This window comes from Niallia sp. M35 (genome assembly GCF_050971705.1).
In the GTDB taxonomy this organism is placed as follows: domain Bacteria; phylum Bacillota; class Bacilli; order Bacillales; family Cytobacillaceae; genus Niallia; species Niallia circulans_A.
In genome coordinates, this window is sequence record NZ_JBPCEP010000006.1 from 1 (window position 1) to 57671 (window position 57671).

A 57671-nucleotide genomic window follows, 5' to 3' on the forward strand; every position below is an offset into this window, starting at 1 on the left:
ACCCCGGGGCCTGATTAACAATTGTTAATCTGCCACTTCTTTATAAGCCGACATTTCTCGGGAAATACTTGTCAACATTTGTTGATAATTTAGTGTTTTCAATAAATACAAACGCGGTATATATAAACTATAAGAAAAAGAGTAGAAAGGATGATAAATATGAAAATAAAAGCTGGTAGCTGGAGATTACTAAGTTCTCAGGATAAGCAATTTATTTTACAAACTGTTTGTACCCTTTCTCAATATAAGGGGAAAGCACATTCTAATTAAGCCTCATATAATTCAATTGGTAACCCATCAGGATCAGCAAAAAAAGTAAACTTTTTGTTCGTAAAAGGATCGATCCGAATATCTTCAACTGTAATATTATTCGATTGTAAATACTGTACAGTTTCTTCTATATTATTCACTTCAAAGGCAATATGACGTAAGCCGGCAGCCTCAGGATAACTTGGTCTTTCTCTTGGATTAGGAAAGGAAAATAGTTCGATTTGATAGATATTGTTTACTAAAAGGTCTAGCTTATAAGAATCTCTTTCTTCTCTGTATACTTCATTTATAGGCTTAAAACCTAAAAGTTCCACATAAAAATGTTTTGATACTTCGTAATTGCTGCAAATAATCGCTATATGATGAACCTTATTTATATTAAACATTTTATAACTCCTTTTCCGTTAAAAAATAAACATCATTATGCTAGAAAAAAAGCGAAGAAACTGTTTGGATTCCTTCGCCTTCTATCTATTATTTATTGTGCCATTTCCATGCACTTTCAATAATTGTCTCTAAGCCTCTTTCTGCTTTCCAGCCTAGTTCGCTGAATATTTTCTCCGAGGAAGCAACTAATCTTGCAGGGTCGCCTGATCTTCTGTCACCTAAAATCACATTTGCCTTTGTGCCAGTAACCTTTTCACACATTTCAATTACTTGTTTGACGGAATAGCCTACTCCATTGCCTAGATTGTAAGTTTCTGCTTCTTTTGTTCCATTTAATAGAGCGTCTAATGCAGCTATGTGAGCATTTGCTAAATCTGTCACATGGATGTAATCACGAATGCATGTCCCATCCTCAGTCGGATAATCTGTGCCAAAGACAGAAATAGACTCTCTCTCTCCTAATAATTGCTGAAGAATAATAGGAATTAAGTGTGTTTCTGGATCATGATTTTCCCCGATTTCACCAGATACATGAGCACCAGCAGCATTGAAATAGCGTAAAACCACATAATGAAGACCATATGCAGCATGAAAATCAGCTAAAATTTGCTCTACCATTAATTTTGATTTACCATAAGGATTAATAGGTGCTGTTTCTGATGTTTCTACAATTATTTCTTCTTTTGGAATTCCATATGTAGCCGCCGTTGAAGAGAAAATAAAGTTTTTCACATTATGTTTTAACATAACATTTAATAACATTAATGTATTGGCTACATTATTCTCATAATATTTATATGGATCTTGAACAGATTCTCCAACTAGACTATATGCTGCAAAATGCATAACTGCTTTAATTGGATATTTAGAAAAAATCGCTTCTAAATCGTCTGCATTTCCTAGATCTCCTTTTACAAAAATAGCACGGGAATCTACTGCTTCCTCGTGACCTGTTGCAAGATTATCTAATACGATCACTTCTTCTTTCTCTACTAATTCTTTAACCAAATGACTGCCAATATAGCCAGCCCCACCTACTACTAATATCATAGATAATTCTCCTTTAATAACAGTTTATCCTCCCTTCTATTTTATCACATTATTTGTAAATTTTTTTACTGTAAGATATTAATCGTAAATTGACACTAAAAAAGGAATAGACTATTGTCAAATAGACAAAATCATAGTATCTTTAAATAGACCCAAATAAAGAAACCGCTTTCAAGTTTTCCTATCTATCATTCTAACAACAACATCTTATTTTGCTATTTTACGCAAACGTTTTCACGAATACCCCATCATGAACTCATTTTCTTAATACATCACCTTTATCTCATTAGGGCAATCGTTTTCTTTGCAGTACATAGGTAGTAACAGAAGTCTTTCTGTTCTCATAAAAAAATGGAAAGGAGAATGTTTTTTGAAAACGAAAAAACATCCTTATCTCGCACTATGTTTAATTTTTCTTCTTATTTTCACAAGCTTTGGAGGTTATCTTCCAAGTAAAAAGGCAAAAGCAGATAATTTACTAGATTCTCCTATCGTCAATGCTGATAAGTCTGTACAATTCTCCTATGACAATGCATCTGCACAGGAAGTGAAAGTAGCAGGAAACTTTACTGACTGGCAAAATGGAGCATTAAGCATGAAAAAGGACACAGATAATCGCTGGTCCCTTTCTATTTCAAATCTAGCAGCCGGCGTCTATCAATATAAGTTTATTGTTGATAATGAATGGATAACAGATCCAGCCAATGAGACTATGGAAGATGGCAATAGTCGCTTCGTTGTTCCCGGCTTAAATCTTGATTCTATACCGGGGAAGGTTGAAAAAAGGAAATCCTATCCATTAGAAGCGACGCTAGTTAATAAAGATGGCACTACACAAAAAGAAACAGAGCTGACTTGGTCAGTGAAAGAGAAAGTAGAAGGGATCGACATTGTTGATGGCCGACTAACCATACAAGACAATGCAAAAACTAATGAATCCTTTATCCTGCTTGCTGAAAAGGATGGGGAAAAGGTAGAAAAGAAAATTGATATTGTTGGCAATATGTATTCGTACACTATTAACTATTATCGTCTAGATGAAGACTATACGAAATGGGATTTATGGATTTTTAACAGTGGGATTCCTGATAATGGCTTTCCATTTACAGAGGAAGTGCCAAATAATTATACGTTTACAAGTGGGAACTATTCTTTTCCAGAAAATGAAATAACGATTATTCCTCGCAAAGGAAATTGGGAAGCGCAAGATATACAGAACTCTATTAAAATAGCTGATGGCAAACAAGCTGCAGAAGCATGGATAATTGAAGGAGTAGAAACTGTTTTCTACGCACAAGATGATGCTATTAAAGCGATAAAAGATTTAAAAGGAGGGGATTATGTAAGGCGCCATATTCAATTTATGTATGATCGTCCTGATTTGGATTATAAAGACTGGAATATCTGGGTATGGGGAACTGGTGTAAAAGATGACCAAATTGATTTTGATCGCAACCTTCATGGAATGGCGACTGCAGCAATTAATGTAAGCGAAGCCGCCCAAAGCGTTGGATTTATTTTACGAAAAGGCGAAAATTGGGATACAGCTATTAAAGAAGGAAATGGCGATCGTTACATTCCTCTAAATACATCAGATTTAATCACAAAAGTTTATGTTACAAGTGGTCAAGAGGAGCTATATATTGTGCCTGAAGTCACTGGACCCGTTTTAGAAAACGGAAATGCTACCTTCTACTACAGAGACAAAGATTTATATGCAAAAAACGAAATGAATAAAATAGAAAAAGTAGAACTTCAATTTAATGGAAAACGTTATAACATGACGAATGAAGCAAAAAATGAGCGTTTTTCCTATACAATAGAAAATATCCCTGAAGGAAAGCATCCTTATTCTTTCTTTGTAACAATCGATGGCATCGAAACAGAAGTAACTGATCCATATAATACGGAAAATGGAGCATCTATGCTTGTCTATGAAAAAGCAGATTTTGACTTGCTTACAGATATCACTCCAAAAGAAGTGACTTATAACGATAATGCCGTCCTTTCCGTTGATTGGCAAACAAACAAAAATACAGCTATCCGTGAAGTATATGCTGATTTACGCGCTATTGGCGGAAAAGAAAAAGTAGCAATTGATCCAAAATTAAAGGAGCTTACCATCGCCATTGACCAAAATACCACTACAGGGGCGAAAGAAATTCCCGTTTACATCACTGATCTGTATGGCAACACTCATACCGATCAAGCAAAAATCACGGTTAAAGCAAGACAATCAGTGGAAAAAGATGATTTTGACTGGGATGAAGCAAGAATTTACTTTATGCTAACAGACCGATTCTTCGATGGAAATTCAGCGAATAATGATCCATATGGCATTGGCTATGATCCAAGTAAACCTGGGACCTATCATGGTGGAGACTTTAAAGGAATTACGAAAAAGCTAGATTATCTCGAAAATCTAGGAATCAATACAATATGGATTAATCCGATAGTAGAAAATATCCAGTATGATGTTCGCTATGAAAACCCAGATACTCCTTATTATGCATATCATGGATATTGGGCTAGTAATTTTGAAAAATTGAATCCTCATTTTGGAACAATGGAGGATTTCCATGAACTAATTGATGCAGCCCATGAACGTGGAATAAAAATTATGGTGGACGTTGTCGTAAATCATGCGGGCTATGGGTTAAAAGCAAGTGATGCCGTAAATGATGGAAAAATCGCCAACTTCCCTACTGCTGAAGATAGAAATCGTTTTGCTGGAATGTTCCGTGATGGCGGCACAGATACTGTACAAGGCGAGCTATCAGGACTGCCTGATTTCTTAACGGAGGATCCAGATGTAAGGAAGCAAATTGTAGATTGGCAAACTAGCTGGATTGAAAAATCAAAGACAGCGAAAGGAAATACCATTGATTACTTCCGCGTGGATACCGTAAAACACGTTGAAAATACAACATGGTCAAGCTTTAAAAATGAATTAACAAAAGTTTTGCCAACCTTTAAATTAATTGGAGAAGCATGGGGAGCTCAAGTGAATGATGACCAAGGCTATTTAAATAGCGGGATGATGGACTCCTTATTAGATTTTGATTTTAAGAATTTAGCACGTGACTTTGCCAATGGTCATATAGAGCGTGTCCAAAGTGCGTTAGAAGAGAGAAACAATAAGCTTTCAAACACAGGCACATTAGGGCAATTTCTAGGTAGTCACGATGAAGATGGCTTTTTAGAATCTGTAGATGGTGATATTGGCAAGCTTAAGCTTGCAGCTGCATTGCAAATTACGACTAAAGGTCAACCTGTCATTTACTATGGAGAAGAGCTGGGTCTGTCAGGGGCAAATAATTATCCCTACTATGATAACCGCTATGACATGGATTGGAATCTAACGAAAAACAACGATGTTCTGGAGCATTATACAAAACTATTAAATGTTAGAAAAAAATACTCCAGCATATTTTCCAAAGGGACTCGTACTCACCTAGCAGGTAGTGACGCGGAAGGTTATTCTGTCTTTAAACGCGAATACACAAATCAACAAATTTTTGTTGCTCTCAATACGAAGGAAACAGCGACAGACGCAACCTTTGAGGTTCCATTTATGAAAGAAGCAGTAGACTTATATTCTGGTAAAACATATTCTATTAGTGAAAATAAAATTACGCTAACCATTCCTTCTAGAGAAGACGGCGGAACTGTTTTATTAGTAGATGCGGGGCAAGCAAAGCCGCCTCACCCTACAGAACCAGAGGTACCTTCTACTCCTGGAGAAACGGATTCAGAAACGCCTCCAACATCTAATGATAATGGAGAGAATCAACCTGGATCAGATGGTTCCAACAATCAGGGTTCTAAACAAGCAGCAGAACCCTCAACCACTCCTAACAAAGGGAATGGAATAGCAGCACTTCCTAATACTGCCACTGACTCTTATAACATTATTTTAATCGGTTTAGGTCTGCTAGTAATTGGAACGGTAATATTTATTCGAAGAAAGAAACACACAGCAAATGAATAAGAAAATGCCTGATAAGGATTTTTCCTTATCAGGCATTTTTCAGTTTATTTTTCTTTGTTTATAAATAGAGTAGAAAAAGGAGGCATGTCCAACGACATTGCGTTTCCATAATCTTCTCGGTTCTTTTCCCATTCGATATAGCCACTCAAGCCGGAGGTCGCGAAAGATTTTAGGAGCTCTTGTCACTTCACCGGAAGAAAAATCAATAAAAGCACCTACTGCCATCGTAATCGTACTCTCTAGCTTTGAACGATATTCATTAATCCATTGTTCCTGTAACGGCATTCCAAATCCTACTAAAAGGATATCTGCTTTACTTTCATTAATCTGACTAATTATATTTTCCGTATTCTCTTTCGGGAAATAACCATCCTGATTACCTACAAATAAAATATTTTGATATGTTTGCTGCAGCCGCTCTTGTGCCTTTTGGGCAACACCTGGTTTAGCTCCCAAAAGAAACACTCGATATGGTTGATTACGCTTCTCTTCATTTAATGATGCAAATAAAGCCGGAATAAAATCTGTACCATTTAAATTCTCCTTAAAAGAAAAGCCGAAAAGCTTTGCTCCCATTTCAATACCAATTCCATCATTTAACAATAAATCAGCATTATTCAGCATTTCCCGATATTCTGTGTCCTTTTGGGCAATATTATATCCATGGTCATTTAGAAAAAAAACATCCGTTGCTATTCTTTTGTCTAGTTTTTCCTTTATATACGTAATAGCTTCTTTTGAGCTTATAACATTTACTTTTAAATTTCCTAGCCATTTCTTATCCATTTTGTATCCCCTAATGAGAAATTTTTTAAAAAAGCCCTTTTCTATTATATAAAAATTGTCTACTAGAAACAATTCAAGCTAACAATCCCTCTACAAAGCAGCACTTCTAATTTGTAAAACTTTTCTCTTTATTAAGAAATATTCACTACACAAATGTTGGAATATGTCGAAAGATTTCATATGAAAATGTTATTAACTTTTGGATAATAGTGATAAAATTTTATTGTACAATTAACAGATAAAGGCAAACCATCTGAAAGGGTGGGACGCAAAGCTTCGGGTCTAAGGTAGATTTTTTTACTATGATGGCTGGGCCACCTTATATTCTATAAGGAGGTTAATTATCATGATTAATTTGTTTCCCACCGAAATTCAAACTGAAAGCAATTTGGATAGTGAATGGTTATCGCTTATCTCGGAGGCAAAAAAGCAGGGCTTAACACAAGAAGAAGTTCGTGCAATGTTAACAATACTAGAAAATAGCAACGAATAAATTGTTAGAATATTTTAAAATATGGTAGCGTTTCAACCTTAATAGTTAATCTATTAAGGTATCTTTTCTATTTCACTTCACCTGCAAACAAAAAAAGTGTCACATTGGACACTAAATAATGGGGAATAGAATCGAAGTGTGTATTGATTTTTTCTAATAAAGGATGGTGTTTCAAAGAAAGAGCTTTGAAACGGAAAGATAATTTTTGTGTGAGTAGTGTATATGGTGAAAGTCTTAAGATGTTGGGGAAGTTCGAGTGATAGTTTCCATCTGAATAATATGTTCTAGCTGTTTTATTCTTACATTACATTGTTCTAATTTTTCATTAGTCTTTGCCTGCATTTTAATTAATGTAACCATTAAATCTGGTACATTATTCACCTTGTTTTCCTCCTTTAAGGAATGGTTTGTTCTAGTTTTTTAGGGTCCAAGAAACGTACGGATTCAGCAATAACTTCTGTTACATAGACCTTTTTCCGCTCTTGATTTTCATAGTTTCTTGTCTGTATTCGGCCAACGACTCCAACTAGAGAGCCTTTATGACAATACTGAGCTGTATTTTCCGCTACCTTATTCCAAAAGGTACATTGCACAAAATCTGCATCATAATCACCAGCTTGATTCTTGTAGTTTCTATTTACTGCAACAGTCACATGGACAATAGAAGTTCCTTCTTGTGTTACTCGCAGTTCTGGATCTTTCGTTAGCCTTCCTACTAAAGTAACTTGATTGATCATCTTCTCCCTCCCTTCTCTCTTAAATTAGTAAAATCATACTATAAATTAGAGCAGAGGGAAAATGCCGAAAATTCCAGTTTTGAGCGTGTTTGCATAAAGAAAACGAAGATTTCGCCTAAGCGATTTTTAAGTTTTGGAGCAGATATAACGTTCAAATTTAAAGTTTTGCTTTTTTTATTTTTATCAATAAAAAAACTCCTTCATCGAATGTCTAGAAAAAGAATATCACTTCGCTTTTCCCAAACAATCTTGCAGGAGTTTTGGTAATTTATTTATTATATCCGTCGATTACTGCATTCACTTGCTCCATTACGCCTAGCTTCAGTGCTTCTAGCTTACTTGTGCTTTCTTCTAAAGAAGAACTATTTACGCTAAAATAGAATTTCGCTTTTGGCTCTGTTCCAGATGGACGAAGGCAGAACCATGAACCATCTTCTAAATAATATTTAATTACATTAGATTTTGGTAAATCAATCAATGTTTCTGTTAGACCTTCTGAACGCTTACTTGTTAAATAGTCTTCCACTGCTACAACGTTTAAGCCCTTAACCTCTTTGATAGGAGCTTTACGGAAAGTATCCATAATATATGCAATTTGCTCTGCTCCATCTTTTCCTTTTAATGTTAATGATTCTAAACCTTCTTGGTAGAAGCCATACTTTTTAAAGATTTCTAGTAAACCTTCATGAAGCGTTAATCCTTTTGCTTTATAATAAGCAGCAACCTCTGCAGCAAAAATAGCAGATTGAACAGCATCTTTATCGCGCACGAAATCACCGATTAAATAGCCATAGCTCTCTTCATAACCGAAAAGGAATGTATGCTCATGTGTTTGTTCAAACTCTTTAATTTTCTCTCCAATAAACTTGAACCCTGTCAAAGTATCAATAGTTGGAATGCCATAAGATTTTGCAATCGTGCGGCCGATTTCAGAGGTAACGATTGTTTTAATGACAACGCCATTTTCTGGAAGCATTCCTTTTGCTTTTTTCTCAGACAATAAGTATTCAAGCATTAATGCACCTAATTGATTTCCGGTAAGAACTGTGTATTCGCCACTTGTATCCTTCACTGCAACCCCTAGTCGATCTGCATCTGGATCTGTAGCAAGGAGAACGTCAGCATCGATTTCTTTGCCGTAACGAATCGCAATTTCAAAAGCTGCATGCTCTTCTGGATTAGGTGATTTTACGGTAGAAAAGTTAGCATCAGGTAATTCTTGTTCTTTCACAACTGTTACATTTTCAAATCCAAACGCTTCTAAACCAGCACGGACTGGCTTGTTTCCAGTACCATGTAATGGAGTATAAACAATTTTTAAATCCTTTGCTTCTGGCAAACGATTTAATTGGATTGTTTTTAGTTGTTCTACATAGGCAGCATCTACTTCTGCACCAATATATGTTAATAAACCTTTTTCTAGTAACTCTTTTTCCTCTAAAACTTCAATTGTAAGCTCATCTTCGACTTCATTTACATATTTAATAATGATATCTGCAGCCTCAGGAGGAAGTTGTCCACCGTCTTCTCCGTATGCTTTAAAGCCATTATACTCAGGAGGATTGTGACTAGCGGTAATCACTACTCCCGCAAATGTATTTAAATAGCGTACAGCAAAAGATAATGCAGGTGTAGGACGAAGCTCTTCAAACACATAGGATTTAACTCCAAGCTTACCTACTACTTTCGCAACTTCTAGGGCAAATTCTGGAGATTGATGACGAGAATCATACGCTACAGCTACCCCGCGCTTCATCGCTTCTTCTCCTTGCTCTACTATGTATTTCCCTAATCCTTCTGCTGCTTTACGAACAGTATAAATATTCATGCGATTAATACCAGGTCCTAGTTCTCCACGCATACCGCCTGTACCAAATTCTAAATGTTTATAAAAACTGTCCTCCAGCAACTTATCAGATGTTTGTAATTCTGTTAGTTGCGTTTTTAAGTTCGCTTCTAATCCTGCAAAACTTGTCCACTTTTCTACGATCTCTTTATAAGCCATTGTCGCTGTTCTCCCACCTTTAAATTAATTAACCATATATCTTTACATTACCTAAAATATGTATATAAGTAAAGATTTTTTCAAAACCATTCTTGTGGAACACTCTTCACCAATTAGGTCGTAGTTCCTATCCCAATAAGATTCCTAGATCCATTTCACGCACATCATTTTTGTCTCCACATCTTTGACAGCGGGCCGTTTTCTCCATAGACTGGATCAGCAGCTGGAAAAAATGCACTTTCAATCTCTTCCTGTACACCATCTAAGTCTTTCTCTACATCTGTTTTTATATTATAATCTTCCCCATTTGGATATGCACCGATCACTTCAAATTCTGGAGAGGCAGATAATTTCTTATGACCAGTTCCTGCAGGAAGCAATAAGACATCACCACTCTTTACAATAAGCTTGGATCCACCTTCTCCGCCTATTTGTAATAAAGCAGAGCCTGTTTTTATCCCCAGAACTTCATGGGCATTGCTGTGATAATGATGATAGGAGAATACTCCTCCTGACCAGGTATTTTTCCAATTATTTTGCTGAAAGACCTTTTCCATTTCGTCTTCCTTATTCTCCATTGCCCTTTTATAATGAAGTGCTGGGAGATAAGGATGATTGGGTATATATCTATTCTGTTCGAAATAATACATTGTAATATCTGGATTCCCCATGGATGCACACCTCTTTGTCAATTGATATTACTGTATACCCCTCTTCTTCCTAAATCATTCCTACAGTTATTGATAGAAGCAACAAAACCATTAATTCAAATAATTACCTCTTTTCTTTTTATTCCGACTTTTGAATTTTCTACTAAAAATAAGCAAATTTCCGTCGATAATATTCAAGGTATCTTTTAATTTTGATATATGAGGATTATTTACATTAAAAAAGGAAGGCGAACAGTATGAAAATTTCCATCAGGTATAAATTATTAGCAAGCTTTCTGATTGTTTCTATTTTATTTATGATTCTGTCCTATTATTCTTATAAAAGTACAAAAGAAACAGTAGAAACTTATGATTATGTAATTGAAACCGTAACAGAATTACGCTCTATTTCTGAACAAATACAGACAAATGCAGCTAGAGAAATTTCAAACTTAAGGGGTTATTTTGTTTATAGAACTGATGCCTATAAAAATAGAGTAAATGGCGCAAGCACAAATATTGATACGCTTGTTAACACTGGGATAGAAATCTCTACTGAGGCAGAAACAGTAAAGCGATTAAAGGATATACAGACTTTAAACAAAGAACTTACTCATAAGGCGAATGCATTGATGAATAGTAATAACCCTTCTCCATCTGCTTTAGATGAGATTACGACATTATCTGACAGCTTATCTGATCAAACGGAAGCTTTTAATATTTGGCTGACCCATGATATTTTGAATCCAGAGGTTGAAAGAGCTCATACAGATTCTGAACAAAGAATGATGCTGGTACTTATTTTTAGTGTATTAGTTACGTTGCTATCTATCGTAATGGGTTTCCTTCAATCAGCTCTTATTATGAAACCAATTCAGTATTTAAAAACAAATATGCAAAAAAGTCGCAAAAGGGAACTTACACACAGCAAAATCCCCAATAAAATCCAGAGATGAAATTTATCAATTAAATGAAGCTTTTGAACAAATGAAAGAGAATTTAGCAAAAATGATTGTTAACATGACAGAAAGCTCAAATCTGGTAGCAGCATCTGCAGAGCAATTAAATGAAAGTGCAGAACAATCAAGCAATGCGTCTGCAGCAATTGCTTCCTCTATTCAGGCAATTGCTGCTAGCAATGAACATGCAATTGTTAAAATATCTGGCAATACGCTTGCCTTAGATTCAATTTTAACCGGAGTAGAGGCGATTAAGGATCGTTCTTTGCATGTGTCTGCCTTATCACAAGCTGCCTTTACAAATGCAGAAAAGGGCACAAAACAAATCGAAGATAATTTAACACAAATGAAATTCATTTATGACTCTGTACAACGTTCCAATACGATTATTGCTTCTTTAGCTGACCGATCACAAGAAATAGGAAAAATGATTGAGTTAATAAGTAATATTGCCGAGCAAACAAATTTATTAGCATTAAACGCGGCTATTGAGGCGGCTAGAGCAGGAGAAAACGGCAAAGGCTTTGCCATTGTAGCCGATGAAGTTCGTAAATTAGCGGAGCAGTCTCAAGCTTCCGCACAAGATATTTCCCAATCTTTACATGGAATTCAGCAGGATACATCCGACGCAGTCACCATGTTAAATGAGACAATGGATCGAGCGAAGAACGGAGTAACTATTTCAACAAATACGGTTGAATCCTTCTCGACCATTGTGTCCAACACTCAAAAGGTGGCCCCAGAAATAGAAGAGGTTGCCCAAACAGTTGCTACCATCACAATACAGATTAAAGATGTGGTTGGGGTTGCAAATGAAATTACCCTTCTTGCTAAAGAAAATGGAAATAGTACAGAAGAAGTTGCCGCTTCTACAGAAGAACAATCAGCATCGATGGAAGAAATTAAAGCTTCTGCTAAATCCTTATCCAGCATGGCAGATGAATTAATGAAAATTGTGTCTCAGTTTAATAGTGAAAACTAAATTTTTTTGAAGCAAGAAGACCCGAAAAGTTAGCGTAAAAATTACTTTTCGGGTGTTTTTTTGAGGGGAATGGAATAATGATTTGTGGTTTGGCTGATTTCCTGTCCCGGTTGGCTGATATTTTTTTACTTTGGCTGATTTCCTGCCCCAGTTGGCTGATATTTTTTTACTTTGGCTGATTTCCTGCTCCGGTTGGCTGATATTTTTTTACTTTGGCTGATTTCCTGCCCCGGTTGGCTGATATTTTTCTACTTTGGCTGATTTCCTGCCCCAGTTGGCTGATATTTTCTTACTTTGGCTGATTTCCTGCTCCGGTTGGCTGATATTTTCTTACTTTGGCTGATTTCTCGCTCCGGTTGGCTGATATTTTTCTACTTTGGCTGATTCCTTGCCCCAGTTGGCTGATATTTTTCTACTTTGGCTGATTTCCTGCCCCGGTTGGCTGATATTTTTCTTACTTTGGCTGATTTCCTGCCCCAGTTGGCTGATATTTTTTTACTTTGGCTGATTTCCTGCCCCGATCGGCTGATATTTTCTTACTTTGGCTGATTTCTCGCTCCGGTTAGCTGATATTTTCTTACTTTGGCTGATTTCCTGCTCCGGTTGGCTGATATTTTTCTACTTTGGCTGATTTCCTGTCCCGGTTGGCTGATATTTTTTTACTTTGGCTGATTTCCTGCCCCGGTTGGCTGATATTTTTCTACTTTGGCTGATTTCTCGCTCCGGTTGGCTGATATTTTCTTACTTTGGCTGATTTCCTGCTCCGGTTGGCTGATATTTTCTTACTTTGGCTGATTTCCTGCTCCGGTTGGCTGATATTTTTCTACTTTGGCTGATTTCTCGCCCCGGTTAGCTGATTCCCTCCTATTTCCCCTGATTCCCCGGTGTATTTGACTAATTTCTCGCTACTTTTAGCCAAAATCACCATTCATTTCATCGAGTATTCCCTATAAATATTAATTTTTCATCCTTCTTCCACTCCTCACTCCTCCTTCTTTTTTCTCCAGACAGAATAAACAAAATAAATAGCAATTAATACCAGAAGAACAAATAAAAGCAGAAATAAATAGTGAAAGCCTAACATGACTGCCTCAAATTCCGAGCGTCTTGTATCATTCATCCAATCAGTAATCGTTCCATCTAACCACATATTCATAAAAGTAATCGCTAGCGCTGTCCCGATTACCATTCCAATATTTCTTAGCAAGGCAATAGTACTGCTCATCATTCCTAAGAATTGTAAGGGAACATATAGCATCATTATGCTGTAATTGGGCGATGTTAAGATCCCCATCGAGAACCCCAATAAACAAAGCAATATGATTAATGTAGGTAAGGATGTCCCAGGAGATAGGAAGCTCAGCCCAAGCATCGTTATACATAAAAGCCCTAAACCAACTAGGACTACCTTTTCTCCCCCAAACCGGTCTGCTAACGATCCACTAATAGGACCAAGTACTGCCAGAAGCAATGGATAACACATTAATAAAAGTCCTGACTGCTCAGCAGAAAAGCCTAAAACACCTCGTAAATAAAAAGGTAATATAACAGTCGAAGCAAATGCTGCACAATAGCTTGTCATTAAGATTAATCCACCGGCTTTCACAATGGGGGAAGAGAAAATCGACGGTTGGATAAACGGGTGCTCCTCCTTCTTACTATGGAAGAAAAAGAAAAGAAAACAGGCAACACTAACACAGGCAATCCCTAATAAATAGATCTTATAAGCTCCCTCGCCAATCGAGTTGAGAACAAAAACAAAGGAAACAATCCCTATCCCAAAATAGATACTGCCTTTGTAATCAAAGCTAGAATGTTCAAAATGGCGGTCAATTGGAACAAATTTCTGTGCTAAAAAATAGGCTCCAATACTTATTGGAACAACAGTCCAAAATAAGATATGCCAAGAAAAGGATTCGATAAAAAATCCACCAACAGAGGGACCTAATAATGCTCCGATTCCGACAGATGTACTGATAATCCCAAGGGCTTTTCCTCGATGTTTCTCAGGATAAACATCTGTCACAATTGCCATATTAACTGCTTGAAGCATTGCTGCCCCACTACCTTGGATTACTCTAGCAATAATCAACATAGGAATATTGAAAGACAGGGCGGATCCACATGCTCCCGCCGCAAAAACTAAATAGCCAAGATTATGTATACGCTTCTTTCCAAACTGATCTGCTAGTTTCCCCATCAACGGTAAAAACAACATAATCGCCAATAGATAGCCATTGACAATCCATTGGGTAACAGAAAGCTTTGCCGAAAAATCAATGGATATATCGGTTAAGGCAATATTGACAAATCCAGCAGAAAAGTGGGACAAAAAAGCACCCGTACAAACAGATAGCAGTAAAAGTATGGATTGGAATTTTTGGCTCGAGGCTGATGCTTCTTTTCTTACTTCTAAAAAACTCAGCTTATTTTTTGTCATTTAAATCATCCTTTATGCTATGCATTCAAATCGAAAGAGGAGGAATGAGAGTATTATAAACTTCTCCCCCGTTTCCTCCAATCAAGCTATTCTCTTTCTACTGAAGAGCATGAATAGATTTAACCACTTCTTTACTGGTGGCAACTGTACCAAAAAACTGGTTAATGGTTTGCAAGGTCATCTCATGTGCCTCTTTTGAGAAGGCTGCCGTACAATCTGATAAGAAAATAACATCATAATCCAGCATAAAACCATCTCTTGCTGTTGATTCCACACATATATTTGTGCTAACACCTGCCATTAACAGCGTCTCAATTTTTAATGCTCTCAGAACAGAATCCAATCTTGTATTAATAAATGCACTATATCTATGTTTTATTACGATAACATCATTCTTCTCTGGTTCCAATTGATAAAATTCTGCTCCCCATGTATCCTTTCGGCAAAGCCCCTTCTGATTTTTTCCCTTTAGTCGCTTAATCCACGTTTCTGAATCTGTGCTGTCCTCATGAATTGTTTGTATATAAATAATCGGCACATTTATATCTTTCATCGAAGCGATCATGTCTTTTAGATTTGGCATCATTTCATCTACCATAGATACATCTAAATCCTGCTGAGCTAAGCTTCCTTCTTTATGACAATAATCATTTTGAACATCAACAATTAGTAATGCAGTATGTTTGGGATTCCATTCTAGTTGATTCATCAGCCTCATCCTTTCGTGTTAAATTTATACCTTCCTGTATCCTTTTGCATTCCCATCAAAATGATCCATGTTATTTAGAAAGCTCATCCACAAATTGCATGTCAATTAGCTTATCGTATTGATAGCCATTTGTATAAACTCCAGTTTTTTCGACAACTTCCATTGGTTTTGCAAGTGCCTCTTCGGAAATAAAGCCATCCTTACTCCAAAGACTGTCTGCATAAGCCCGATCAAGCGAAGCCTGCAAGCTTTCCTCCGCAGTCGAAGGGAATTCTTGTTTTAAAATTTCCATCGCCAATTCATGATCCTCATCAATCGTCTTAAGTCCTTTCATAACTGCACTGACAAAGCTTTTTACTGTCTCTGGCTCTTCTTCTATTGTTGATTTTTTCACGCTTAATACCGAATATGGGTAGTCACCAAGACTGGCAAAGCTATAAAAGGGTTCTGCCCAAACTCCTTTATTTATTCCTTCGGTAATCTGTGGTTCTGCACCATTCGCTATATCAGCTTGACCCGATTCAACTAATGAAACGACAGCACTTGCATCTGCAGGTTCTTCTAGTTTGACATCTTTTTCAGGATCTAAACCGACATCCATTAATAACCACCGCGTTAATAAATTGGGACTTCCGCCAAAGCGACCTGCTGCAATGGTTTTTCCTTTTAAATAATCAGCAAGTTTCTCCTTACTAGTATTGGCTATTGTTTGCTCTGTATCCGCCATTAAGTATACATTGGCTCGATTTACAACATTTACTACAGAAACAATAGGATCAGCATTTCCTGTGTTAGCCATTTGATTCGATTCTGGACCACCAATATTTCCCCATGCATCCCCGCTAACTACCGAAGTAACATGGGCACCGCCTGTTGCTGTAATTATTTCAACCTCTAGTCCCTCTTCTTCAAAAAAGCCTTCCCGAATCGCTGCATATAAAGGCAGATAGCCAATTAAATGAACTGGTTCAGCAATAACAAGCTTCTTTGTTCCATTCTCAGACTCTTTTTTACTACTTGTGCCTTTTGTTGAGGAACATCCGCTAAAAATAATTAAAAGTAGTATTAAATAAATTCCAAAATGAAAGTAGCGATTTTTTTTCATGTAAACTTTCCCCCTATTTGCTGCTTTATCTAAACTGGATAGAACTACTCTCTCAATCCTTTTCCTCTTAATAAGCGCTTTTCCAGCCAAACAGTCCCTATATACATCAACACTGATAATATGGATAAAACAACAACTCCTACCCATACTAAATTTATATTCATAATTTGTCCTGCGTACAAAATCATTCTGCCAATCCCTTGTCGCGAACTAATAAATTCTCCTACGATTGTTCCCGCTAAGGCTAAGGCAATATTAATTTTCAAACTGCTGACAATCCACGGCATAGCAGAGGGAATAACGACTTTTGTAAAAATATGATGTTTTTTTGCGCCAAGGGAAAAAAGCATTCTTTCTAAATCAGCATCTACACTTTTCACGCCACTATGTGCAGCAATAGCAGTTACAATCACAGTCATCATAAATGCCAGAACAACTTTTGAGCTGAAGCCAATCCCAAAAAGAATAACTAAAACCGGAGCTAATGCAAGTTTAGGGATAGCGTTAAAAGCAATTAAATATGGCTCTGCGATTCTGGAATAAAAATAGGACCACCAAAAGGACAATCCAAGCAATGCACCAAAAAATGTGCCAAAAAGAAAGCCGATTATAGTCGCACCTGAAGTGTATAGAAGATCACTCCATAAAGTTCCTTCCGTAAAAGCAATAATGCCTGTTTCCCAAATAATCGTCGGACTGCTCCAATAATAAGAATCGATTATTTTCCACTTTGTGAATAGTTCCCATAAAATAAAGAAAAGAATACCAATTAAAACTTGCCCAATTAGCGTTATTCGCTTCTTTCTTCTTTCCTTTAATTCCTCATCCTCTATAATCGGCAATGTATCTACCTCTTGCATTTTTACTTTGTGCGGCAAAATAATTTGCTCTGAATTATCTCTCATCTATGTTCCTCCTCTTTTCAAGAATCTTATTTAGCTAATACTACTTCTTCCTTTAATAGTGCAAATAAATATTTTTTCAAAGCAATGAAATCCGGATGCAATAATGTATCTTGATTGCGTGGCCTTGCTAATGATACGTCTACCTTTTCCTTTAATCGTCCTGGTCTTGGGGATAGGACATAAATTTCATCTGATAAATAAATAGCTTCATCAATATCATGGGTTACAAACAAAATGGTTTTCTTAAAATCAGCCCAAATATCTAACAGCCAAGTTTGCATCAATAATCGTGTCTGGGCATCTAAAGCACCAAATGGCTCATCGAGTAAAATAATATCTTGGTCATATAACAAGGTGCGTAATAATGCTGCTCTTTGTCTCATCCCACCAGATAATTCATCTGGATAATGATGTTCAAATCCCCCTAATCCGTATTTTTGAAGAAGTGGTTTAGCTCTTGCCACAGCTTCTTTCTTACTCACACCCTTTATTTCTAGTCCTAATATGACATTTTGCAAAATACTTCTCCAAGGTAGAAGCAAATCTTTTTGAAGCATATAGCCCACATATCCATTCTTGCCAACAATGTTCTTGCCATCGAGGATTACCTCCCCAGTAGTAGGCTTCATTAGGCCTGCGATGATATTAAATAACGTCGATTTTCCACAACCACTCGGTCCAATTAAGCTGATAAACTTGCCTTCTTGGATTTTCAAATTGGCATCCCTCAACGCTACTACTTCTTTTCCTTCTTTTTTAAAGATCTTATTCGTATGGCGAACTTCTAGTTTATACACCCTAAAACTCCCTCATTTCATAAAATATTTCTATTAATAAAAAAAACCGCCAGAATTTCCTGAGTGTTGTATCTCAGTCTAATTCTGACGGTTTTCCTGCTCTCTTCCAAAGAGTTCATTTAACCAGCCAAATAAGATTCAATTTTCTTGTCTAACATAATAATTGTTCCACTAATCTCTCTCATGGAGTCATAATCCTTTAATATTAGCTGCACCTTGAAATGCAGTTTTTCTTCTAAATTGCGTAAAAGCATTTCCTTGTATTTATCAATTAATAGACGATCAATGATCTCCGCTAGGTTATCACTTGAACTTTCTATAATTTCCAGTACAGGAATACGCTTATGCTTAGCAATAATGATAATTTTATTATCGATTAAACTAATCTGCTGTTCAGTTAGCCCAACCTTAAAAATCAATTGATTGACAAGATTGTTTTCCTTCATGATGCTTTGCTTCAATTCTCCGAGAGTCCTTGGTAGCTGATCGACTAATATAATTATCACCCCCACTAAAGATAGCAGAACGAATAAGCCATTCTATAACCTATCAAAAGCTCGCCGCACACAAGCAAAACAAATCTATCTATATAAAATATAGAATATAGAATATTCTGTTTATTGGATCATATCATATCTTTGTACAACATTCTTCTATTTTGTCAGAAATTCTAACTCTATTTTTTAGAAAAGTTTAGATATCTAATTCCAATGAAAGAAATTTATACTCTAAATAATCTTCTAATCCATACTTTCCACCTTCGCGGCCGACTCCTGATTCTTTTACTCCGCCAAATGGTGCTTGTTCAGTGGTTGGTACCGGATCATTAATCCCAATTATGCCATATTCAAGGCCTTCTGACATTCTAAATACACGAGAGATGTCTTTTGTATAAAAATATGCTGCTAATCCATAGGAAGTATCATTAGCCAAATATAAGGCTTCTTCCTCTGTTTCAAATTCAAAAATTGGCGCCACTGGTCCAAATGTTTCTTCCGTCGCAATTTTCATCTCATGAGTAGCATGTAATAAAACTGTTGGTTCATAGAAATGGCCATTGTCATATTCTTCGCCAGCTGGTTTTTTTCCTCCATAGATGACTTTAGCGCCTTTTTGGATAGCATCTTGAATATGCTCTTCCGTTTTGGCAACAGCTGCTTCGTTTATAAGTGGCCCAATGGTTACTTCAGGATGTAGGCCGTTTCCAACAACCAAATTTTTCATTTTTGTTACTAGAATATCAGAAAAGCGTTCTGCAATTGTTTTCTGAACATAAATCCTATTCGTGCATATACAGGTTTGTCCTGCATTGCGAAACTTACTTGCAATTACGCCTTCAGCTGCTTTTTCTAAATCTGCATCCGCAAAGATGATAAAAGGAGCATGGCCCCCAAGTTCCATCGAGATCTTCTTCATTGTAGCAGATGCTTTTGCTGCAAGCTCTTTCCCTACTTTTGTTGAACCTGTAAAAGTGATTTTTCTAACTTCTTGTCTTTCCATCATCGCATCTCCGATTGGAGCCGCATCGCCATGAACTAAATTTAACACACCTTTTGGTAGTCCTACTTCATGAAATATCTTCATTACTTCTATTGCTGTTAAAGGAGTGGCTTCCGCTGGCTTTAGGACAACTGTACATCCTGCTGCAAGCGCTGGAGCAATTTTTCTAGCAAGCATGGCGATTGGAAAATTCCATGGAGTAATTGCTCCGACTACTCCTACTGGCTGTCTTAGCACAATAATTCGCTTTGTTTCTGAACTAGCAGGAATGGTATCGCCATAGATACGTTTTCCTTCTTCCGCATACCATTCCAAATAATCTGCTGCTAAATTTACTTCCCCCTTAGCCTCTGCAACTGGCTTTCCCATTTCAGTTGTAATAATTGCTGCGAGATCTTCGATTTGTTCGCGCAGTTTATCAGCTACTGTTTTTAAATAAATAGATCGTTCCTTTGCAGTTTTTTTCGCCCATAAAGGCAGTGCATTTTGGGCTGCATCAATTGCTAGATGCCCGTCTTCCTTTCCTCCTCTTGCCACTTCTTCAATAACCTTTGCAGTTGCCGGATTATAGACAGAATAAGTTTTTCCTGAAGCAGAATGACGCCATTCCCCATTAATATATTGCATTTTCATACTCCTTTCTCAACTGTTTTTCCCCTATCATAACAAACATTTTCAATAATTCCACTTAATCCGACTTGCTTACTCCTATAAAAAACGGAGCATCTTATTAAAAAAAGACGCTCCGTTTCTCTTAATTCACATAAAAATATCCTATAACTCCAAGAATGATTAAAACGATTAAAAGAATTCCATATTTGCGAAAAAACTTTACACCTGGATTCGCCGTTTGTTCACGAACTTCCTTTAAAAGTTTTTTCAAAGATTGAGATCGTATACTTGCTAATTCTCTTTTCCGTTCTTTCTTCTTCCAAATAGAATTTCGATCGGTAATTAAGTAATCTTTTAAGGCATAATTGAACCTTGGGCTTGTCCCGAATTTTTTCAAGGACCATTCAATATAATCAAGCATTTCATCTTCAGAACCATATATCGCTATATACGAAAAGACTTGGCGATGCTCCACGCCCGCCATTCCTCCTGGAAACAGAAGGAGAAATCGTTCATATGGCTTAAAAAGACCATTGTCTTTCGTAATCTCTTGGGCTAAATCACTTGCTTTTGCTTTAATTGGTTCACTTGCCATCCGAAAAACATGTTGTGTTTGTTCCTGAGATAGATAGAAATAGGTATACAGTAATTCTAATACTTCAAACTTCTCCTTTTCCCAGCCCTTTATCTCAAAACTACGTTCCTCTTTGCCTTGTAAAAATATCTCTCCAAACTGCTTAACATCGGCAAGATCTACTTTTTCCAACTGTAATTGTACCAATAGCTGTGCTTTTACATCCGGCAGTACCATCCGCTTATATGCTTCAAATGGAATAGACCTTTGAAAATAAACGATTATTTCAAAGACAATGGCCATAGGATGGCTGCTTTTTTTCACTTCATACACTAGTCTATTTTTTGTTGATTTTAAGAACGTTGCATTATGCTCAAAGGAAGAATTTACATGCAATAGATTTTTGATATTAATTAAAATTTGGGATAAGGAATGTTGAAAGCTGAATTCATGCTTTAAATAATCTTCAATAATCTCTGAGTAAGAAAAAATATCACTCATATAAGATAGAACTTGCTGATACGTTTCTGGATATTTTCCAAGAATTTCCCATAGTGATTGGCAAATATCTTCGCCTTCATAATAAGCAATCGTTTTAACAATAAATTCTACAACATCTACATGTTCAACAACCTTTTGGATTTCCAAAACAAATCGCAGATAATCTCGAACAATGGAAGCATCCTTCATCCGCTCTTCTCGATGGAGCACTTGTTTGAAAATATGTACAAGCTCGAGCTTTTCCCGATGATTTTTTTGCAGAAAAGTATACAGCATTTTCAATGTCGCCACTTTATCGTTATCATAAAAATAATAATCTAGTTTTTCCATATAAAATAGAAGAAATAAGTCATTGTATGATTGAAGAGCAAGTTTCTTCTGTTTATCCAATCCTTTTAAAGCCCGTTCACAGTAAACAAAAAATTCATCTAGCTCTGTGGCAGTTTCGAGTGCTTCAAAAGCAAAGTGAAGATAATCATGATCTTCTTCCTTAAAGTTTAAGCCGTTTCTTTTGTCCTGACTTAAATCAAAAGTAAATTGGTTTTCCACGGCTCTTTTTCGGAGACGAATGGATCCCTGTTCTACAAACATTACATGGATATTTTCTAATATTTCTGGTTCATTATGAAAAGTAGTTGCACCAAATAATCTTCTTGTTTCATAGGGCATATATATAAATAATAGTTCCAATAGCCACATTGCATATTTATGTTGCAGATGAGGTGAGGCCTGAAACGATATATACACTCTTTTCTTTTCCGCAACTGCCGTAATACAAGCAAATAATAATTCTTTGAATTTCTTTTCATCCAGTTGTAAAACATGAAACAGTTCTTGCTTTTTAGTAAAGATATTCTCTTTCGTATAAGAGACATATTCTATTTCTTCTAATTTTTCTCCTAGATTGTCGATATCTTCCAAGCTATAAAAATGTTCAATATGAAAAATTTGAGAGGGTTTATGAATCCATTCCTCTTTTCTACTTACAGGAATAATATAATTATGTACAAACAGGCGATTCTTTCGCTTTGGGCTTTCAGCAGGCGCAAAACTAGATTTCCCTATCACTAATTCTCCCGTATCAGGCTGCATTAAAGTAAATTGCGGTGGATAATTCTCTATTTCTTTGTCACTGCTTTTCTTTAATTCACTCGGCATATGATACGTACTAATTGGAATTAGGTATTTCTTGATGAAGCTTTCCTCCACGTTAGGTGAGAAAACTATAGTATCAGACTCATCACCTGTAAGAAAAAGACCTTTACTATCTCTAGTTACTATTTGCTGCTGTATCAGGCTTTTTCCCATTATCCTCTCCTCCTTCTTTCCTTGATTGTATAAGTTAGGTTTATATTAATACTTCTATATTCATCACTATATTTACAATATAAAAAAACAACTTTCATTTCATTTTCGAAAAATAAAAAACAGCTAATATCTGTATTATACAGGCATGCTGTTTTTTTAAAAACCAACTTCGCTCCACTTTTCTAATAAATATAGAAATTCTTCCTGCTTTTTTACGAAAATTCTATATGTGATTGCCTATTCTAGAAAAGTTCTGGAGTCTGTATCCTTTTTCTTTTTTGTTTCTTGCTTTTGGTAATTGAGCGCTCCTCTCTGTTCCCCTTTTTCTTTCTGTCTCTTGCTTTTGGGCACAGAGCGCTCCTCTCTGTTTCCTTTTTTCTTTCTGTCTCTGGCTTTTGGGCACAGAGCGCTCCTCTCTGTTCCCCTTTTTCTTTCTGTCTCTTGCTTTTGGGCACAGAGCGCTCCTCTCTGTTCCCCTTTTTCTTTCTGTCTCTTGCTTTTGGGCACAGAGCGCTCCTTTCTGTTCCCCTTTTCCTTTCTGTCTCTTGCTTTTGGGCACAGAGCGCTCCTCTCTGTTCCCCTTTTCCCTTCTGTCTCCTGCTTTTGGGCACAGAGCGCTCCTCTCTTATCGCAATTTTTCTAAAAGAAGGTGTTCACGCACGCTCTTTTCTTTTATTTCAGCTTACATGTTATTAACTCGATTATAAACTACTCAAAATAGCTCCAACGGTTGACTCCAGCTAGCTTAAAATGTTTTACTAATATTCTTCTTATTCTTTTTTTGGAATGAATGATTCTACACCAATCATATAATAAGGGGGTTGTTATTTTTTCATTAGGAAAAAGTAATTTCAGTTCTTCTACATTGCGTAATACCGCTGCTTCGACTGTTTCTGCCTGTCTGCATTCTTCACAAACTACCTTCATTCCTATTTCTACCACTTTAAATGATGACATGTTTTGCAAAAGATGCCTTTCTGTAATTCTTTATATTCATAGATTGGAATTTTTGAAAAAGGAGATTTGTCGATGTGCAATGCTGTTAGTTTTTCAGCCAATTGCTTCTGAAACTTGTTCAGCTTTTTAGAAGGATGACCCATCCTTTTTAAATATCGCTGGACTTGCGTTGGAAAAATAAATGGTAAAGATAGTGGAGTTTGGTATAAGGTAAACTCGGGATTAACAAAAACAACAGAAGAAGTAATGGATTTATTTTCCCAACCATGCTTTTGAAGTAACTGTTGAAATAATGATTCATTCCTCCTTATTTGATTTAGCGGATTACTAATTTCTTTATGCTTCATTGTATAGATACGATCATTTTGATAGTAATAATCTCCTTCATAATTCTTTATTTCGAAAAGATGAATTTCATCAGAGTTAATAATAGTGGAATCGATTTGAAAAGTAGTGTTATTTATTTGCAGTAGTAGATCATTGATTATATAACAGTCGCTCAAAAAAGTTTCTGTGAAGGAATCAAATAATTTTTCTCCTGCCAAGCCTTTTTTCAGATGAGCTAAGTACTGTTTTTCATTTAAATCTAGTTCCATACGTTGATCCAAGGATTGTAAAACGAGGATTTCTGGAGAAAATGTCCGAGGTTTATAGAGCATACTAATTTGTTTCATCCCTTCTTTTTTATTAAAAAAGGCCATTCTATAAGAACAGCCTCTTTTTCTATTCAACTGCAACAATTATTCTGCCTGTTATTCCGCCTTCTAATATTTTGGGTAATTCTTCAGGTAATTGCTGTAAAGATACTTCTTTATACACAAAGGAAGAAAGGTTTTTTGGTTTTAAATCGGTTGCAATTCTTCCCCATATTTTTTGTCTACTTACCATCGGGCAATAGACCGAGTCGATTCCAAGAAGATTCACGCCTCTAAGTATAAATGGAAATACACTTGTCGGCACAGCTCCACCACCTGTTAAGCCACTTACTGCGACCGAACCGCCATAGATTATTTTACTAATAATTGCAGCCAATGATTCGCCGCCGACAGGATCAATTGCTCCTGCCCATTCTTGCTTGTCCAACGCTTTTATCTTACCATTATAGACATCTTCTCTGCCTATAATATGAGATGCTCCGATGCTTTTCAAATAGCCCTCTGCTTCTTTCTTTCCAGAGCTTGCGATAACGTTAAAGCCTAATTGGGAAAGCATCGCTACACCGAAGCTGCCAACTCCACCAGTAGCACCTGTCACCAATACAGATCCATTCTCTGGCTTCAGACCATTATCCTGCAATCTTTGTACAGAAAGAGCTGCGGTAAAGCCTGCTGTTCCAATAATCATTGCTTCTTTTAAGCTTAATCCTTCTGGAAGCGGGACAATCCAATCTGCAGGAATACGAGCATATTCACTATAACCTCCAGAATGAGATACACCTATTTCATAGCTAGTAGCAATAACAGGGTCTCCTTCTTTAAAGCGACTGTCTTCTGAAGACACAACTATCCCTGCCATATCAATTCCTGGAATATGGGGATACGTGCGAACAATTTTTCCATCTGGAGTGCTTGCAAGTCCATCTTTATAGTTTACGCCAGAATAATGAACTTTTATGACTACTTCACCAGCAGATAAATCCTCTACGCTAACACGCTTTGTTTCTACTGAAAAATTACTATCTTTATTATCAACTACAACTGCTTGAAAATTATTTTCCATTATTAAGTCACCTCGTACTCATAGTATCAATTTAAAAATAGCAGGTCAAAGCAAAGAAATTACCCTATTAATATAGTAAAAATGTGAATTCTATCTTATAGATGTGAGTGATTTTTTTCGGCTGACTATATTTTTTGATAAAATGCTATCGCAAAATCAAAAAGTACATAGTCCAAAATGGTTAAGAAGAGACCTATTCGATCATATATTATTACATGGATCCTAGAGATTAGAACTATTTTCCCGCTAGTCGGAAAAACTTTCATTATGAGTAATATCTAACAATTCCATCACCAAAATTCATTGATTTCTTTATTTAAATAAGCTAATTTCCTTTAATTTATTCCATAATCTATCCGTTCTTTTTCTAAATGGATTTCTTTTATCATCTTTTAATTTTAAGCCTATAACCTGCGCAACTTTTTCGATTACTTCCTCGATATTTAAACCATTTGTGTCCACTTGCTCCTTAAAAATAGGAAGTTCTAGCTGTTTTAGTCGTGATTCAGCTTGGTTATATGCCCAAGAATCTTCTCCTTCTAATCTGCTGCGTAATCGTTTTTTGATCGTAGCTTTTGACGCCATCAGTGTAACATGTTTAACTATAATTTGATCATTCTGTAATCGCGAGATAATTTCATGAAAATATGCTTCATTCGTAATGGTCATCGGTACTATAATGATTCCATCGTAATCGCTGGTGATTTGTTTTAATAATGAATAGTTTGTCTCTCTCCAAAGAGGAAAATCTTGAAAATCATCCTTTTGTAAGGCAGGTGGAATATTTTTCATTAACACATATCCGAATCTTTCTGGATCAAATACAAATGCATTTTCTAATCTTTTCTCAAGCTCATAGGCAGTTGTCGTCTTCCCTGAACCAAATGTTCCGTTAATCCATATAATCATAAACTTCCCCCATAGTGTATTCTTCTTTTACTATAGCAAATTTATCAATCTTCTTTTCTTCTCGCACAAAATTTTTTGAAAAATACCTACTTTTCGGTTTCCGAAAGTTGTATAATTTTTAGAATAATATAATTTATTCACAGAGACTATCTCTAAGGAGGAAAAAAAATGCAAATTCAACCAGAGGACATCGTTAGAAGTGGTCCGAACCAATATATTTGTAAAGAAGGAATCCTAAAGGTGTTAGATAATTTATTGTCTCCTTTTCAAGCTCCTGCCATCATAACGGGCTATAAATCATTTGAAGCCTATAGTCAGTATGTCTCTTCCATTCCTGAACACTGGCAAATTATTCAGCACGCAGGCTATAGTTCGCAACAGGCAATAGAGGAGATCGCCCCATCATGTGGAGCAGCTGATGTCATTATTGGCATAGGAGGCGGCATTATATTAGATACTGCCAAGGCAGTTGCAGATAAATTAAATATCGAAGTTGTTTTAATTCCAACCGTTGCTGGAACATGTGCAGCAAGCACACCATTAAGTGTCATTTATTCACCAGATGGAGAGTTTGAAAGAGTAGCATATCATAGACGCTCTAGTTATTTAACGGTGGTTGATCCTGCATTTTTAATTCACGCGCCGATTGATTATTTAAAAAGTGGAATTGGTGATACCTTAACAAAGTGGTATGAAGCAGAAGCGATTATCCGAAATGCGAACGATGAAAGAGCTCACTCTTTATTTGTCCAAGCTGCATTAAGCCAATCTGTTTTCATCCGTGATATTTTATTAAAGGATAGTATAAAAGCTGTTCAAAGCAGTGAAGCTGGAAAGGTTACAGCGAGCTTTACTAAGACGGTAGAAGCAGTTATTACTTTGGCAGGAACAGTAGGGGGATTCGGCGGGAGATATGGAAGAATGTCTGGATCTCATGCTATTCATAACGGATTAAGCTTTATCGAAGAAACACACACCATCCTTCATGGGCAAAAAGTGGCCTATGGTATTTTAGTCCAGCTCGCTTTAGAAAACCGCATCGATGAAATTGATGCACTGCTGCCATATTATCAGCAGCTCGGTTTTCCAACCAATTTAGCAGACTTACATATTGTAGATAATCAGGCAATAGCTCTACAAAAGGTTGCAGAACATGCTGTTAATCCAAAAGAGTCGCTTCAGCTGATGGGTTCCTATCGAGCAGATGAGGTAATTGCGGCAATGAACGTCCTGGAAAGTCTCACAACTAGCAAATCTGTATAAAAAATGAAAAAGGAGATAGAATTCAACATCGCTTATAGCGATGTTGATCCATCTCCTTTTAACTCTTTTAAAACGGCCATTACATCGAATTCTCCTAATCCATTTTCAAGAGCGGATTGATATGTTTTATGGGCTGATGCTCCAATCGCATTTAATTCAGCCGTTTCACTTGCTAGTCGTAAATCTTTTGCCATATGCTTAAGGGCAAATGCTGCTGGAAACTCATCCTTTAAAATAGACGATGATTTCATTTTTGAAATTGCTGTTCCGACTGCACTTTCATTAATAATAGTTAACATGTCTTCTTTTTTTATTCCTTGGTTTTCTGCAAAAAGAACGGATTCGGCAATTCCTTGTACTGTAATTCCCAATAATAAGTTAATGGCAAGTTTTGCATTACTGCCGGCTCCAGATGGACCAAGATAAATAGAAAGCTTGCTCATCGGCTCCAATACAGCTTTCACTTGTTCGTAAACTTCTTCTTCGCCGCCAACTAAAACAAGTAAATTTCCTTCCTTAGCCGGTTGAACACTTCCTGAAACTGGGGCATCAAGAAACTTCACTCCATTTTCTAAAGCAGTATTATAAATGAATTGAGACGTTTGTGGGGAAACGGTACTCATATCAATAAATACTTTTCCTGCTTTTGCATGTGACAAGATTCCATTTTCAAGATAGATGCTTTTCACAGCATTATCGTCTGAAACCATTGTAAAAATGAGGTTACTGTTATCAACTAGTTCTGTTAACGATTCAGCCTGTTTGGCACCAACAGCAATTAATTCTTTTCCTTTATCAGGTGTACGATTATAGAACGTTAATTCATAACCAGCCTTGATTAAATTCAAAGCCATCAGAATCCCCATATTTCCTAATCCTATCCAACCTATTTTCATACAATCATCCCATCCTTCCCATCCAATAGTCATACACATTTTACCATATTATTTATCACAATACGTCAAATGTGGATATAGGATAGGAAGAAGAATTACCGTTTATAATCTTCTAAACAATACATTATTCTCTAGATGAATATGATCAAATGTTAAGCTCTCTAATTCTTCTAGTTTTAAATAGGTTAATCGGTACGTATTACATGCATGCAGTGGCAGTTCATAATCATTCGTAGCTTGGCGAATTTTCTTCAATATTTCCCCTGCTCCTTCATGTTCCTCTTCCAATATCGAGATTTCCGCACGAGCTGCTTCAAGACTTTCTGCTTCCTTACTCGCCTCATATTCTATTACTTGTGGAAAAATCCGCTGCTCTTCTCCAAGTAAATGTTGTTCTAATTCGTCCTTTAATAAATAAAACTGGGTATACACATCTTTCAAATGTAAATCGCGCTCTCCATGCACACGATAGACTTTACTAACAAATCCATCTAATTCTTCTAATAAATCTCTTGTATTTGCATGGTAATGATCAATAATATATCTCACTAAGTCAGTTAATGGCATATTCATCCAGTCAATCTCTTCGGTTGTCTGCATCTGTTCATACATAATATTGAGGACTTTTACTAAATCCTTATCTTCTAAATGTAAAGATTTAATTGCCTCTCCTATTGGTCGATTTCCCCCACAGCAAAAATCAATTTTATATTCTTTAAATAGTTTACTTGCTGCTGGAAACTTAATAATGATATCACCTGTTTTCGTCTCTTCTGTAAAAATGGCATTCATATGAACACTCTCCCTTATTAGAATAGCTAAAGTATAGAAGATATAGACAAAGGAAAATAGGATTGAAATCACAGATTAAAGATTGTTATAATTTAATTAGATAATCATCGTTTTAATTGTGAAAAAACACACAAATTGACTGGTGGTGTTAATAATGAAACAACAAATGGTTAGCCCATGTCCTAAACGAGTTCCTATATTTTACTCCTTATCAGATTCAGAAATAAAAAAAATAACAGATATTGTTCATCATAGACTATTTAAAAAAGGCGAGATGATTATAGAGGAAGGAGATATTTCCACCTCTCTTTATATTATTCATAGTGGGAAAGTCAAGCTATCTAAGTTAACTATTCAGGGGAAAGAACAAATCGTTCATTTATTAACGACTGGTGATTTCTTTGGAGAAAGCAATCTTTTTCATGATGACATGGTTATGAACTTAAGCTGCCATGCTTTAGAAGATACAAAGATATGTGTATTAAATAAACAAGATTTTGATCACATAATGTTAAGTAATCCTGACATCTCTTTCAAACTGCTAAAAACGATTACCAAACGCTTATCTCATACAGAAGATCTAGCGAGAACGTTAGCAACGAAAGATCCAGAAGTAAGAATTGCCGATATGCTTATAGAATTCTGTGAGAAATTCGGGACTGAACATCAAAATACTGTTCTTATTACCCTCCCTATCACAAGAGAAGAAATCTCCAGCTATGTTGGCCTTACAAGAGAAACAATCAGCCGTAAACTTGCAAAACTTGCCGACAAAGACATTCTTACCTTAATCGGTAACAAACAAATTCTCATTCATAATAAAGGGAAGCTTCAATCAATAGGGGGATAACATCCTCTCCCCCGTACTACTAAATGAGTGTATGATATAAGTGTCAAGATTCAAATGGTCTCCTCATGTTTATAACACTCAGAGACCTTTACTATTAAAATCGCTTTGGAAAACCAAAAGATCCTTGGATTTTGCAAACTTCTGACGAATAATGCGAAGCTTCTATAAAAGCCTGATTTACTTGTTCTTCTTGTAATTCATTATTGATTGATGTCCAACCGCTACTTAATAAGGAAACAACAAATGCAGTAAAATAGGCATCGCCAGCTCCCATAGTATCTTCTACTCTTTCTAGTTTTTTTACAATCCCTGTATATTTTCTCTTATTAGAAAAGAAAACAGGAGAATCTGCACCTCTTGTCATTAATATATAGCGTACATTCCATTGATTACAAAGATTATAAAGTCTCTCTATTTCATTCTCATCATCATCTGCACAGGAGAATAGCGCTACATCAATATGAGGACACACTTTGTTTAAATATTCTTTTGTACGATATTTAGCTGGATCTGAAAAATCAAAGGATTTTATAACAGGAATATCATTAAGGAAACCCAACTGACTTTCAGTAGCTGCATGGCAGCCACTATGCAATAGTGAAAAAGAAGATATATATTCTTTAATCTCCTTTGTTATTGAAATAGGTCTTCTGGTTCCTCTGTGAGCACCTATAAAAACTCTATCTCCATCAATAACTTCTACATCTGCTTTCTCTGTTATAGCATCTCTTGGATTAGAGCACTTACTAATATCAACACCCAACTCACTTAATACAGCTTTTATATGCTGACCTTCCTCATCATATCCAAATTCACCTAAGTAAGCCGCATTTACTCCTAATCTTTTTGCATTAACAGAAAAGTTAAGTGCATTTCCTCCAGGATACATGATTTTTCTATTGATATATCTATCTACAACATTATCTCCATAACCAATAACTTTTATCTCACTGTTTAATTTTTTCATCCTTTTTCGTCTTTCTTCCATTAGTAAGATACTACTCTGTAGTAACGTCTCTTATCTAAAGAGTGATTGCGAATATTTTCTAAATGTACACTGACCCTACCTAGTACAGCCCACATTACAGGTGGAGCAAAAAGAGGTCTAAATTTGTCACTGATTCCATGAAGTTCATAATCCTTTGTATCAAAAACATTAAAATTATTCGTGTATTTACTAGCAAATTGTTCTACTCGCTCATCTAATGGTCTTGTTTCCCCTTCTGTTTTTAACAAAGTAACACAAACATCTTCTTCTACTAATTCCAATGTTCCATGAAAAAATTCTGGTGAACTAACAGACTTAGTGCGAAGCCATTGTGATTCTTCTAGAACACACATAGAATATATATAAGTTATCCCCCACATATTTCCCGAGCCTACCCAAATTTGGTAAGGATCATTTTGATATTTCTCTGCATACGCAAGAGCTTTTTGGTCTGCTTGTTTACGAACTTCATTTAAAGCATTTGGCAATAACTTTAATTCTTCAGTAAACTGCTCATAATCTGGGAACTCGCCGTTATTATGCAATAAACGGCCAACAAGATAATATAACATCATCTCTTGTGGACGTCCGTCATTATACACAATAGGATATTTCGCTAATTGAGCAAGTGGTGTATCAGGCAATCCCGAAATTCCAATTGTTCTAACTCCTAGATCGTTTAAATACTTTACAGCTTCAATTGTTTCAGTTGTATCCCCAGACTTTGAAAATAAAATGGCAATTGAATTACTATTTAACTGCTTATGACCTGTCTTTAAAAGTTCTGCAGAAATACTTAAATAAGCAGGTATAGATGATTTTGTTTGCATTAAGTATTCAAATGGTTGCATTAGGGCGACAGATCCTCCAGACGCAGTAAAAAATATATTGCTGTACCCATCAAGGGATATTTCATCAGCAATTTTTTCAATTTCTTCTTTCAACTTTAATACCAACTTACCTTTTTCTAACATTTGACTTTCATTAAATTTTAACATCTGATTTCCTCCTATTAATTATGCATTTATTTTTTATTTTGCCTTACTTTTCATTAAAGGAATAAAATCCGGATAAATTTCTACAGCTAAATTGTTGCCTTTCTCCTCTGCTATTAAGAAGGAAAGTACTTGAAAAGGAATTACATACAAAAGAGCGCTTAATAAATCTGGAACTATAATATCAAGTGCAAATTTACTCTCGTCTTTTTCAGAGTTGCAAGTAATTAAATAAGTAGTTTTACTTATCTTTTTATTAAACTCTTCGATATCTCTTACTCTATTATCCTGATTTTCTAGTGTCTCCATTAAAAAAGTAACTGTGCTATCTCTTAATGCTAGAAAGGGACCATGCATATATTCTTCTAATTCGTAACTTAAAGCGGGATAACGAATGGTCTCTGTCATTTTTAATGCAGCTTCCTTAGCAACTCCATATCCAGGGCCATAACCAACAATAACAAAATGCTCTTTATCAATTAATACTTGTTTATTTACTTTGTACCAATCTAAAGAATAGGATATAACTTGGTTAGTTTGTTTGATTGTATCTACAATAGAAATTATCTCTCTCTCATATCGATTCGTTGTAATAACTCCCCAATACAGCGCAGTTTCTAACCCCAGTAGCATAAAAGTCAGAACTGTTGCGCTAAACCCCATTGTCACATAACCAACTTTTTCTTCCCCACAACCAATATCAATAATATTATCCGCAAATATTGCTGCAGGACTTTTAGTATCAGAAGTTAATAATGTTATATTGTTTGCTCCAAGCACTTTTGATTTTTTCATAGCTTCGATTGTAGACATGCTTTTTCCACTTTGAGAGACACCAAATACTGTTAAATTGCTTTCCTCTTTCGCTTGATAGTAACGATTAAAAGTGTAAGGCATCAAAATTTCCACTTTTATTTTTGCAATATTTTCTACATAATACTTTGAGGCTTCAATTGCATTCGAAGATGAGCCTGTTGCCAATATGGTCCAAGTTTTTTGTTGCGGATCCAGAGATTTTACGGTTTGTAACAAATTACACTTTCTATTTTTAACAATCGATAAATTCGTTTCTTGTTCTCTTGAAATATATGTCAACATATTTTCCTTCATTGCAATCCCCTACCTTACGCTATTAAAAATCCTGTCCAGGCTCCTATTATTCCTAAAACAAAAATTCCAAGAAGTATATACGTTACTTTTACTCCTCTTTTCAACAGCCATAACACTAGAAAAACAACAGCAATTGAAAGTACTCCTGGCACAATTCCATCTAGTACGCCTTGAACTGTTTGTTTAGTCTCTCCTTCTCCGAATGAGCCGCCAATTTGTAGATTAATCAAACTTGCCGTCATTCCACCAATTACCATTAAGCCAAGGATAGAAGCACCATAAGTTATACTGCGCATTAATCCCGATTTCTCAAAATTATCTAAAATTTTAGTTCCGAATTTATATCCACCTATCATGAGAAGATACCGGATAATATAATGCGGAATGTTAAAAAGTAATAAAAATAATATAGGACCTAGAATGTTTCCATTGAGTGCAAGAGAAGCACCTATCCCAGTGGCTAATACACGCAACGTTCCCCAGAAAAATGAATCTCCAATCCCAGCAACAGGTCCCATCAAAGCCACTTTTATATTACTGATTGAGGTGGTATCAAAGTTTTTACTATTCGCATTTTTTTCTTCCATTGATGTTGTAATTCCTAAGATTAAAGTTGATAGATATGGTGCTGTATTAAAAAACTCTAAATGTCTTTTTGTAGCTGCAGCTCTATCTTCTTTACTTTTGTACAACTTTCCTATTATTGGAAGCATAGAAAAAGCAAACCCCATATGCTGCTGACGTTCAAAATTCCATGACCATTCCATTGTTAGTGAACGCCAAAAAACACTTCGTAAATCTTTTTTAGACAATTTAATATCTTTATCATTAGAAGTTTTCTGCATCAGAATTCCCCTCCCCATAGTGGCTTATTGTTATTTTATTATCGATACCTACTAATATATAGGCGATAATTCCAGCCAAAATAGCAATTCCCAATACTGGTATCTTTAAAAATGCCACTAAGGCAAAGCCTAACAAATAAAAGACTACCACTTCTTTCTTTAGTATCATTTGAAGAAGTAATCCAAATCCTAAAGCAGGAAGTATTCCTGTTGCAATTGTAATACCTGTTTGAACAAAATCAGGTACTCTATTTAATAAAGCTTCCATTACTGGGCTTCCTAAATAAAATGCGATACCAACCAGTATTCCACGTGGAATACTCTTAATAATAATTCCGCCAAGAATATGCATTCTTGCAATTCCTTTTAAGTTGCCTTCCTCCGCATATCTATCTGCCTTACGCGCAAACATTGGGAGAATAAAAATTGTTAATAAGTTATCAATTATCAAAAATAATGCTGCAATTGGAAAGGCAAGAGCTAGTGCCACTTCTGCTCCTTGCCCCGTACTAATTGCGAAAGCTGTCCCTAAAATCCCTCCAGAAACTGTATCAGGTGGACGCGCCGCTCCAATGGTAAAGGCACCTATAAAAGCAAGTTCTAATGTAGCCCCCATGATTATTCCTGTTTTAATATCCCCCATAACTAAACCAGTCAGAACACCTGTTACAATAGGTCTAGACAAGAGATTTGTTCCTAAAGTCCATTCAAACACAACTAGCATTGTTACTAGTGCAAGTAAGATAGAAACCATCAACATTCAGCTGACCTCCTTTTTTATCTATATTACATTTTGTACATGGACTTTTTTGTCTGTTGGTACTTGGCGAATTTCTAATTCAAGTCCTCTATTCATCATTTCTTTCAATATTTCTTCTTCTTCAGGTAAGACATTAATCGTATGAGATAGCATCCGTGTCCCTTCTTTTGCTTTAATACCACCTAGATTAATAGACTTGATGCCAGCATATCCCTTTGCGAGTCTATTAGCATCATCTATAGATCCAATAACAATAAGTAATTTATATTTATCTGTTACTCCACTATTTAATGCACTAATAGAGTCTTCTATATTTTTTATAACTAATTTTGTTCCATGTGGTTTTGCTAATTTTAGAGTAGTCATTTGAATTTCATTATTTACTACTTCATCATTAGCAATCAATATACAATCTGCTCCTACTGCATTGGTCCAAGAAAAGGCAACTTGCCCATGTAATAGTCTATGATCAACACGTACTAATTTAATCATGTATCTATCCTCCTTTAAAAGTCATCTCCGCTAGTCTCCAGTATATTCATCTTATTATTACAGTATTGAATGGCATCTTTGGATAATGAGATAGTTTGCTCTAGCCACTGTTCTGTACTATTTTCACTCGTTTGCGTACTTATTAACTCAATCAACAATGGCAAATTCAAGCCAGATATCAAATGGATATGACATTGTTTACTAATATTCATAAATTCATTATTAATACTGCCACCAAAAATATCCGTTATTATAATCACCTCCTCATTTTCTTCATAATGTTCCAATGCTGCTTTTATTTGCTGTTTTAAATCAACAGTAGGATCAACATAAGCACATATCGTTGATACATTGTACTGTTTGCCCATGATCATGCATAAAGAATCATAAATTCCCTCCGCAAAACGTCCATGGCTTGCTAACAAAAATTTCCTCATTTATTTTATCTCCTCCTATCTAAATTGCCCTCACCTTTATAGATGCAAAAACCATGCCAACTTTTTTTAAATTTTTAAATCAAGTAATAAATCCTTGTATTTCAAGGTTAAAAAAAATAATTAAAATAAATTTATTAGCTTCCCTTGACACTATTTTTTGAATTTTTGACACTAAGCCAAAAATACTATAAAAAATGCGTACTGATTAGAAGTACGCATTTAAACATTATTAAGCAACAGGACACTATAATATTTCCTTGAATCAGTCGACATATTTTATTAAGAGGCTGATATAATATCATAAATATAAATTAACTCAGGTAGGTTGATTTGAACATTATAAATTTTCTCTAGACTATTAAATGCTTGCTTAATAATTTCTATTATCTTATTTTGAGATTTTTGGAAGTTTTTTAAATTAGGATGTGTTTCAATTGGTGCTTGCCTGATAAGTCTTTCTATCAAACAGCTCATATGGATATATAAGCTTAGTTTTTTATCATTAGATATTCTCTTATTTAAAAGTACTTCTAATATAGTCAGACTATCTTCAATATGATGAATTACCTTATCTGTATCTAATATTGTTAAAGATTGAATAACTTGTTCAAAAGAAAAGTTACGGACAATGGCATTATTTATTTTTTGAATATCGATAGCTTCTTTCTTAGAGGAGAATATATGGAGTAATTTATCCTCCCCTTTTCCAGAAATCAGTTCTTCTAAAGAAATAAAATCAATCCCCTGGATTTTTGGGTCAGCAGTTCCAACTATAGCTAGCACATCATAAATATGAAATAACGCTTCTTTTATCCCCTGATTACAAAGTCTTTCATAATCATGTGCGATAATTTTTATTTTTAATTCATTTGGAATACTATATTCTAATAGTTTTTTTATTTTTAATGCTGTTCCCATACCTGTAAAACATGAAGTAACAATCGCCATCTTCTTCGACGTATCAGGATATATGACTTTATATTTTGTTTCGTTATTCACCTTTACTTGTTCTACTATTTCTTCCAAATAGACTATATCTTTTAACATTTCCCCAACATTAAGCGCCATTTGTGTAGAAACATTATTAATAATAGCAACAGGTCCATTAACTTTCTTTTTAAAGGAATCGTATATATCTTTTAGCGATCCAGTATCTACTAAAATAACCAAACCGTTACTTATATCGTTCTGCTCAATATAATGAGATACATTTTCTGCAATCTCTTGTACACTAATATCAATAGGCATATCAAAAGCATCAAAAATATTTTTACCAATTAAACGATTTACTACATTTGCTATACTGCTTGCAGTTGCATATCCATGTGCTAGTATTATTGCTTTAATCGGCAATCTATTACTTTGAACTTGTAAGCTTTTTAGATAAAATGCTAAGAAAATCACATCTGATTTAGTTAGATTAAATTCCATTTTACTTTCAATTAATGAAATTAACCTGGTTGTAAATTCCTTTTCTTCTTTCATATGATTACAAACATATTCGTACAATTCTGTTTCTATTTGGAGTGTTTTTTCATCCCATACAAAAGATTCGCTATTTTTAGCATATAGATAGTGTCCAATTGCAACCACACTATTTCCATTAAATGCTACATTATAATTACTTTCTAAGTATCGAAAAACATCTTGAATATTATTAGTTATAAATTTTAACAATATTTTTTCTTCTTGGTTTGGTAAAGTAAAGATCAATTGGTCTAAAAGAACATTTATTTCATGAAGAACAGTGTTTTCAAATGTTATAGTTTCCAACTTATTTTTACGTTTGTCGATAAATAAACTATATATTTGTTGAAACGTCTGTTTAATCAATTTTATTCGTGGATGATTTTGTTGAATGAGTTGATCTAAAGTTGTATTCGGTTTAATTATCATTAGTTTATTATTATTGTATTTTTTCTCCGAATAATGAATTCCCTCTATTATTTCAAAAGGCAAATTTAACGTTTTTATACTTAAAGTAGTCTCCTCCATTTGTTTTGCAAAAGCAGATGCACATAAATATTTAATTGTATTTTTTAACTCCCCAATATTTCCTTTAAATGAATACAAACTTAAAGCTTCAATTACCTTTTGGGAAATTTCAATTGGTTTAGATAGGTTATTAGCTTCCTCAATAAAAAACGTATATATGAACTGGATTTTTTCATTTTCACTACGTTCATCAAGTCCAACTAAACTTACTGTAATAGGAACTCTTCTCATAAATGTATTTAAAAAATATTCATTTGGTTTTTCCGTTGTAGCAAATATTAAATGAATATTTGCACTGTGCCATCCTTCACTTTCCCCCATTTTGCGATAAACACCTTTATCCATAAATGTAAATAGTTTTTCTTGCCCTTCTTCGTTTAATCGATGTACTTCATCTAAAAAAAGAATGCCTCCATCTGCTGCGGCCAGCATCCCCTCTTGATCTTGATTTGCCCCTGTAAATGCACCTTTTTTATAACCAAAAAGCTGGCTAGAGAGCAATTCCGGGTTATTATAGTATTGGGCGCAATTGAATACAACAAGTGGTGCTTCTTTTGGTAATATCCCATTCTCGATACTATATTGGTGCATCAATTCAGCCAACATACTCTTCCCACTTCCTGTTGGCCCCTCTAACATAATAGGTAGCCCGTTTCCAGGATATAGCAATGCAGCTTTTATTTGCTCCACTACTTTTTTTAAACTTCCATTTGTTCCTATTAGTTTTTCAAAGACATCTTTTTTTGGACTATTGATTTTAGATATTCTTAAATCATTGATACTATTAAATTGAATATTTTCTACATAGAAAAAATGATTTATAAAAACATCACGATTTAGAAAGTACACTGGACGTGTATTTATTTTTATAACCTTTTTTTCCTCTACTAATTGATTTAAATAATGACTAACAGTATTTCGCTTAACAGAAAAAACCTCAGATAGTCCTGCTGCTGTTAATTGATCACTAGGATCTTCCCAATTAAAATGAATTGTAAATTCGGCAAGTATGTTAAGAATCTCGTTCTTCAGCATAATTCTCTCCTATCATCAAAATTGTTATGAATCATTATTTATATCTAACAACATATTTCCTTATATAAGTAACACTGATGGTAGTATGGTAAATTATGAGTTATTATCCATCCATATACATTTTACTTTGATTAATCCTCATTGGCATGCTATATTAATTACCAGTGGTACTATTCATATATAACATAAAACACATGACTTTACTCTACTATTTTTATGATTACGTATCTTTTTTAACAAAGTATAAAGGAGGATCACATGATAAAAGGGGTAATATTTGATTTTGATGGCTTAATCTTCGACACAGAAACACATGAATATCGTTTACTTCAGGAATTATTTACGGAACACAATAGCGAATTGCCACTAGCATTGTGGCAAAAAGAAATAGGTACACATACTGGTTTTTCACCTTTTGTGTACTTAGAAGAAAAAACTCAAAAAAAGTTAGATCTCCCTACTATAGAAAAAACATTTAAAGAGAAATTTTCTAGTAAACTTGCAGAGGAGACAGCACGTCCTGGTGTAGAGGATTATTTAAAAACTGCAAAATCACTAAATTTAAAAATTGGCCTAGCTTCTAGTTCCAATTATGAATGGGTTTCAACGCACTTAAAAAGATTAGGTTTGTTCCACTATTTTGATTGCATTAAGACTTCAGATGATGTAGAGCATGTTAAACCTGACCCATCATTATACTTAGAAGCCGCTCATTGTCTTCAGCTAAAACCAAGCGAGTGTATGGCATTTGAAGATTCAGCTCATGGAGCACAAGCTGCAAAAACCGCTGGTATGAGATGTGTTATTTTCCCAAATGAAGTAACAAATGCAATGCAATTCTGCGAAGTAGATCATCGACTCGATTCAATGCTAGCAATGCCACTTATAGAATTAATTAATAAAATTAAATAAAAATTGACAGAATCTGCTCTCTTCTATCTATTACAATAAAAAGGAGAAGAGAGCGCTTATTTTATAACTAAAAAAGATTGATTGAGAAACAATTTCTATATAACTTCCTTCCATGTAATTTTCCACTATAGATATCTTTTTCTTTTAGAGGAAGACGGTATATTTAGTTCTTCTCTATATTTAGCTATTACACGTCTAGATACATCAATATTTTCTTTTTCTTTCAAAATCAGCTTGATAGAATTACCAGAAAAAGGTTTTAATTCATCTTCCTCTTTAATATAGGATTTAATTCTTTCTTTTACATAAGTAGAAGATTTCTGTATATCTTTATCTCCTATCTTTGAATTAAAAAAAATTTATAGGGTAAAATTCCATAATTTGTTTCTATATATTTATTTGAAATAACTCTGCTTACTGTAGATTCATGTACAGATAGCTTGTCCGCAATATCTTTTAAAGTTAATGGCCTTATCACAGAGGGTCATTTATAAAAAAATTCCTTTTGTAGTTCTACTATTGCTTTGGTTACCCTATATAAGATCGTTTGTCTTTGCTGTAAACTATTTTGGAGCGACTTAAATTCAAGATATTTAGCCTTTAGATATTTAGATTCTTCTAGGTTTTCATTCTCAAGTAGAACCTGATAGTTACTAATTATCTTTAATTCTGATATGAATTTATCTAAAATTATGATTGACAAAGTTTCATCTGTTTTTAGAATACAAGCATCAGGCCTTATAAAAACGGTAGCGCTTTCACAAAATTAAAGTCCTGGTCTAGGTTGAAGCGTCTCAATTAGATCCTTTATTTCTTGTATTTTTTTTATAGAAACCGATAGCTTTTTTTCAATCAATCTCCATTTTTTACTGGCAAATAAGTTGAAGTAATCAGTGATAATAAGTTGTGCTAACTTATTATCACTGTACTTCCTTTGAAGTTGTATTAAGAGTGACTCCTGAAGATTCCGTGCACCAATGCCTGCCGGTTCTAATCCATGTAATATATCTAATATAAATTCGCCTTTTTCTTTTTCTATATGAAAATCAGAACATATACTCTCTAATGGTTGTGATAGATATCCATTTTCATCAACAGTATATATAAAATAACTTAAATATTTAAAATCCAAAGTACTCAGATTTAAGAAACGTGCTTGTTCCAATAAAAAATCATAAAGGTTTCCACTGGGACTTTTTACATAATCAATTAAGTTATTTATTTTCTCATCAATATACTGATCCACCTCTATTAAAGGGTTATTCATTGCCTGATCCTTTATAAAATCAATTAGTTCGATATTGTTATAGGCAAGAATAGAAATAGTCTGTTTTAATGTTTGATTTATAAACAGGCCCTTTCTTTGACTTTAAGTTAATTCAAATTTCAAACCCATTGTTTTACACCTCTATCTTTTAAATAAGGATGACTATATTAATACCAAGTCAAAGGATACGGATCTTATTCTATTGCCACTCAACTCTATTTATAACTTTATTTTTATTCCATTTTCTAGCTGCATGGCTATCCAAAATTACTATAACATTAGGATGTAATTTTAATAATGAAGCAGGGTTATTTGAGCATACATTACCTTCTATCATTCTATACACTGCCTCTTCCTTCTCAATACCATTTGCTAGTAGAATTATCTTTTTGCTGTTATCTAATATTGTTTTAAGGCCCATTGAAATTGCTAAGGTAGGAACTAAATGAATATCTCCAAAAAATCGAGAATTTGCTCTTAGTGTGCTTTCGGATAGTTGCACTACTCTTGTTTTATCATGGAAGTTTGATCCTGGTTCATTAAAACCAATATGCCCATTAGCTCCAATTCCAAGAACCTGTATATCTATTCCACCAATTTGTATAATTTTTTGTTCATATCTTTCACATTCTAACTGCAAATTAGCATTATTACCATTAGGAATATATATTTTACTATAGTCTATATTAATGTGTTTAAATAAATTTTGAAACATAAAGTGATGGTAACTTTGTGGGTGTTGTTTAGATATTCCTACATATTCATCCAAGTTAAATGTTACAACACTAGAAAAGTCTAGGGACTCTTCTATATGCATTCGAACTAGCTCTTTATACATACCAATTGGAGTGCTGCCAGTTGCTAGACCTAAAACAGAATTAGATTTCTCTTTTAGTTGTTCTTTTATTATTAAAGCTCCAATCTCACTCATTTTTTGATAATTATCAACTGTTATAATTTCCATTTTTTCTCCTCTATCTAAAGATAATTTAAATTTTTCTCAGAGTCATCTTAAGTTTGTGAAATCTACTTAATGTAAATCCTTGTAATTAAGGGAAATAGAAATAACTTAGGCCACTATAAAAGAGTTATCCTGATTTGATAAAATCATATCACTTAAAAGAATAGTAAATTAAAAACTCCATAATAAATAAATGCCTCTTTCCACTAGAGGCATTTATTTATATTGCTGTTTCAAAATATCTAATTATCCGATTTTATTTCTTAGTATTTTACTCTTCTATAATATCTTCTAGTAGTTAATGGATGATTACGTTCTTTTTCAAGATGGCAGCTTACTCTCTCTAATAATGTCGCTAAAATTACTGGAGATAAATAACCTCTGACTTCTTTAGAAATTCCTGCTAACTCATAGTCTTTTGTATCAAAAATTGTTAATTCATTTGTATATCCCTCGGCAAAATTCTCAACACGGTCTGTTAATGGACGTGTTTCATCTTCTCCTTTTAAAAGAATTATACTTGTAGTCTTTTCAACTAGTTCAAGTGTTCCATGAAAAAAATCTGCAGCGTGTACTGGTCTTGTTTTTATCCACTGCATTTCCTCTAATATACACATACCATAATAATAAGTTTGAGGATAAGAATTTCCAGAACCAACAAGAATATGGTATTCTTCATCTTTATATTTTGCAGCAAATTGAGCAGCTCTTTCTTCTGTTTCTTCTTTTACATTTAATAAAGCTTCTGGAACTAAATTCAATTCATTCATTACTTGTTCATATTGTGAAAATTCGTTTCTTCTATACATTAATCTAAATACAATTAAATAAGATTGAAGGTAGAAGGATTCGCAAGATGTATCATCTTCAGCAAAATTAACTAAAGTATAATCTGCTACCTCAGTTAAAGGAGTTCCCGCATTCCCTACTAAAGCTATTGTTGTTGCACCCTTCTCTTTACAAAATTGAGCAACTTTAATTGTTTCTTCTGTTGTACCTGAAAGAGATGGTAATACTACTAAAGAATTCTTATCAAAGTATTGATGATTTGTTAACATAAATTCTGCTGTAATTACCGTGAACACCGGTAATTTCGAATTATTTCTCATAATGAACTCAGCTGGTTCCATTAAAATTCCAGCTCCTCCAGAACCAAGAAAGAATAAACTACTAATACCCTTTTCAAATTCTGTATCTATTACAGAATTTATCTCTTCTTTCAAAGCTAAAGCACCGGTCTGAATTTTTATAAATCTCTCTTTGTCAAAATTAAACATTTTATCAACCTCCATTATTTTTTACCACTGTTTACCTGTGGTAACTTACCTATGGTAATTATATTATCACCATCTTATATAATTAGGCAAGTGAATATTTATAATTAACTAAAAATTTTTTCAAATCACTTTTTATTTCCAAGTATTCTCCATTCAAAGAGTTTAGTTAGAAATGTTTACTTTCGGTCAACTTTTTTCATCTAGCAAAATGGAAGATACACCTCGTTTCTCCTTTATCTATGATTTGGTAGAAGACAGGTATAGGAAAAGGATGTGGGAGAAATGATTGAACGTGTTTTCGGCAGATGTAAAGAAAAGAATGGTTTTCAATGGAGTTTTATAAGGGAAAGGAGTCTTAAAAAAATTGTCTATGAAGGCGATGCTTATTTTTACAATAATGAACTTTAAGAAAATGGCAAACTGGACTTAGCTGAAATCTAAAACACAAAAGAAGATTAAGGAATAGATCAAAAAATATAAAAATAACAAGAAAAGCGACCTAAAAAAGAGGATCAGAATGATAACATTCTGATCCTCTTTGTTGACAAACAGAAGCAGTTATAAATAACTACTTTTTTAATACCTCTATTTAGCAAATAAACTTACACATTAGGTTTAAATACTTCACTTTCAAATCTTGCCTTATACGCAGGATATCTTGATCGCACATACTCAAAAGGAATACCGTTTTCCATAAAACCTAGACTTTGAAAGAGCGTTACAGGACTATCTTTTTCTATTTCTAAATAAGTTGCTTCATTGGTGGATGCATGAATTACTTCTATAGATCTTTTCGCCTTGTATATAGAAATATCATACTGATTTAAAAATTCATAGAGAGATTGATCAGTAAAATTCGCTTTTATTAAATCAGGGCAAATAGTTAACGGCAAATAGGATGTAACCAAACACATCGGTTCCTTATCTAAAAAACGTAATCTTTCCAAGATAAAAATTTCCGTACCTTCTGGAATGTTTAATTTATTCGCCACCTCAGCAGATGCAAGGCCTACGGTTTGTTGAAGAACTCTACTGTTTGGTTTTTTATGCTGCATACTAGCATCTTCATAGAATCCGATAAACCACTGCATTGCATGATCTATATACTTTTTTTCCTTCTCTGCCACAAATGTTCCCTTCCCAGGTAATCTATATATTTCCCCAGCTTGTTGAAGCTCTTCTAAAGCTCTTCTTACTGTAGGTCTACTCACATCATATTTATCACACAATTCACGTTCGGAAGGAATAGGTGTTAGTGGAGAAAGCTCTTTCCATTCATCTAACATAATTTCCTTTAATTGTTGATATAGAGGAATGGAATAATCTTTATCTTTAATGATTTTTTTTGTCAAATGGTTTCAACCTCATTCCATTTTCAGATCATATAGATATCTTATCATTTATTTCATAAAGATTTAAGTCCGCGAACGACTTTTTCTGAAAAAGTTGATCAAAATCATTTTCCACTATTTTATTATCTTTTAATCCTAACATTTTTCCTACTGTTTGCCGGTCAAATAATAATTGTGCAGCATACGCTCCCCATCTGCTTCCTAATATTCTATCTGATGCTGTAGGAGATCCACCTCTTTGAATATGACCTAATACTGTAAGTCTTGTCTCAAATTCTGTTTGTGCTTCTATATATTTTGCAACATCACGAGCGCTCGCCGTTCCTTCTGCTACAATAATAGTGCTATGAGTCTTTCCTCTTTTATACGATCTTACTAATTTTTCAACAATATTATTTAAATTAGGACTAATCTCTGGAATGATAATTGACTCCGAACCAGCAGATAGTCCAGCACTAATAGCTAAATTTCCACTACTTCTTCCCATTACCTCAATAACATATACTCTTTCATGAGAAGAAGCAGTATCTCTTATACGGTCTATACATTGTATAGCAGTATTAACAGCAGTATCAAATCCTAATGTCATTTCTGTTCCAGGAATGTCATTATCTATAGTTCCAGGAATAGTTACGGTTGAGATACCACAATCAAATAATCTTTTTGCCCCTTTACTAGAGCCATCTCCGCCAATTACTACTAAACCATCGATATCTAATTCTTTCAATTTTTTTATCGCCAAGTCTCTACCTTCGTCTGTTTTAAAAAACTCTGATCTACTCGTTCTAAGGATAGTACCGCCTCGATGAATAATATCTGCTACACTTCCTATCTCAAGCTTTTCTATATCTCCATTTATTAATCCTGTATAGCCATGATAAACTCCATATACCTCCATTCCTAAAGAGATACCATTTCTTACAACTCCTCTAATAGCAGCATTCATTCCTGGTGAATCTCCACCACTTGTTAAAACGGCAATTTTTCTTACCATATAAATTCCTCCAATTCAAATTATTCACCATAATATTACCACAGGTTAATTACAATAGGTAACAAATAAATAAATAATTACTCTTTTAAAAGTTATTCCCGATAAATATTTTTTATAAAAATCTTATAAATTTAGATTGTCAGATAATATAACAGTCTTTTTTTCTATTTCCAAAAAAATATTTTGACAATTCAAACAACCACTGGTAACATACAAATCAAGAAAGATATGGGAGGAGGTTATTGTGAAAATTACTGTTGAAGATGTAGCAATGCATGCAGGTGTCTCTCGAGCAACTGCCGCTAGAATCTTAGGCGGTTATGCTGGTCCTCGAACAAAATCAAAAGAAAGAGTATTATCATCTGCAAAAGAGTTAGGATACTTACCAAATAACTTTGCAAAAGGTTTGGCTAAAAGTAAGAGTAATAAGATAGGTATTATAATACCTGATATTGAAAATTTATTTTTTGCAAAATTATATCGAGGAATTGAATCTATTTGTTCTAAGGAAGGTTTTTCACTTCTCCTAGGTATTAGTGGTGAAGATAATCAAAAGGAAGCTAGGATTATAAAAGAATTATTAGCGGATCAAGTTGAAGGTATCATTATTGCATCTACTAATGGGCTATTTGATATAGTTAATTATTCCGTCCCAATCGTTGCAGTAGATCGTATCCCAATTGATAATAAATATAGTTGGGTAAGTACAAATAACTATGAAACTGCCCATCTCGCAATTAATCACTTACATGAACAAGGATATAGACATATTTCTTTAATTACAGATTTTCCACACTTATCAACTATTAAGGAAAGAAAATTAGGTATAGTAGATGCTGCCAAAAATAAGATGGCTAGTATCTCTACACATATAACTACTTCCCATAAACTAGAAGAAATGGTAAAAGAAATAAAAGGCTTTATCTATCAAAATAAGCCTGAAGCTATTATTGCGACAGATTCTGTTATCTGTAACGCCATCTTAATTGTTATTAAAGAACTAGGATTGCAACTAGGTCGTGAATTGGGATTGTTAGCATATGATGACGAGCCATGGATGCAATTATTTACACCTTCCATTACCACTATCCAACAGCCCGTTGTAGAAATGGGCGAAAAATCAGCACTATTACTGTTAGAACAACTTTTTTCTACAAAAACTGTCATTCGACAGGAAAGACTTCATAGCCAGTTGATTATAAGAGAATCCACTAATCGAAATTAATTAAATTCAAGAGAAAAATAAGATGTCCATAGTAAAGAGCGGCAAATTGAGAGCGCTCTCTTTTTTCAGAATATTATCAAGGGGGTTACTAATATGATTGTAGGAATAGGGGATAATTGCATTGATTATTATTTACCACCAATAAATATTAAACGTACCGGTGGTAATGTAGTAAATGTTGCAGTTAATTTAAGAAAACACAACTTAGCTGCAACCTATATTGGTACTGTAGGAACAGATAAAAAGGGAGAAATAGTATTATCCTCACTAAATAAGTTTGGCCTTGATACAAGTCATGTTTCAAAGTTAGATGGAGAAACAGGAATAACAGAAATTGAAGTAGTAAATGGAGAATATATCATTAAATCAGAGAAATATGGTGTAAGTAATAAAATAAATATTTCAAAGGAAACACTAGAATTTTTAAGAAAAAATGCCCATATTATACATTTATCTATAACTGGGAGCGCATTTACTCTTATTGAAAAACTAAAAGATCTAGATATCCCAATTTCGTGTGATATAAGCAACTTTTACTTGAACTATTCAAAAGAAGATTGGTCTTCACTACTGCCACATATAGATTATGTTTTTGTTTCCGGTGGATCAAATTTATCCAAAGAAGAGGCATTAGAAACTTCAAAACAAATTTTTTCATTCGGTTCTAAAAATATTATTATTACCCTCGGTTCCAATGGATGTATAGGCTTTTTTCAAAATAAAGTAATTTCTCAACCTTCCTTAATAAAACCTTCTGAAGTTGTTGATCCTTTAGGAGCAGGAGACTCTTTTATATCTGGTTTTCTTTCTTCTGTTATCTCAGTAAACAATACATCAGATCAACATTTAAAAATTGCAAGTCAATGGGCTGCAGAGACTTGTCAACATTATGGAGCCTGGTAATTACAATTGCTATAACTTATCAAAACTTCTACCCTAGTATATTCAACAAATGAATTTTAAATAATAACTAAGGAGAGAGTATGTCTATATGAAAAAACAAAACAATTCTAATAATTCTTTAAGAAAAAATAGTGTTTCACTGATTGGCGCATTGGCTATGTCTGCTGCATTTATGGGACCAGCGGTTAGTATTTTTTTTAATATGGGGCCAGCTTCTTCCGCTGCTGGTTATGCATTCCCTCTATCTTTTCTTGTTTCTATGCTAGCTGTACTTTTTATTGCCAATACAATCATACAATTTTCCAAAAAAGTGAACGGCGCAAACTTTGCTTACTCTTATACTTCTCATGGTATTGGGCCAAAAACTGGTTTCATGGCTGGATGGATTTTACTATTTGCGTATACTATGATAACTCCTATTACTTTTGCCGGTTTTGGAGCTATGACATCAGAATTTTTAGAAAGACAATTTGATATTCATATTTCATGGGTACTATTCTTTTTAATCGTTGCTCTTGTAGTTAGCGGATTATCCTATCTTGGTATTAGTCACTCAGCAAAAACAACTATAATTTTTCTTTTCTTAGAACTTATTGTTATTCTCATCTTATGTATAACAGTTATTTCTAACGGAGAATTAAATAGTGTTCAACCCTTCCTTCTATCTAGCTCTCCTCATGGATTATCATCAATTGGATTAGGTATGGTTTTTGGAATTCTCTCTTTTACCGGTTTTGAGTCTGCAGCAAACTTAGGAGAAGAAACAAAAGAAGCTAAAAAGACTATTCCAAAGGCTATTACTATCTCAGTTATCATGATAGGTGTTTTATATGTACTTAGTGCTTATGTTGCTGCAATTGGATTTAACAATTTAAATGACCTACAAAATAATGGTTCTCCATTTGACTCCTTAGCTCGAACCTTCTGGGGAAGTAATTTTGCTTGGATTATTGGTATTTCTGCTCTGAATGGTGTTTTTGCTAATGCCATTGCTGGCCAAGCTTCTATCGTAAGAAACCTTTTTTCCCTTGGACGTGAAGGAATTCTCCCACATACATTAAGTAAAACAAACTCCAATGGCGTTCCTGTTCATGCGATACTTTTTAATCTAACGCTTTCTATAATTATTGGATTGGCTATTGGCCTTTGGAAAGATGGATGGGCTGTATGGAATATCCTCGGTGGAATAATGTCAATTAGCCTAATTGTAGTCTACGGAATAGTAACCGTGGCGCTTCCGTTTTTCTATAAAAGAAACTATCCACAAGAATTTTCAACAAGTAAACATTTGATTTTCCCAATAATAGGGATTTTACTACTTATATTACCTTTATACTCAAGTTTATATCCTATCCCTAAATTCCCATACAACTTAGCTCCCTACTTACTAATAATTTGGTCTTCAATAGGATTTATTTATTATAAAAGGCTATCATCTAGACAAGCAAATATCGCAGAAAAATTCGGAGCTGTGCTGGAAGAATAATATGTTTTTGATGTAAAGCCACACAATTTCTAACTTTGTAGCGAGGCAACTTCTTATTTTAAGTTGATTTAGTTCCATCATTCTTTAAAAGCAAATTATAATTATTAAAAAAACGAAGCAGACTGAATACATTGACTCCTATGTGAGCTATTTGTATTCAGTCTGTAAATGTTCTACATAGACCTACTTTATTTAAATGAACAAAAAACAAACCCAAACAAGTATACGAAAATTTTATTACCATCTACGTATATCCATAAGAGTTTATTATGGGTTGGAATACTTTTTTAGCAACCTTTTTTTATTGGCCTGACAGGGTCACACTTTTAAAATCTAGCTAACCTAGCGGCTGAGAAGGTTATCTCAATAAATGAATAAGTGTAAATTTCTTCTTATTCTCCTAAGCTGTATGTCTTCCGCGCAATGTCCAAATTTGATAAACTATCATTAATGATTTTAAAATCGTTAGCTAGATTAATGTTATCCACCCACCAATTAATTATTTCTTCCTTTTTTATAGAACAACCTTCCTTTCTAATTAATAGAAAGGCGCTTCAAAAATCATCTCTCATTTCCATTCTTTTTGCTTCTTTTGAAATAATCTTCTCTACAAAGATATCTGTTTAAATATCCTAGTGAATTACTTCATGAGAGAAGAACACCATTCTGAAGTCAAAATCTTTTAAAAATTCACTTGAAAAATATTTTAATTCGAATTACCTTATCTAAGAAGGAGGTTATAATATGAATATAACTATTGAAGAAATACCTAAATCAAGGATTGCTTTTTTCCGAAATGTTGGGGAGTATGGGGAAAAACAAAACAAAGAATTGATGGAATCCTTTAAAAAGTGGGCAAAATCGAATGGCATATTTGATAATTCTATTATTCTCGGCATACCGCAAGATAACCCAGAAATCACACCTAAGGAGGAATGCCGTTATGATGTTTGTATTGTGGTAGAAAATGATTTTAATGTAGCAAAACCAGCTCAAGTTGGTGAATTTTCCGGTGGGAAATACGCTGTTTTCTTGCTCGACCATACAAAAGAGGCAGTCAGTGAATTTTGGGGGAATATTATTTCTGAGATAGAAAGAAATAATCTATCATTAAAAGAACAACCAATTATAGAAAGATATACTTCACAAATGATTGAAGATCATTTGTGTGAAATACTAGTTCCTATACAGTAACCGAGCAGGGGCACAGTAGGGTATTAGACGAGTATTCGCTTGATGTCTTTATATAAAAGAATGGCGTTTCCTTATTTAAATTTTGGGCACAGCGAGAAAAGGGGGCTCTGTTACCTTTTTGCACTTTTTCTTTTGGATTTCATTCAAAGAGAGCTCTTCTCTTTGACTTTTTCTCTGTTCCCCTTCTTTTTGTGGCACAGAGACCATGGCTCTATTAAATGTTTCACTTGTTTCTCTTTATAATCGTTACTTTCCCTCTACATCCTTTAAAGTTTCTACATTCAACTTTCTTATGAACCTACTTTTTCATCATTCACGCTAACTTTCACTCATGCTACACCATATTGTATTCCACAAAAACTCTGTTTGATTATCAACATAGGAGATGCCCATCTACACTTCCCTTTCTAGCTTAAATACACTGAAAAGATCGAATACGGTTAGTATCTGTTCGATAATAGATCCAATATTTTTTTTGCCAACGATATCCTGAAATAGAATGACGTCCAATAAGAGTTGGAAAGAACCAAAATCCTTTACCATTTTCTAGCCAGATATAAGTAAAGCGGAATATACAGGGGCGGATAGACATAGATTCAACAGTTGAAGTGCTTGCTTGTGACTGGTTTAATTGTGGTGATTCAGGGTCTGTCCCCCCTCCAATCGGCGGTGCATCTGGATATGCTGGAGATCCACCTACTGGAGGAGGCGGTTGTTCTCCACCTGGAAACGGCGGCAAAATCCCACCTCCGCTTGGTGGTGAAGGAGGAACGGCCCCTCCTCCAATCGATGGCGGAGTCATTCTAGATTCTCCACCTTTTAGCAAACTGACCATCCTATATTGAGGTAGAAAAGATTGTTGTCCATAATGAGCATAATACGGCTGAAAATACATTACTATTCCCCTTTCGAGCTTTTGTATTACTCTATGTAAATAGCCCATTTGAGGTGCAGTAAATAATTTTCTTGTCCGCAATTACTAAGCCCCTTAATTAGGAATCTCCTTATTGCTTTATATCAAAATTCGCTTTCCATTTTTTACGGAAAAGAAAACCTACTAACCCCACATTGCCAATTCTCAGTAACTTCCCCATGTTCCTTCAATAAAATGGAGAGAGCGATAAGGAACAATTATACGAGTTAGTTAAAACAAATTCAGAAATAGCGACAAGTTTCCCGGGAAATTTTCCTAATATCCGTCGATATTACCTTATTAAACCTCAATCAGGCATACACCTTATCACTATTACAACTAGAATAGTAACATTAACCCTTAAATAATGGAGAAGAACGTCGAAATCCAAATGTCTCTTTTTCTTTCTTTGACCATGATACCCTGTCTCAAACCGTGATTTTGCACCTCTCCCCTCTTCTCTAGATATTCCCGAATAGAATAATATACCAATTCTACTCTTACATGAATGGTAAATTCAATCTTTGCATTGGAAAAGATATTGTTTCAGTCTTCCTTTATCATTTTCTTCCACTCGTGGATATTTTTTGAATAACTCCTCTTTTTATATGGGCATTGAATGGATAAACAATTATCAAATGTGAAAAAAAATAAAAAAAAGAAATAATATATAGAGGAAAAAGAGTTTAAATGCCTAATATAGTATAAATAACCTATAATTACGACAAAACATTTGACATTTATTTTTTTATAAAGATACCTATAGGTCTTTTGATACTGGTATTATGAACTAGTAAGTACTAATCTTATACTATAATAATCTGACTAATCGACGAAAGGGCAAAATCATTGAAAAGTGATGACGCAAAGCTATAGGGGCTTAGGGGTAACGAAGATCGATTTTTTCTACATGATAGCAAAAGTTATGACATTCATTACGCTTGCCAGCCAGTTACCGAATCCACCTTCGACGATTTAAATGAAGGGAAAAGTGAAGATGAGACAAAAAAATAATGATAAAATACTAATCAAACGATCAATCGTTGTAAGCGATCAAAACTATTTTTCACCAGAAACAGGTAATATTTGGAAAGGACTATTTTTCGGAATGCTTATCAGCATCCCTTTATGGATTTCCTTTTTTGGATGGCTTCGTATTTTCCTTACTTTTGTTGGTAAAATAGACTAGGGATCAGTAAATATTTTACTTATACTACACAAAAGCATATAATCATTATATGAATAAGCGCGAAAAAACCATTAGGAAAGGGGCTTTCATAATGGCAGAATCAAAAGAAAAATTGGAAAAAGAACTTGCTGTAGCAGGAAAGCATTATTCGGAGAAAAAATTCTGGTCCAAAATTGCAAAGTTTGGAAAAAAGGCCGGTTCCTCTGTCGTTTATGCGGTGCTTCTGTTGTATTACACTTTACAAAAACCAAATGTACCTAAGAAGGTCAAAGCAACTATTATTGGAGCATTAGGTTATTTTATCCTACCTCTTGATTTACTCCCTGACTTTCTAGTTGGCATAGGTTATACAGATGATTTAGGGGCACTAGGACTTGCATTATTCCAAGTTGCTATGTACATTGACGATGATATTAAATCAAAAGCAAGATTAAAGCTTACAGAATGGTTTGGAAGTAAAGTCGATACAACTGAAATAGATAAAAAAATAAATAAATGAAAAAGGGACTATTTTTTAGTCCCTTTTTCATTATTATAGAAATAATCCTACGATTGTAGCCGTTAATATAGATGCAAGTGTTGCCGCTAATAACATTTTCAACCCAAACTTCGCAACAATATCTGCTTTTTTAGCATTAATTGCTTGAATCGATCCAGCAATAATTCCAATACTAGAGAAATTTGCAAAAGATACAAGGAAAGTAGACACAATCCCTACTGTTTTGTTTGAAAGTTCCCCAAGTAATGGCTGTAATTGCAGCATTGCTACAAATTCATTTGCAGCTAATTTCGTACCCATTACAGAACCAGCCGTTACAATTTCGCTGCCAGGTATCCCCATTATCCAAGCAATTGGTGCAAAAATATAACCCAATATCCCAGTAAAACCGATGCCGAAAATACTTGTAAAGAAACCGTCAATTAGAGCCAGTAAACCAACATAAGCAACTAACATTGCAGCAACAATTAAAGCAACACGACCACCATCTAAAGCTCCTGCAGAGATTGCTCCAAAAACAGAATTCGTATTGGAGACATCTTTTACATTGATGCTCTCATCTTCATCTTTTGAAATTGGTGCAAGAAGTGTCGCTATAATTAGTGCAGATAATGCATTTAAAATCATTGCAGCTAGTACATATTGGGGAGGAATCATCTCCATATAGGCTCCCATAATAGATGCAGAAACAGACCCCATCGCAGAAGTACATACAATAAATAATTTATTTGCATTTATCGTATCTAAATGGCCTTTAATCGCAAGAAGTGCTTCCGATTGACCAAAAAAGATTGAGTTAATGCTGTTAAATGTTACTACCTTTGATAAACCAGTAATCTTAGCCAAAGCTCCACCAATATATTTAATTGCTAGAGGCAATACTTTGATATGCGTTAATAAAGATAATAAAGTAGAAGTAAAAATAATGATCATAAGAACATTAATAAAAAAAACACTTCCGCCTTCTGGAACTAATCCGCCAGTAACAAAATTTACCCCTTCATACCCATAGTTAAGGACTTTAGAGACACCGTTAGATGTAGCTTCTACTATTTTTAGTCCTACTGTAGTTTTAAACATTATTAGTGCTACAATAAATTCAAGCACAAATAATACGAGAATAGCTCTGAAATTAATCCTTTTTTTATCATTTGATAGTAAAAAGGCAATAGCTATCGTCACAATGATACCTAATATCCCAACTAAAATCGACATAGAAAAATTCCTCCTAAATAAGAAGCAATAACAACCCTTTCCTCTTTATATAAACTATCTCAATATAGTTAATATAACTTCAAAAAACATTGTTAATACATTAAAAACGATATACAGTTTTAGATGTTACCTTATATTTAGATCAATGTCATCCTTTAATTGAAGAATAAGTTAAATTAATAAAATTTAAATCTTTCTAAATATTATCTAAATATATTTAATTCATATCATTGCAAATACTTATCTAGGTAAATAGCAACATAAAAAGCAATTCCAGGAAATCCTCCTCTGAAATTGCCTTCTGCATTTCTGTATGCTATTGAACTTTCCAGTAACAAAAATAACTATTTTAAATGGAGTTTACTTTTTCTTTTTTCGCTGCTTCAAATGCTTTATTCACACGATTTAAAAGCACACTATCTGAAAGCAAACGATAGCCTGTTTTTGCAAGGACTTGTGCTCCTTTAACAAGGGCTGCATCTCCTGTTGCTGATTTTGCGGCTTCTCGAAATTCGTTCGTATGGGCAATTAAGTCGTCTGGCCCTATTTTAATATGAGGATGCGCAGTTGGAACTTCATAGCTAATATTTCCAGCATCTGTTGATCCTTTTCCGCGAGATCTTTCCGTTACAACTGTTTCTCCAACTGCCTCTAATTCTTCTTTTAAGATTCCATCTAAAATTGGGTTTAATACAAAATCCTTCACTTCATTTTGAAATCTTTCCACTTTAACAGTCGCACCAGTGGCAAGAGCAGCTCCTTCAGCGATCGCACGAACTTTTGCTGCAACCTCTTCTGTTTTTTTCCATGTTTCGGCACGTATATAGAATCGCGCTGATGCATATTCTGGTATGATATTCGGCGCATCTCCCCCGTTTGTTATAATCCCATGGATTCTGATATCATCAGGCAGCTGTTGTCTAAGTGCATTGATGCCGACGAATAATTGGATAACGGCATCAAGAGCGTTTATCCCTTTTTCAGGTGATCCGGATGCATGTGCTGCTTTTCCGTAAAAATGAAAGTCTAAAGGATCAACAGCAAGTGTTTCACTAGTCAACGATGTTTGTCCAGAAGGATGAATCATTAAAGCGACATCAACATCCTTTAAATAGCCATGTTTCACAAAGCTTCCTTTTGCACTCCCATTCGGACCTCCTTCTTCTGCAGGTGTGCCAAGAACAACTACTTTCCCACCAGTTTCAGACAGCACTTGAGATAAGGCAATACCCGCTGCAACACTTGTTGTTCCAATAATATTGTGACCACAAGCATGCCCTAGACCAGGAAGGGCATCATATTCAGCAAGAAAGGCAATGGTGGGGCCAGATATCCCACTGTCTTTTACTGCATAAAAAGATGTTTCATGTCCAGCAACGGCAATTTCCACTTTAAATCCCGCATTTGTTAGAATATCTACATGCTTTTTGCTTGCAAAAAATTCTTGATTGCCAATCTCAGGATTTGCATGAATTAATTGACTCGTTTCAATATAAAGCTCCTTATTTGTTTGAATGGATTCATTAATTAAATCAAGACTAGATAATGTATTACTCATTTTTTCTCCTCCTTAAAGTCCTTTAAATTGTTTTGCCAACTCATCTTTTGCAATGTCCACTACAATCGAACCACCGTTTGTATCTGCTTCTACCGCTTTCACCACTTCTTCTTCATGATAAAGTTCAACAATTTTCTGATAGGTTTCGTTATTCGCATCCTTTGTACGAGCCGCAAAGATATTTACATATGGTAATACGTTTTTATCCTCTGCATCTTCTAAATAAATGGGATCTTTTACAGGATCAAAGCCTGCTTGACCAGCGACACCATTATTGATAACAGATGCTGCAACATCTGGTAAGACTCTTGGTGTTTGTTGAGCTACAACTGGCAAGATATCAAGCTTCTTTGGATTTTCTACAATCTTAGATGGATCACCAAATAATCCAAAATCATCAGCTAATGTAATTAATCCAGCAGATTCAAGTAATTTTAAAGCACGCGCTTGATTAGATGGATCGTCTGGAATAGCAATTTTGTCCCCCTCTTTTATCTCACTTACATCTTTCACTTTTTCTGAATAGATTCCCATAGGAGCAATCACTGTTGTTCCTATGGGCGTTAAATCTGTTTTGTTTTCTTCATTAAACTGACTTAGAAAAGCAATATGCTGGAAGGAATTAATATCAATATCGCCATTCTCTAAAGCTTGGTTTGGTAAAGTATAGTCTGAAAACTCGACTAACTCGATTTCAATTCCTTCTGCTTTCGCCTTCTTCTTCAAAGTCGGCCAGACTTCTCCATCGGATCCCGTCACCCCTATTTTCACCTTCACTGTTTTATCTTTACTTGATGCACTATCTGACGTGCAGGCAGCTAGTGCCCAAATAGTTGTTAATAATAGTAAAATTGCAAAATATTTTTTCATCTCTCCATCTCCTTAATTAGTAATTTTTGTATAATTTTAACTTTATAAAGCGATAAATATCCCATCGTTAAAGTTCTGTCTTAACGTCTCATTATTTTTCGTGATAATGTATTTCCAATCCATTGAGCAATTTGTACAAGTATAATCAGTATAATGACGGTAACAAGCATAACACTGCCATCAAAACGCTGGTAGCCATATGTCATCGCCACATGTCCCAGTCCGCCTCCGCCAACGGTACCAGCCATCGCAGAAAAATCGATTAAGCTGATCGTTACAAAGGTTAATCCTAGAATCAGTGGTCCTAATGCTTCCGGAATTAATACAGTAAAAATGATTTGCAAAGGGCTTGCTCCCATCGCTTTAGCAGCTTCAATAACTCCTGGATCAATACTGACTAAATTATTTTCTACTACTCTCGCAATTCCAAATGAGGCTGCAATAGTCATAGGAAATATCGCTGCCCAAGTCCCAATCGTTGTACCCACAACTGCTCTTGTTAACGGGCTGATTGCCACTAAGAAAATAATAAAGGGAATAGGGCGGATAATATTAATTAGGATATTGAGCAAACGGAAAACTAATTTATTTTCCAAAATATTTCCCTTCCTTGTCACAAAGAGAAGTAACCCAATCGTAATGCCCAATATAGATCCTAAGATAAGAGTGGTAATAACCATTAATATAGTTTCTCCAGTAGATTCCACAATGCGCGGCCAAAAAGTACTCCAATCAACCTTCATTAAACAAGCACCTCCTCAACTGTTACTAATGCTTCTAATTCATGCAGAACCGCTTTAATATTTTCCTTGCTGCCTTCAAAGGAAACAAGAAGATTCCCATAAAACTTCTCTTGCAATTCCCGCACAGATCCATAAACAATGTTTACATCGACATTAAATTTTCTTGTGACCTTTGAAAGAACTGGATCACTAGCGATTTCTCCTTTAAAAATTACTCTATATAACTTATCGCCGCCCTTATTCCTCCATTCAGCCAATAAAGAAGCAGATGGACGATCCTGCTGGACAGACTGAATAAAACGTTGAGTA

The 57671-nt window shown here is 34.6% G+C and carries 53 protein-coding genes, 1 pseudogene and 2 riboswitches (1 of these 56 running past the window's edge); of the genes and pseudogenes, 13 read left to right on the plus strand and 41 right to left on the minus strand.

What is annotated here, in order from left to right; translation table 11 throughout:
• Positions 1–266: 266 nt before the first annotated feature.
• Both gloA2 and galE read right to left on the minus strand, forming a co-directional pair.
• Positions 267–656: an SMU1112c/YaeR family gloxylase I-like metalloprotein gene (gene gloA2, locus NiCM35_RS09150; protein ID WP_095329942.1), complete on the minus strand. Its 390-nt coding sequence runs from the start codon at positions 654–656 to the stop codon at positions 267–269.
• 88 nt (positions 657–744) lie between these two features.
• On the minus strand, positions 745–1707 hold the full coding sequence (gene galE, locus NiCM35_RS09155) for a UDP-glucose 4-epimerase GalE (protein ID WP_303984307.1): 963 nt from the start codon (positions 1705–1707) through the stop codon (positions 745–747).
• A 370-nt stretch (positions 1708–2077) separates the two neighbouring features.
• Between galE and NiCM35_RS09160 the strand changes: the two genes are divergently transcribed.
• Positions 2078–5698 carry an alpha-amylase family glycosyl hydrolase gene (locus NiCM35_RS09160; RefSeq protein ID WP_433779278.1) on the plus strand — a complete coding sequence of 1207 codons (3621 nt, stop codon included), beginning with the start codon at positions 2078–2080 and terminating at the stop codon, positions 5696–5698.
• A gap of 39 nt (positions 5699–5737) precedes the next feature.
• On the opposite strand, the gene NiCM35_RS09165 is transcribed toward NiCM35_RS09160, so the two are convergent.
• Entirely contained in the window at positions 5738–6484 is a 747-nt protein-coding gene (locus NiCM35_RS09165; RefSeq protein WP_123260548.1) for a WecB/TagA/CpsF family glycosyltransferase, read from the minus strand.
• 233 nt (positions 6485–6717) lie between these two features.
• A riboswitch (cyclic di-GMP riboswitch) is annotated at positions 6718–6806 on the plus strand.
• 24 nt (positions 6807–6830) lie between these two features.
• On the opposite strand from NiCM35_RS09165, the gene NiCM35_RS09170 reads away from it, so the two are divergent.
• Positions 6831–6977: an anti-repressor SinI family protein gene (locus NiCM35_RS09170; protein ID WP_095329938.1), complete on the plus strand. Its 147-nt coding sequence runs from the start codon at positions 6831–6833 to the stop codon at positions 6975–6977.
• Between the two features lie 234 nt (positions 6978–7211).
• Here the strand turns inward: NiCM35_RS09170 and NiCM35_RS09175 are convergent, their stop codons facing one another.
• From NiCM35_RS09175 to NiCM35_RS09190, 4 genes are all read right to left on the minus strand, one after another.
• A complete protein-coding gene (locus NiCM35_RS09175) occupies positions 7212–7358 on the minus strand; it encodes a hypothetical protein (RefSeq protein WP_164463704.1) in 147 nt (48 codons plus the stop codon).
• 14 nt (positions 7359–7372) lie between these two features.
• Positions 7373–7714: a single-stranded DNA-binding protein gene (locus tag NiCM35_RS09180; protein WP_095329937.1), complete on the minus strand. Its 342-nt coding sequence runs from the start codon at positions 7712–7714 to the stop codon at positions 7373–7375.
• Positions 7715–7982: 268 nt separating this feature from the next.
• Positions 7983–9719: a phospho-sugar mutase gene (locus NiCM35_RS09185; protein WP_123258261.1), complete on the minus strand. Its 1737-nt coding sequence runs from the start codon at positions 9717–9719 to the stop codon at positions 7983–7985.
• A 164-nt stretch (positions 9720–9883) separates the two neighbouring features.
• The gene (locus NiCM35_RS09190; protein WP_095329935.1) at positions 9884–10390 is read right to left on the minus strand and encodes a cupin domain-containing protein; all 507 of its coding nucleotides are present in this window, start codon (positions 10388–10390) and stop codon (positions 9884–9886) included.
• A 236-nt stretch (positions 10391–10626) separates the two neighbouring features.
• On the opposite strand from NiCM35_RS09190, the gene NiCM35_RS09195 reads away from it, so the two are divergent.
• Both NiCM35_RS09195 and NiCM35_RS09200 read left to right on the plus strand, forming a co-directional pair.
• Entirely contained in the window at positions 10627–11325 is a 699-nt protein-coding gene (locus NiCM35_RS09195; RefSeq protein ID WP_433779281.1) for a CHASE3 domain-containing protein, read from the plus strand.
• A complete protein-coding gene (locus tag NiCM35_RS09200; RefSeq protein WP_433779414.1) occupies positions 11309–12310 on the plus strand; it encodes a methyl-accepting chemotaxis protein in 1002 nt (333 codons plus the stop codon). The genes NiCM35_RS09195 and NiCM35_RS09200 overlap by 17 nt, the downstream gene beginning before the upstream one ends.
• A 982-nt stretch (positions 12311–13292) precedes the next feature.
• On the opposite strand, the gene NiCM35_RS09205 is transcribed toward NiCM35_RS09200, so the two are convergent.
• The 12 genes from NiCM35_RS09205 to NiCM35_RS09260 all read right to left on the minus strand — a co-directional run bounded on the left by NiCM35_RS09205 (position 13293) and on the right by NiCM35_RS09260 (position 26346).
• Positions 13293–14750, minus strand: a complete 1458-nt coding sequence (locus NiCM35_RS09205) for an MFS transporter (RefSeq protein WP_123260545.1) — start codon at positions 14748–14750, stop codon at positions 13293–13295.
• A gap of 97 nt (positions 14751–14847) precedes the next feature.
• Positions 14848–15459, minus strand: a complete 612-nt coding sequence (locus NiCM35_RS09210; protein WP_095329931.1) for a cysteine hydrolase family protein — start codon at positions 15457–15459, stop codon at positions 14848–14850.
• Between the two features lie 70 nt (positions 15460–15529).
• Positions 15530–16564: an ABC transporter substrate-binding protein gene (locus tag NiCM35_RS09215; RefSeq protein ID WP_123258264.1), complete on the minus strand. Its 1035-nt coding sequence runs from the start codon at positions 16562–16564 to the stop codon at positions 15530–15532.
• A 44-nt stretch (positions 16565–16608) separates the two neighbouring features.
• On the minus strand, positions 16609–17424 hold the full coding sequence (locus NiCM35_RS09220; protein ID WP_433779416.1) for an ABC transporter permease: 816 nt from the start codon (positions 17422–17424) through the stop codon (positions 16609–16611).
• Positions 17425–17495: 71 nt separating this feature from the next.
• Positions 17496–18266, minus strand: coding sequence for an ABC transporter ATP-binding protein (locus NiCM35_RS09225; protein WP_095329929.1), 771 nt, complete (start codon positions 18264–18266; stop codon positions 17496–17498).
• A gap of 119 nt (positions 18267–18385) precedes the next feature.
• Complete coding sequence (locus NiCM35_RS09230; RefSeq protein WP_141232339.1) at positions 18386–18727, minus strand: Na-translocating system protein MpsC family protein; 342 nt, start codon at positions 18725–18727, stop codon at positions 18386–18388.
• A gap of 232 nt (positions 18728–18959) precedes the next feature.
• Complete coding sequence (locus tag NiCM35_RS09235; RefSeq protein ID WP_123258266.1) at positions 18960–20393, minus strand: NAD-dependent succinate-semialdehyde dehydrogenase; 1434 nt, start codon at positions 20391–20393, stop codon at positions 18960–18962.
• Between the two features lie 127 nt (positions 20394–20520).
• Positions 20521–22761 (minus strand): GAP1-N2 domain-containing protein, encoded by a 2241-nt coding sequence (locus NiCM35_RS09240; RefSeq protein WP_433779283.1) that lies wholly within the window; start codon positions 22759–22761, stop codon positions 20521–20523.
• Positions 22762–23469: 708 nt separating this feature from the next.
• Positions 23470–23688 carry a hypothetical protein gene (locus NiCM35_RS09245; RefSeq protein WP_433779285.1) on the minus strand — a complete coding sequence of 73 codons (219 nt, stop codon included), beginning with the start codon at positions 23686–23688 and terminating at the stop codon, positions 23470–23472.
• An 8-nt stretch (positions 23689–23696) separates the two neighbouring features.
• The gene (locus NiCM35_RS09250) at positions 23697–24392 is read right to left on the minus strand and encodes a nuclease-related domain-containing protein (protein WP_433779286.1); all 696 of its coding nucleotides are present in this window, start codon (positions 24390–24392) and stop codon (positions 23697–23699) included.
• A gap of 49 nt (positions 24393–24441) precedes the next feature.
• Entirely contained in the window at positions 24442–25437 is a 996-nt protein-coding gene (locus NiCM35_RS09255; protein ID WP_095329921.1) for an acrylyl-CoA reductase family protein, read from the minus strand.
• 312 nt (positions 25438–25749) lie between these two features.
• Entirely contained in the window at positions 25750–26346 is a 597-nt protein-coding gene (locus tag NiCM35_RS09260) for an AAA family ATPase (RefSeq protein ID WP_095329920.1), read from the minus strand.
• Positions 26347–26520: 174 nt separating this feature from the next.
• Between NiCM35_RS09260 and NiCM35_RS09265 the strand changes: the two genes are divergently transcribed.
• Complete coding sequence (locus NiCM35_RS09265) at positions 26521–27609, plus strand: iron-containing alcohol dehydrogenase family protein (protein WP_095329925.1); 1089 nt, start codon at positions 26521–26523, stop codon at positions 27607–27609.
• 32 nt (positions 27610–27641) lie between these two features.
• On the opposite strand, the gene NiCM35_RS09270 is transcribed toward NiCM35_RS09265, so the two are convergent.
• Together NiCM35_RS09270 and ric are read right to left on the minus strand one after the other, a co-directional pair.
• Positions 27642–28505 (minus strand): NAD(P)-dependent oxidoreductase, encoded by an 864-nt coding sequence (locus NiCM35_RS09270; protein ID WP_433779288.1) that lies wholly within the window; start codon positions 28503–28505, stop codon positions 27642–27644.
• 102 nt (positions 28506–28607) lie between these two features.
• Positions 28608–29297, minus strand: a complete 690-nt coding sequence (ric, locus tag NiCM35_RS09275) for an iron-sulfur cluster repair di-iron protein (protein WP_171509975.1) — start codon at positions 29295–29297, stop codon at positions 28608–28610.
• A 154-nt stretch (positions 29298–29451) separates the two neighbouring features.
• Between ric and NiCM35_RS09280 the strand changes: the two genes are divergently transcribed.
• Positions 29452–30147: a Crp/Fnr family transcriptional regulator gene (locus NiCM35_RS09280; RefSeq protein WP_171509976.1), complete on the plus strand. Its 696-nt coding sequence runs from the start codon at positions 29452–29454 to the stop codon at positions 30145–30147.
• A gap of 94 nt (positions 30148–30241) precedes the next feature.
• Here NiCM35_RS09280 and NiCM35_RS09285 read toward each other — a convergent pair whose 3' ends face one another.
• The 8 genes from NiCM35_RS09285 to NiCM35_RS09320 form a co-directional block, all read right to left on the minus strand.
• Entirely contained in the window at positions 30242–31114 is an 873-nt protein-coding gene (locus tag NiCM35_RS09285; RefSeq protein ID WP_164464094.1) for a PfkB family carbohydrate kinase, read from the minus strand.
• Between the two features lie 20 nt (positions 31115–31134).
• A complete protein-coding gene (locus NiCM35_RS09290) occupies positions 31135–32133 on the minus strand; it encodes an SIS domain-containing protein (protein ID WP_095329916.1) in 999 nt (332 codons plus the stop codon).
• 33 nt (positions 32134–32166) lie between these two features.
• On the minus strand, positions 32167–33240 hold the full coding sequence (locus tag NiCM35_RS09295) for an SIS domain-containing protein (RefSeq protein WP_433779291.1): 1074 nt from the start codon (positions 33238–33240) through the stop codon (positions 32167–32169).
• Between the two features lie 14 nt (positions 33241–33254).
• Positions 33255–34085 carry a PTS system mannose/fructose/sorbose family transporter subunit IID gene (locus NiCM35_RS09300; protein WP_433779292.1) on the minus strand — a complete coding sequence of 277 codons (831 nt, stop codon included), beginning with the start codon at positions 34083–34085 and terminating at the stop codon, positions 33255–33257.
• Positions 34069–34845, minus strand: a complete 777-nt coding sequence (locus NiCM35_RS09305; protein ID WP_172859937.1) for a PTS mannose/fructose/sorbose/N-acetylgalactosamine transporter subunit IIC — start codon at positions 34843–34845, stop codon at positions 34069–34071. The genes NiCM35_RS09300 and NiCM35_RS09305 overlap by 17 nt, the downstream gene beginning before the upstream one ends.
• Before the next feature lie 21 nt (positions 34846–34866).
• Complete coding sequence (locus NiCM35_RS09310) at positions 34867–35337, minus strand: PTS sugar transporter subunit IIB (protein WP_095329913.1); 471 nt, start codon at positions 35335–35337, stop codon at positions 34867–34869.
• Between the two features lie 14 nt (positions 35338–35351).
• On the minus strand, positions 35352–35774 hold the full coding sequence (locus NiCM35_RS09315; protein ID WP_095329912.1) for a PTS sugar transporter subunit IIA: 423 nt from the start codon (positions 35772–35774) through the stop codon (positions 35352–35354).
• A gap of 279 nt (positions 35775–36053) precedes the next feature.
• Positions 36054–38804 carry a sigma-54-dependent transcriptional regulator gene (locus tag NiCM35_RS09320; protein WP_095329911.1) on the minus strand — a complete coding sequence of 917 codons (2751 nt, stop codon included), beginning with the start codon at positions 38802–38804 and terminating at the stop codon, positions 36054–36056.
• A gap of 258 nt (positions 38805–39062) precedes the next feature.
• Here NiCM35_RS09320 and NiCM35_RS09325 point away from each other — a divergent pair, with 258 nt between their 5' ends.
• A complete protein-coding gene (locus NiCM35_RS09325) occupies positions 39063–39716 on the plus strand; it encodes an HAD family hydrolase (RefSeq protein WP_095329910.1) in 654 nt (217 codons plus the stop codon).
• Positions 39717–39841: 125 nt separating this feature from the next.
• Here NiCM35_RS09325 and NiCM35_RS09330 read toward each other — a convergent pair.
• From NiCM35_RS09330 to pfkA, 6 genes and pseudogenes are all read right to left on the minus strand, one after another.
• A pseudogene (locus tag NiCM35_RS09330) lies at positions 39842–40419 on the minus strand (RNA polymerase factor sigma-54).
• Between the two features lie 63 nt (positions 40420–40482).
• Entirely contained in the window at positions 40483–41070 is a 588-nt protein-coding gene (locus tag NiCM35_RS09335; protein WP_303984329.1) for an RNA polymerase factor sigma-54, read from the minus strand.
• A 112-nt stretch (positions 41071–41182) separates the two neighbouring features.
• Positions 41183–41947, minus strand: a complete 765-nt coding sequence (gene nagB / locus NiCM35_RS09340) for a glucosamine-6-phosphate deaminase (RefSeq protein ID WP_095329908.1) — start codon at positions 41945–41947, stop codon at positions 41183–41185.
• 260 nt (positions 41948–42207) lie between these two features.
• Complete coding sequence (locus NiCM35_RS09345; RefSeq protein ID WP_095329907.1) at positions 42208–43221, minus strand: SIS domain-containing protein; 1014 nt, start codon at positions 43219–43221, stop codon at positions 42208–42210.
• A 602-nt stretch (positions 43222–43823) separates the two neighbouring features.
• A complete protein-coding gene (locus NiCM35_RS09350) occupies positions 43824–44573 on the minus strand; it encodes a GntR family transcriptional regulator (RefSeq protein ID WP_095329906.1) in 750 nt (249 codons plus the stop codon).
• Positions 44574–44601: 28 nt separating this feature from the next.
• Positions 44602–45567, minus strand: a complete 966-nt coding sequence (pfkA, locus tag NiCM35_RS09355; RefSeq protein ID WP_095329905.1) for a 6-phosphofructokinase — start codon at positions 45565–45567, stop codon at positions 44602–44604.
• Between the two features lie 244 nt (positions 45568–45811).
• Between pfkA and NiCM35_RS09360 the strand changes: the two genes are divergently transcribed.
• The 4 genes from NiCM35_RS09360 to NiCM35_RS09375 all read left to right on the plus strand — a co-directional run bounded on the left by NiCM35_RS09360 (position 45812) and on the right by NiCM35_RS09375 (position 50375).
• Positions 45812–46792 carry a LacI family DNA-binding transcriptional regulator gene (locus NiCM35_RS09360; RefSeq protein ID WP_095329904.1) on the plus strand — a complete coding sequence of 327 codons (981 nt, stop codon included), beginning with the start codon at positions 45812–45814 and terminating at the stop codon, positions 46790–46792.
• 93 nt (positions 46793–46885) lie between these two features.
• The gene (locus tag NiCM35_RS09365; RefSeq protein WP_095329903.1) at positions 46886–47695 is read left to right on the plus strand and encodes a PfkB family carbohydrate kinase; all 810 of its coding nucleotides are present in this window, start codon (positions 46886–46888) and stop codon (positions 47693–47695) included.
• Positions 47696–47783: 88 nt separating this feature from the next.
• Positions 47784–49181, plus strand: coding sequence for an APC family permease (locus NiCM35_RS09370; protein ID WP_095329902.1), 1398 nt, complete (start codon positions 47784–47786; stop codon positions 49179–49181).
• Positions 49182–49925: 744 nt separating this feature from the next.
• A complete protein-coding gene (locus NiCM35_RS09375) occupies positions 49926–50375 on the plus strand; it encodes an AraC family transcriptional regulator (protein WP_171509977.1) in 450 nt (149 codons plus the stop codon).
• A 412-nt stretch (positions 50376–50787) separates the two neighbouring features.
• On the opposite strand, the gene NiCM35_RS09380 is transcribed toward NiCM35_RS09375, so the two are convergent.
• Positions 50788–51351: a hypothetical protein gene (locus NiCM35_RS09380; protein ID WP_433779297.1), complete on the minus strand. Its 564-nt coding sequence runs from the start codon at positions 51349–51351 to the stop codon at positions 50788–50790.
• A 766-nt stretch (positions 51352–52117) separates the two neighbouring features.
• Positions 52118–52219: riboswitch (cyclic di-GMP riboswitch) on the plus strand.
• A 60-nt stretch (positions 52220–52279) separates the two neighbouring features.
• On the opposite strand from NiCM35_RS09380, the gene NiCM35_RS09385 reads away from it, so the two are divergent.
• Together NiCM35_RS09385 and NiCM35_RS09390 are read left to right on the plus strand one after the other, a co-directional pair.
• Positions 52280–52477 carry a hypothetical protein gene (locus NiCM35_RS09385; RefSeq protein WP_433779298.1) on the plus strand — a complete coding sequence of 66 codons (198 nt, stop codon included), beginning with the start codon at positions 52280–52282 and terminating at the stop codon, positions 52475–52477.
• A 91-nt stretch (positions 52478–52568) separates the two neighbouring features.
• Complete coding sequence (locus tag NiCM35_RS09390) at positions 52569–52976, plus strand: YkvA family protein (protein ID WP_249877837.1); 408 nt, start codon at positions 52569–52571, stop codon at positions 52974–52976.
• 33 nt (positions 52977–53009) lie between these two features.
• On the opposite strand, the gene NiCM35_RS09395 is transcribed toward NiCM35_RS09390, so the two are convergent.
• The 5 genes from NiCM35_RS09395 to NiCM35_RS09415 form a co-directional block, all read right to left on the minus strand.
• Positions 53010–54191, minus strand: coding sequence for a NupC/NupG family nucleoside CNT transporter (locus NiCM35_RS09395; protein WP_095329897.1), 1182 nt, complete (start codon positions 54189–54191; stop codon positions 53010–53012).
• Positions 54192–54540: 349 nt separating this feature from the next.
• Entirely contained in the window at positions 54541–55749 is a 1209-nt protein-coding gene (locus tag NiCM35_RS09400) for a M20 family metallopeptidase (protein ID WP_095329896.1), read from the minus strand.
• 12 nt (positions 55750–55761) lie between these two features.
• On the minus strand, positions 55762–56619 hold the full coding sequence (locus NiCM35_RS09405; RefSeq protein ID WP_095329895.1) for a MetQ/NlpA family ABC transporter substrate-binding protein: 858 nt from the start codon (positions 56617–56619) through the stop codon (positions 55762–55764).
• An 80-nt stretch (positions 56620–56699) separates the two neighbouring features.
• Positions 56700–57362 (minus strand): methionine ABC transporter permease, encoded by a 663-nt coding sequence (locus tag NiCM35_RS09410; protein ID WP_047943633.1) that lies wholly within the window; start codon positions 57360–57362, stop codon positions 56700–56702.
• Positions 57362–57671, minus strand: the 3' end of a protein-coding gene (locus NiCM35_RS09415) for a methionine ABC transporter ATP-binding protein (RefSeq protein ID WP_095258424.1). 707 nt of this gene lie beyond the right edge of the window; 310 of the gene's 1017 nt are visible here — the last part of the coding sequence; the start codon falls outside the window, past its right edge; it ends in the stop codon at positions 57362–57364. Before NiCM35_RS09415 ends, NiCM35_RS09410 begins: the two co-directional genes overlap by 1 nt.

Bases quoted from the DNA above. Each gene is read 5' to 3' on its own strand.
- gloA2 (WP_095329942.1), bottom strand. From the start codon at position 656: ATGTTTAATATAAATAAGGTTCATCATATAGCGATTATTTGCAGCAAT.
- galE (WP_303984307.1), bottom strand. From the start codon at position 1,707: ATGATATTAGTAGTAGGTGGGGCTGGCTATATTGGCAGTCATTTGGTT.
- NiCM35_RS09165 (WP_123260548.1), bottom strand. From the start codon at position 6,484: ATGGATAAGAAATGGCTAGGAAATTTAAAAGTAAATGTTATAAGCTCA.
- NiCM35_RS09170 (WP_095329938.1), top strand. From the start codon at position 6,831: ATGATTAATTTGTTTCCCACCGAAATTCAAACTGAAAGCAATTTGGAT.
- NiCM35_RS09180 (WP_095329937.1), bottom strand. From the start codon at position 7,714: ATGATCAATCAAGTTACTTTAGTAGGAAGGCTAACGAAAGATCCAGAA.
- NiCM35_RS09185 (WP_123258261.1), bottom strand. From the start codon at position 9,719: ATGGCTTATAAAGAGATCGTAGAAAAGTGGACAAGTTTTGCAGGATTA.
- NiCM35_RS09190 (WP_095329935.1), bottom strand. From the start codon at position 10,390: ATGGGGAATCCAGATATTACAATGTATTATTTCGAACAGAATAGATAT.
- NiCM35_RS09195 (WP_433779281.1), top strand. From the start codon at position 10,627: ATGAAAATTTCCATCAGGTATAAATTATTAGCAAGCTTTCTGATTGTT.
- NiCM35_RS09205 (WP_123260545.1), bottom strand. From the start codon at position 14,750: ATGACAAAAAATAAGCTGAGTTTTTTAGAAGTAAGAAAAGAAGCATCA.
- NiCM35_RS09210 (WP_095329931.1), bottom strand. From the start codon at position 15,459: ATGAATCAACTAGAATGGAATCCCAAACATACTGCATTACTAATTGTT.
- NiCM35_RS09215 (WP_123258264.1), bottom strand. From the start codon at position 16,564: ATGAAAAAAAATCGCTACTTTCATTTTGGAATTTATTTAATACTACTT.
- NiCM35_RS09220 (WP_433779416.1), bottom strand. From the start codon at position 17,424: ATGCAAGAGGTAGATACATTGCCGATTATAGAGGATGAGGAATTAAAG.
- NiCM35_RS09235 (WP_123258266.1), bottom strand. From the start codon at position 20,393: ATGCAATATATTAATGGGGAATGGCGTCATTCTGCTTCAGGAAAAACT.
- NiCM35_RS09240 (WP_433779283.1), bottom strand. From the start codon at position 22,761: ATGGGAAAAAGCCTGATACAGCAGCAAATAGTAACTAGAGATAGTAAA.
- NiCM35_RS09245 (WP_433779285.1), bottom strand. From the start codon at position 23,688: ATGAAGGTAGTTTGTGAAGAATGCAGACAGGCAGAAACAGTCGAAGCA.
- NiCM35_RS09250 (WP_433779286.1), bottom strand. From the start codon at position 24,392: ATGAAACAAATTAGTATGCTCTATAAACCTCGGACATTTTCTCCAGAA.
- NiCM35_RS09255 (WP_095329921.1), bottom strand. From the start codon at position 25,437: ATGGAAAATAATTTTCAAGCAGTTGTAGTTGATAATAAAGATAGTAAT.
- NiCM35_RS09260 (WP_095329920.1), bottom strand. From the start codon at position 26,346: ATGATTATATGGATTAACGGAACATTTGGTTCAGGGAAGACGACAACT.
- NiCM35_RS09270 (WP_433779288.1), bottom strand. From the start codon at position 28,505: ATGAAAATAGGTTGGATAGGATTAGGAAATATGGGGATTCTGATGGCT.
- ric (WP_171509975.1), bottom strand. From the start codon at position 29,297: ATGAATGCCATTTTTACAGAAGAGACGAAAACAGGTGATATCATTATT.
- NiCM35_RS09280 (WP_171509976.1), top strand. From the start codon at position 29,452: ATGAAACAACAAATGGTTAGCCCATGTCCTAAACGAGTTCCTATATTT.
- NiCM35_RS09285 (WP_164464094.1), bottom strand. From the start codon at position 31,114: ATGAAAAAATTAAACAGTGAGATAAAAGTTATTGGTTATGGAGATAAT.
- NiCM35_RS09290 (WP_095329916.1), bottom strand. From the start codon at position 32,133: ATGTTAAAATTTAATGAAAGTCAAATGTTAGAAAAAGGTAAGTTGGTA.
- NiCM35_RS09295 (WP_433779291.1), bottom strand. From the start codon at position 33,240: ATGAAGGAAAATATGTTGACATATATTTCAAGAGAACAAGAAACGAAT.
- NiCM35_RS09300 (WP_433779292.1), bottom strand. From the start codon at position 34,085: ATGCAGAAAACTTCTAATGATAAAGATATTAAATTGTCTAAAAAAGAT.
- NiCM35_RS09305 (WP_172859937.1), bottom strand. From the start codon at position 34,845: ATGTTGATGGTTTCTATCTTACTTGCACTAGTAACAATGCTAGTTGTG.
- NiCM35_RS09310 (WP_095329913.1), bottom strand. From the start codon at position 35,337: ATGATTAAATTAGTACGTGTTGATCATAGACTATTACATGGGCAAGTT.
- NiCM35_RS09315 (WP_095329912.1), bottom strand. From the start codon at position 35,774: ATGAGGAAATTTTTGTTAGCAAGCCATGGACGTTTTGCGGAGGGAATT.
- NiCM35_RS09320 (WP_095329911.1), bottom strand. From the start codon at position 38,804: ATGCTGAAGAACGAGATTCTTAACATACTTGCCGAATTTACAATTCAT.
- NiCM35_RS09325 (WP_095329910.1), top strand. From the start codon at position 39,063: ATGATAAAAGGGGTAATATTTGATTTTGATGGCTTAATCTTCGACACA.
- nagB (WP_095329908.1), bottom strand. From the start codon at position 41,947: ATGGAAATTATAACAGTTGATAATTATCAAAAAATGAGTGAGATTGGA.
- NiCM35_RS09345 (WP_095329907.1), bottom strand. From the start codon at position 43,221: ATGTTTAATTTTGACAAAGAGAGATTTATAAAAATTCAGACCGGTGCT.
- pfkA (WP_095329905.1), bottom strand. From the start codon at position 45,567: ATGGTAAGAAAAATTGCCGTTTTAACAAGTGGTGGAGATTCACCAGGA.
- NiCM35_RS09365 (WP_095329903.1), top strand. From the start codon at position 46,886: ATGATTGTAGGAATAGGGGATAATTGCATTGATTATTATTTACCACCA.
- NiCM35_RS09370 (WP_095329902.1), top strand. From the start codon at position 47,784: ATGAAAAAACAAAACAATTCTAATAATTCTTTAAGAAAAAATAGTGTT.
- NiCM35_RS09375 (WP_171509977.1), top strand. From the start codon at position 49,926: ATGAATATAACTATTGAAGAAATACCTAAATCAAGGATTGCTTTTTTC.
- NiCM35_RS09390 (WP_249877837.1), top strand. From the start codon at position 52,569: ATGGCAGAATCAAAAGAAAAATTGGAAAAAGAACTTGCTGTAGCAGGA.
- NiCM35_RS09395 (WP_095329897.1), bottom strand. From the start codon at position 54,191: ATGTCGATTTTAGTTGGGATATTAGGTATCATTGTGACGATAGCTATT.
- NiCM35_RS09400 (WP_095329896.1), bottom strand. From the start codon at position 55,749: ATGAGTAATACATTATCTAGTCTTGATTTAATTAATGAATCCATTCAA.
- NiCM35_RS09405 (WP_095329895.1), bottom strand. From the start codon at position 56,619: ATGAAAAAATATTTTGCAATTTTACTATTATTAACAACTATTTGGGCA.
- NiCM35_RS09410 (WP_047943633.1), bottom strand. From the start codon at position 57,362: ATGAAGGTTGATTGGAGTACTTTTTGGCCGCGCATTGTGGAATCTACT.